Origin of the sequence: Neobacillus sp., assembly GCF_031988165.1 — a bacterium.
GTDB classification, from domain to species: domain Bacteria; phylum Bacillota; class Bacilli; order Bacillales; family Cytobacillaceae; genus Neobacillus; species Neobacillus rhizosphaerae.
Genome location: NZ_DALZYO010000019.1, coordinates 1 through 57671, shown reverse-complemented (window position 1 = coordinate 57671; position 57671 = coordinate 1). Strand labels below are relative to the sequence as shown.

Genomic DNA, 57671 nt, shown 5'->3' with positions numbered 1-57671 from the left:
AATGGGTTTCCGCCAAACGTGCTGCCGTGGGTGCCTGGTTCAAACCCCTTTGCTGCTTCTTCTTTAGCAATCATCGCACCTATTGGAAAACCGGAGCCGAGACCTTTAGCAATACTGATTACATCCGGTTCGATTGCATATTGTTCATAGGCAAAGAGCGTGCCTGTTCTGCCAATACCTGTTTGGATTTCATCAACCATCAGCAGGATTTCATTGTCCTTGCAAATTTGGGCTAGCTTTTCCACCCATTTTGGGTTCGCTGGAATGACTCCGCCTTCGCCCTGAACAAGCTCTAGGAGGACCGCTGCAGGCTTGATTGTTTTAAGTTCATCGAGTCCATCGATGTCGTTAAATGGTAGGTATCTGAATCCAGGCATAAGTGGATAAAAGCCTTGCTGAATTTTTTCCTGCCCGGTTGCAGATAAGGTCGCTAATGTTCTTCCATGAAACGATTGTTGAAAGGTGACTACTTCGGATGAGCCGTTACCCTTTACATGATTTGCATATCTTCTCGCAAGCTTGATAGCTGCTTCGTTAGCTTCTGCCCCGCTGTTACAAAAAAACACTTGGTCGCCACAGCTATTTTCAACAAGTAAGGCAGCCAGCTCCTGTTGATTGGGAATGTCGTAAAGGTTTGAGCAGTGCCACAGGTTCTGAAGCTGCTCTTCTAGTTTTTCTTTTACAGCTTCCGGTACATGCCCTAAATTACAGGTGGCAATACCAGATGTAAAATCTAGAAATTGGTTCCCTTGATCATCCCAAATGTAACTTCCTTTTCCCTTCACCAGCGTGATCGGAAAGCGGCTATAAGTTGCCATAACAGGCGACATCTGAAAAACGGAAGTATTGTTCACCATCACGCTATCTCCTCTTCTAAGACAATTTTTGTACCGATTTTTTTGCCGTTTGTATAATCTATCAAGCTATTCTTCTCAAATCCGTTAATAATCGCAACTTCAGGAATATTGTGAACGAGGCCATCAATTGCTGCCTTAACTTTTGGTATCATTCCACCAAAGATTGTTTGATTATGAATCATCTCTTCAATAATGGCCTTAGATACTTGATCGATTTTCGTTTTCGTACCGTCTTTTTCTACTAAGATTCCGGGAATATCACTAACAAAACATAAATTTGCTTCCAACGCCTTAGCAATAGCAGAGGCAGCAATATCACCGTTTATATTGTACCGTTGCCCACTTGCATCAACCCCAATTGGGGATATGACAGGAATATAACCTTGATTGATGATTCCCACAATAACACTTTGATTCACATCAACAACTTCTCCGACAAAACCTAATATTTTTGAGTCACTGCTCGGTTTTGCTTTTAGTAAAGTACCATCAACACCGCTAACCCCAATGGCTTTACCTTCTACTTCAACAATGTTTCTGACAACCTGTTTATTAACCATTCCGCTTAAGACCATTTCGACTATATCTAAAACTTCATGATTTGTTACTCTAAGACCATTCACAAATGTGGTTTCAACATTTAAGCTATTTAATAATTGATTAATTAATGGTCCGCCTCCATGTACGATTACCGGCATCCATTCACCAGCCTTATACATTTTCACGATATCTTCATAAAAGGATTTTGGCAGATTTTCTAACACACTTCCGCCGCACTTAATGACAAGAAATTTCATCCTTTTGCCCCCCTTAAGTGCGGTAAGATGCATTGATTTTGACATAATCATAGGTTAAATCGCAGCCCCAGGCGGTTGCATGGTAATCCCCTTGGTTTAATTCAACTAGTATTTTGATATTTTCTTGTTGTAGGTACTCTTTGACTTGTCCCTCGACAATCGGACAAGGCAATCCTTTTTCGAATACCTTATATTGGCCTAATGAAACGTCGAGCAAGCTAGGCTCAATTGGAACTCCACTGTACCCTGCCGCTGTAACGATTCTGCCCCAGTTTGGATCTGTTCCGTAAATGGCTGTTTTTACAAGATTAGAAGAAATGATTGATTTCCCCACTGCTCTAGCTTCATTCTGACTATATGCTCCGTTAACCTGAACTTCGATTAGCTTTGTAGCCCCTTCACCGTCTCTTGCAATTTTTTTGGCAAGCGACTCACAAACTATTTTTAAACCGTCTACAAACAACCCCCAGTCCGGATGTTCTTTTGTCAGTTGATTATTCGCCACTAAGCCATTAGCCATAACTAAAACCATATCGTTAGTACTTGTGTCCCCATCGACGGTAATCATATTAAATGTTTGGTTGGTAACGTCTTTGAGTGCATAAAGCAGGTCATCGTGAGCAACATTGGCATCTGTTGTAACAAAGCCAAGCATGGTAGCCATGTTGGGATGAATCATTCCGGATCCCTTTGCTGTTCCACCGATACTTACTGTTTTTCCGTCTATTTTTACTTGCACGGCAATTTGCTTCATGCAAGTATCTGTTGTTAAGATCGAATTTTTGAAGTTTTCCTCATTTTCATATTCATTCATGAGGATTTGTTTAATCCCTGTTTTGATTTTTCCCATGGGAAGCAACTCTCCAATAACTCCTGTTGAGGTAACTCCGACCAAATGACTTTGGATTCCAAGTTCACTGGCAAATTCCTTTTGCATTTCAAATGCATCGTTTAATCCTTGCTCCCCTGTGCAAGCATTAGCGTTTCCAGAATTCACGAGGATTGCCTGAATCTTATTTTCTTTGGCGATGCTTTCTTGGGTAACTAAAAGTGGGGCAGCTTGAAAGATATTTGTTGTATACACTCCAGCAGCTATGGCTGGAACATCAGATACAATATACCCCAGGTCTAATTTTTTTCTTTTAATTCCGCAATGCATACCACCTGCTTTAAACCCTAGTGGTAAGGTGACACTTCCTTCTTCAAGAATAACGACTTCTTTACTTGATATTGCTTGCGTCAATTTTGTTTTCCCCCTTTAAAATCCTTTTGTCCGTATTCATCCCATTCGTAACCTATCAATTTAGCCATCTTTTTAAGGATATAATGGAATGTCGATAAGCCCTGTCCGTTCATCCCAGCCATTTTGAAGATTTACGTTTTGAATGGCCTGCCCTGCAGCACCTTTAACCAAATTGTCGATGACGGAAATGATTGTCAAGCGGTTTGTTCTTTGGTCTACATGCAAGCCGATATCACAGTAGTTGCTTCCGAGTACCTCTTTTGTAGATGGAACATTTCCTTCAGGTCTGATTCGTATAAATGGGTTAATTTTATAAAATTCACTGTATATTTGATGAACTTCATTTGTCGTAACAGTTTCTTTTAGCTTCACATATATCGAACACATAATTCCTCTATTCATCGGTACCAAGTGTGTAGTGAAAGAAATCTTGATTGGTGCGCCGCTTTCATCAGATAAAATCTGCTCAATTTCTGGAATATGCTGATGTGCACCGAGTTTATAGGCTTTTAGATTTTCATTGATTTCAGCAAAATGATTCGTTAATGAAAGTCCTCTCCCTGAGCCAGACACCCCCGATTTTGCATCAATAACAATTGACTCATATTCTGCTAAATTTGTTTTTAAGATTGGTAAAAGTCCAAGAATAGATGCCGTTGAATAGCATCCTGGATTGGCAATTAAGCTAGATGTTTTTATTTTTTCAGGATAAATTTCACTCAATCCATAGGTTGCTTGTTTTAAATATTTCTCATCTGCAGGTGAATGTTTATACCATGATTCATATTCATCTGCTGACCTTAATCGAAAATCCCCGGATAAATCAATACACTTAATACCCCTATCCAATAGTGGAGGAACAAGACGGCTGCTTACTCCTGAGGGTGTGGCCAAGAATACAATTTCATTTTCCTCAGCTAGTCGATCGGCATTGAATGTTTCAAGCGGTTGATCAACAATGTTTGATAGATGCGGATAAATCTCACTAAAACCAGCTCCAGCTTGGGAGTTAGAGACAACAGCGCCCACTTCTAAATTGGGGTGCTTATTGATAAACCTTATTAACTCAATTGAACCATATCCTGTTCCACCAATAATCGCAGCTTTCATTTTTTCAACTCCCATGTTGCTTTCATAATGAATTATTATACATTCATATATATAATTATTCAATTGAAAAATAACCTAATTTTCCGATTTTATATAAAATAATCACTAAAATGATTGAAAACGCTTACAAAACACATTGCGATATTATGCAATATTTATGTATAAAAAAGATGCAGAAAACCCCTCTATGGTTTTCTGCATCGTTACTCCTAACCTATCAAAAATTCTTCAAATAATAAATCGCTAACTGCGTTCGATCGCGCAGCCTTTAATTTTTCAAGCAGTCCTGTTGTATAGTTCCTAATTGTTCCTTCACTTAAATATATCCGTACTGCGATTGGGAGGCTCCCGGACCTCCCCACGGAAAGCGAGTGCCCGGAGCGGAAATCAACAGGCCAGTTAGCAGGGCCAATCCATTATTAAAAAATTGCCGAGAAATATACCCTTTCTCGACAATCTGAAGCACTCAGACGAGTGCTTTTTTGTTTATAAATTTGATTGTAAAAGGTTTAAAACCCTTCGTAATTCCGTTACATCTATTTGACCAGGTGCTGATGATTTCTTTGCCGAGCCAAAAGTCAGTGCTGAACCAAAGATTTCACCTGCTATCCGGCTGACTACCCCTTTACCACTCATGGACATGGTAATAATCGGCCGATCGGCATACTGTTCAGACATCGTATTTGTTGCCTCCAGTAATGTCAATACATCTGCAGAACAATTTGGCATTACCGCTATTTTTGGTATGTCTCCGCCCATTTTCTGCGCTTTGCGCAGCCGAGAAACAATTTCTTCTTTTGCTGGTGTTTTGTCAAAGTCATGATTGGAGATGATGACAAACACGTTGTTTACATGAGCTGTTTCAATTAATGTTTTGATATGATTTTCATCATTAAATAATTCAACATCAATGATATCTACCAAACCAGTTTCCACAATAGCTTTGTTTAATTCGACATAGAAAACTGGGCTGATTTCCTTTTCGCCACCTTCTTTGGCACTGCGGAAGGTAAAGATAAGGGGTGTTTCAGATAAGATCGCCCGGATTCTGATAAGAGCGTCTTTAACTTTGGAAATATCAATCACATGTTCGAAAAAGTCAACACGCCACTCAACAATATCTACGTCTAGTGTTTTTAAATATGCAGCTTCTTCCTTTAATTGCTCAAGCGTTTCCCCCACCATCGGCACACAGATTTTCGGAGAACCTTCACCGATCGTAATTCCTCTAACGGATACTGTTTTTTTCATAACTGCACCTTCTCTATTACATTAAAGTAGCTAATTCGTTTACAATTTGATTCGCAATCTCTTCTGCATTTTTGTTATCAGTAACAATCTTCAAATGATGATTAGAATAAAACTCCTGCCTTTTATCAAAAAGCTCTTTCATTTCTTCGATTGACTTTCCTTGCAGGACAGGGCGGCTATCTATAATTCGACTAACCCGCTTCTGCCAATTTTCAAAGGATAAATCTAACAAAATAACCATACTGCTAGATAAACATACCTTTCTGATTTCTTCTTGTAAAAAGGCTCCTCCGCCCAAAGATAAAACTCTACGATGTTGTTCACATAAACTGGTGATAACAGTCTTTTCCTTTTCCCTAAAAGAAACTTCACCTATCTTATTAAAAATTTCTGAAACCTTCATTTCATATTCCTTTTCAATTTCTTCATCAATATCAACAAAATCCCATTGCAGTTTTTGAGCAACAAGCTTTCCAATCGTACTTTTACCCACACCCATAAAACCTATAAAAATAATATTCTTTTCTTTTAAAGTGCCTTCTAAGCTATTCACAATGATTAAATCCCCCTAAAGGATAAAAAATTCCAGAAAACCGGAGCATTTTAAGTTGAAATAATTATAATCCACATAATCTATTAATCCAACCCAAGCAACATAACTTCCCTATTTTTTTTCGAAAGCAATTAATAGGGCAGTAAAGAAGAGACTCAAGTTGAGTCTCTTCTTTATTGTTTCATCTTCGGATCTAGCACATCCCTTAGGCCATCTCCCATTAAGTTAAATCCCAGCACTGTCAGCATAATCGCCATCCCTGGAAAAAACAGTGTCCACGGGGCCTGTGTGATGTAATTTCTTGAATCAGCAAGCATTTTCCCCCACTCTGGCATTGGAGGCTGGGCACCTAATCCCAGGAAACCTAAGGCAGCTGCCTCGATGATGGCTGTTGCAATCGCCAACGTTGCCTGAACAATTACCGGCGACACGCTGTTAGGTAAAATATGCCTAAGGAGGATTCGGGCATCCTTCATTCCAACAGCACGGGCTGCCATGATATATTCCTCTTGTTTAACACTTAAAACTTTCGATCTTATCAGCCGGCCGAAATTAGGTATATTAATAACAGCAATCGCAATTAATGCATTTTGCAATGATGGACCTAAAACGGAAACAACGGCAATCGCCAACAGGATACTTGGAAACGCAAGCATGATATCAAAGAAACGTGAAATGATTGTATCTACCCAACGGCCATAGTATCCAGCCACAATTCCAAGGAAGGTTCCAATGACAACTGACCCTAGTACTGAGAAAAATCCAACCCATAAAGAAATTCTTGCTCCATATAAAACGCGCGAAAAAATATCTCTGCCAAAATCATCTGTACCGAACCAATGCTTACTAGATGGTGCCTGCATCCGATCGACCAATACCACGTCTTTATAGCTATATGGGGCTACCCAGGGGGCGATGATGGCGATAATGATAAAAAAGATAACGATTCCTAAGCCAATGACGGCTAATTTATTTGTATAAAATGATTGCCAGTTCTCCTTCCACGGAGATATCAGCTTTTCTTCGGCAGGTATCATCGAGATGTCTGCCGTATTTTGTGCAAGTTCAGCCACTCCTGATTCCTCCTTTATTTTGTATATTTAATTCTCGGATCAACAAAGACATATAATAAATCAACAACTAAATTAATGAATACAAAGATGGCTGCAATGATCAAGATACCTGACTGAATAACTGGGTAATCGCGATAACCGATAGCGTCATATAAATATCTGCCAATTCCCGGCCAGCCAAAGATAGTTTCTGTTAAGATAGCTCCTCCCAATAGCAGTCCTGTCTGTAATCCGATAACGGTAAGAACTGGGATAATCGCATTTTTTAGGGAGTGCTTGTACACCACCCAAAACATTCTAAGTCCCTTTGCTCTAGCTGTACGAATGTAATCTGACTTCATAACTTCTAGCATTGTCGCACGGGTCATTCTTGCGATAATCGCCATCGGAATGGTGGCAAGCGCAAAGCTTGGAAGGATTAAATGCTTTAAAACGGTACCAAATTGATCAAATCTTCCTTGAATCAGTGTATCAAGTAAATAAATATTCGTAATCGCTGAAATCGGATCTCTGACATTCTCTCTTCCAGTAGTTGGCAGCCAGCCTAATTCTATTGAAAACCCCCATTGCTCCATCAGACCAAGCCAAAAGATGGGCATCGAGACCCCAATAAGCGCAAGTACCATTGCCACATAATCAAACCATGATTTAGAAAACCAGGCACTAATAATGCCTGCATTGACTCCAACAGTAATCGCAATGACCATAGCCACTATTGTCAATTCTGCGGTTGCTGCCAAATAGGGCCAAATTTCCTCGTTAATGGGACCTCTAGTTTGTAGAGAAATCCCTAAATCCCCTTGAAGTAATGATTTAATATAATCAAAATATTGTATGTACCACGGCCTGTCCAAACCCAATTCCTTTGTTAAATTCGCAATCGATTCGGCAGTGGCTCTTTGTCCAAGGATTACTTGTGCAGGATTTCCTGGGATTGCATGGATAATAGCAAAAACAACGAGCGTCATTCCTATTAATACTGGAATTAAAGAAAACACACGGCGGACCGTATAAGTTAACAAGTTATTCACCTCACCGAATAGCCGAAGCGCCTGGTTCAGCCCCAACAATCATAAGACGAGCACTTACAGACGGCGTTCTTTGCCTTCCAAAGTGATTAGCTTAGATCAAAGAGAAGCTTGGCGCTATAGCTAGACAATTTTATTCAGGAGTATTCTTTGATTAATCAAAAGGGGAGGCAATGCTCCCTCCCCTTTTTCAAGTTATTATTTAAATTCGACATTGCTTAAACACTCGGAACCGGTAGGATGCGGCAAGTAGTTTTGAAGATCCTTCGCTGCCGCTAACAACGGTGTAGAGTGAACAAGTGGTACCCATGGAGCATCTTCATGAATAATTTCCTGGGCTTTCTTGTAAAGTTCATTACGCTTTGATTGCTCCGTTTCTGTCTGTGCCTCAATCAAGATCTTATGGAGCTCATCATTGCTGTAATAAGCATAGTTATTACTTCCAATACTGTCCTTGTCTAATAGTGTATAAAGGAAGTTATCAGGGTCTCCATTGTCTCCTGTCCAGCCAAGCATGAAGGCGTCAAACTCACCTTTTCTTGCTTTTTCTAAATAAGTGGCCCAGTCAACAGATTGGATTTTTGCTTTAATCCCAATTTTACCCAAGCTATCCTGAATAACCTCTGCCACTTTTTGCGCTTCCGGCATGTATGGACGTGCTACTGGCATTGCCCATAGGTCCATTTCAAAGCCCTTCTCAAGTCCTGCTTCTTTTAATAATGCTTTCGCTTTTTCTAAATCAAACGGATACTCTTGAATGGCATCATTATAGCCTTCAATCGAAGGAGGCATAGGGTTCTTGGCTGCTAGTGCCTTACCGCCATAAAACGCGTTAATAATCGCTTTCTTATCGATTGCGTAGTTAATCGCTTGACGAACAAGCTTATTATCTAATGGCTTATGAGTGTTTGTTAAACCAATATAACCAACGTTCATAGATGGACGTTCAATGATTTGCAATTTGTCGTTAGCTAAAACGGTTGCTTCATCCGAGTTATTAAGTCCATCCATTACATCAATCTCTCCATTTGCAAGGGCATTAAGACGGGCTGTATTTTCAGGAATAACACGGAAAATAATTTTGTTTAACTTTGGTAAGCCTTTTTGCCAGTAGTCTGGATTTTTTTCGATAGCAATTCGATCTTTTTGTTTCCATTCAACGAATTTGAATGGCCCTGTTCCAACTGGGTGGCTTCTAAAATCATCACCCCATTTTTTAACTGCCGTCGGACTGGCCATTCCAAATGGAGACATCGCTATGTTTTTAAGGAATGGTGCTTGAGGTCTTTTTAATATAAACTGCACTGTATTTGGATCCACAGCCTTAACCTCTTTAATGACGTGGCCTTCATCTTTCTTATAACCGCCAAACATCGTATAATAAGGGAATTTTTCTTCATTCCCGTTCATCCAGCGGTCGAAGTTGAAGACAACGGCATCTGCGTTGAAATCAGTTCCGTCATGGAATTTTACACCTTTACGAAGATGAAATGTGTACGTCAAACCATCATCTGAGGTTTCCCACTTTTCAGCAAGTCCTGGCTTTATTGATGTATCCTTATCTCCATAAACTAACAAGTTTTCAAAAATGTTTATTGTTACTTTGAAAGCTTCTCCTTCAGTTGTTGTGATCGGATCGAGGGATGTGGAATCCCCGCCGCGGCCATAGACAAGTGTATCCTTTTTAGAACCATTGCTAGTGCCAGGATCTTTTTTGCCATCAGTTTCATTATTCGTCTTACTGTTACAGCCAGCTAAAAACATGCTGATGGCTAGTATAGAAATCAACAGCACTAGTATAGACCTTTTTTTCATTGGCTTTTCTTACCCCCTGTTTTTATTTTTTTTATCATCAATGCCGCTACCTCACTCGTTATATAAGTGACATGCAGCAAAATGACCGTTAAGATTGTGTTCCTTTGGTCTAGTTGTTTGGCATATTTCCATAACATGTGAGCATCTCGTATGAAATGCACAACCTGTTGGTGGATTGGCTGGGCTTGGCAGCTCACCTTTAATTAATATCGTTTCTCTCTTAACATCCGGATCTGGTACCGGTACAGCAGAAAGGAGTGCTTGGGTGTACGGATGCTTGGGATTTTCATAAAGCTCTTCGCTTTCTGCTAATTCTATTAATCTGCCTAAATACATCACACCCACACGATCGCTGATATGGCGGACGACACCTAAATCATGAGCGATAAATATGTACGTAAGCTGGAATTCCCTTTGAATATCCTTCATTAAGTTGAGAACCTGTGCTTGAATCGAAACATCGAGTGCCGATACCGGTTCATCCGCAATAATCAGTTTTGGTTTCGTCATTAATGCTTTGGCAATCCCAATCCGCTGGCGCTGCCCGCCACTGAATTGGTGCGGATACCGCTTCGCATGGTAGCTGCACAGGCCCACCACCTCAAGCATTTCTTTTACCTGCTTCCGGCGTTCTTCCGGAGTTCCGATTCCATGAACAATCAGTGGCTCCTCTAATATTTGTTCAACGGAATGCCTTGGGTTTAATGATGCATATGGGTCCTGGAACACCATTTGAATGTCGCGGCGTGTTTTTCTTAATTCTGACTTTGACAAACTGGTAATCTCTTTATCTTCAAAAATAATGGTTCCATCACTTGCTTCAATTAACCTTATTAGCAGTCTTCCCGTCGTTGATTTACCACAACCGCTTTCACCGACGATTCCTAAGGTTTCCCCTTTTTTGACGTAAAAAGAAACATCATCAACCGCTTTTACTTCACCTTGTTTCCTACCAAAAATGCCACCAGTGATTGGAAAGTATTTTTTCAATCCGTTTACCTCAAGAAGGAATTCCGACATGATGATTACTCCCCTCCTTCAATGTATGTAGGAAACAGCGTACTTCATGTCCGTCTTTTTCCGATTTATATAATTCAGGAGATTCTTCTCTACATTTCCCGAAAACCTCGGAGCACCTTTCAGCGAACCGACAGCCGTTTCGAATGGTTCCCGGTGCCGGGACAGTTCCGGGAATACTATAAAGACGGTCCTTTTTTCCTCTTAAATCAGGAACCGACTTCAACAGGCCCTTGGTATAAGGATGCTGTGGATCCTTTAAGATTTTCCTAACCTCGCCATGCTCAACGATTTGACCAGAATACATAACAATCACTCGTTCACAGATTTCCGCTACAACCCCTAAATCATGGGTAATCAGGATAATCGACGTGTTTGTTTTCTGGTTCAAATTTTTCATTAGAGCGAGGATTTGTGCCTGAATCGTGACATCGAGAGCCGTTGTGGGCTCGTCTGCAATTAGAACTCGAGGATTGCATGCCATTGCCATCGCAATCATAACCCGCTGCCGCATTCCGCCTGATAACTGGTGGGGGAGCTCTTTAAGTATTCCTTCGGATCTTGGAATCCCAACCAACTTTAATAATTCGAGGCTCCGCACTTTTGCTTGTGCCTTAGAAAGATCAGTATGTAATCGAATCGCTTCCATCAACTGATTGCCAATCGTAAATAACGGGTTCAGTGAAGTCATTGGCTCCTGAAAAATCATTGATATTTGATTCCCACGGATTTTTCGCCACTCTTTTTCGGAGATGTTTTTTAAGTCTTTTCCTTCAAAAATAATTTCACCGTTCTCAATTTTGCCTGGCGGTGAAGGAATTAATCCCATGGTCGCTAAGGAAGTAACACTCTTACCACTGCCGGACTCCCCAACAATTCCAAGGATCTCCCCTTCGTTTAGTTCAAAGCTAATTCCATCAACTGCTGGTAAAAACTTCTTACCCGATTGAAACGAAACCTTTAATTCACTTATTCGCAGAATAGGTTCATTGCTCATACATACACCTACTTTTACTATTCTAGTAAAAAACTAATATTATATTATTATGAAGATTACGACTATTATGACATACAACACTTGTAAGAATTTGTCGCAATTTAGCATAATAGTAAAAAAATTTAAAAAATACATGACACCCTTAACATGAACGCGAAGGGTGTCAGGCACCAACACAAGTTTTTTCTATTTATTGGTTTATTTCTGCTACTGCGATTTGCTGATATGTTTTAAAGAAGGAATCACAAAAAGCGTCCCATTCGGCAGCTGCATCGATCGATACGTCATTTACATCGCCGAGAACCGGTCTCTGCAGTAAATCTTCTAGTTGCTCAGAAAATTGCTTTATTTGTTCCTGAGGTGAGCCCTCCAAGACGCTACTGACAAATTCTACTGGAGAATACCAATCAGACACTCTTTGAAGATCACGATAAATTTGGGTTAACAGCAGGTTCCGTGGGCCTTCCCATTGTTCGTTAACAACAACATCACGGAAGATTCGCGGCAAAGAAGAAAACTCCTCCATCACCCCGTGTCCTGCAAACATCGAAATCGCCTCACGTAATATTTCAGCTCCCTCATTGGTGGCGCAAATTTTTTGTAATAACACAAGCTCCCTTAAATTAAACAACTGTTTCCGAACTTCTAAAGGCTGCTCTGATTTAATTCCCGGATTGAGCGGTTTCTCCAATCGTAAAAATAAATCGTAAATTTTAAAGGCACCTGCGGTTGTCCGCTCTGCTGCATTTTGGATGCGTTTCAGCTTACTAGCGGCCAGAGGATAATCGCTCACTTTTTTTCCAAATACAGTCCGAAAATCGCTGTAAAGCTTCGCTTCTCGTGCTGCTCGCAGCATAAAGCCAGAGCAGGCAATTCCGATTTCCAGGCGTGATAAGGTAAGGACAATACCAACAGCGACGGCTATCCCTTTTTCCTTTGGACCAATTGGGTAGGCAAGTGCTCCGTTATATTGAATTTCAGCTGTTGGCAGTTCGGCAGTACCAAGCTTCCATTTAATCCGGTTCATTTGGTAACCATTTCGTTTTTCCTTCTCTTTATCACCCGGCAGCCAGGCAGGAACAATAAATGTGGACACTTTGTCTGTTCCAGAAATTTTCGCCGTTACCACAGAATAATCCGCATGTGCCGCAGAACAGAAAAACTTATTCCCATAAAGGCGATAGGCTTTCCCGTACGGAACCGCTTCCAATAGATTCGCCGGCAAATCAGAGCCACCTTGAATTTCAGACATAAACTGAGCGCCAATGGCAAATTCTCCGTCTATTCCTTCTTTTGTATGTTGCAAGATGTCATAAAGTTCAGGGATTTCATCATTTGGAAATTGATCGAGGAGAGCAATTAATCCATGGGTACATGTTAAAGGGCATGTTACTCCGCCCTCACCAATTTGATGGGTTAACATTCGTTTGACAAAGCTTTCCCAAGGGGCCATTTTGCTAGAAAAAAGTCCCTCGCCGAATACTTCTCCTTCTAACTGATGTACCTCCATTGGCCGGACAATTCGATCTATCCGGTGATTGAAAGCATCAAAGTGGAGCATATAGGGCCGGACTTCAGGCCTGGCAATCCGTTCAGCCAACTGGTTCCATTTTGCCGATACTATTGGTGAAAAGGATAGAATTTTTTCATGTATTTGTTCATACTGAGAGCTGGTAAATTTCTTCACTGCTTTTTGCAAAAACGGTTCATTCTTGTACCAATCTAGGCTGTCCCGTTTTGCCAGGAATTCATCAAAGGAATAGGTATTTTCCCCCTTAGTTTCTGTTACCTGAGAAGCTATGTTCATTGAAATAATCACTCCTTTTTTTAATTTAATAATTCTTAATTTTCAGTATAATTATAAATGGAATATTACGGAATAACAATCAATTAACATAATTGTCACAAGGAGTAAATTCACATAAAAAAACCCCTGTTAGACTGACTGCAGCCTAATTACAGGGGTTGGATGAAAAAGGGTGGAGCACCGCAAAATTGGTTTAGAATTTCCAATCTGATTGAACTTTTCTTCTGTTTTCGATCGTCATATCAAATGATTTTACCTCAATAAAAGCAACAATTTCTTAGAAAAGAGCCTATTTTTTTAAACCAGTATATATTTCAATCGCATCTCTTAAGAATTCTGCCGTACCTGGCTGCTCTTTATCGTAGTAAGCTGTGAATCTTTCATCATCGACATACATTTGCGCAAGACCAGCATGAGCTTCCTTACTGTATTCGTTCCAATAGTAGGTTAACCATTGCTTATGAAGGTCAGCGACTTTTTGGGCTAATTCTCCTGCAGGATCACCCGTTTTAAAGGCTTCTGCTAAGGTTAGTTTTAATTGTACCTCCAAAGCCGTCACTTCATTATATTGCTCTTGAGTCATATTTTTGAGTTTGGCATTTGATTTATTAACCGTATCATTGCCATACTTTTCACGGATCTCTTTTCCATACTTTTTCTCATTATCATCAATCATTTTTTTCTTAAAGCCATCAAACTTTTCTTTATTTGACATGTTCATTCTCCCTTCTGTTAACGCAATTGTTTTATCCACATTGGCAATTAATAATTCTAGTTGCTCTTTTTTTTCAAGGAGTTTTTCGCGATGTCCTCTAAGTGCGGCAGCACCGTCGAAGGAAGGGGCAGTGACAATATCCTTTATGCTTTCTAAACTTACACCTAATTCACGATAAAAAAGGATTTGCTGTAGCCTGTCAACCTCCTTCTGCCCGTAGATGCGGTATCCTGACGAATTGGTTCTTGCCGGCTTAAGAATACCAATTTCATCATAATACCGAAGTGTTCTGGTGCTCACCCCTGCTAAACTACCTAGCTTTTGCACTGTATATTCCATCCATTCACCTCCTCAAAACTTACGATACACCTTTACGCAACGTCAATGTCAATCACTATTATGCCTATTTTTTCAAAAGACAAGCATAAAAGTGCCTGACACCACAAATATCCATTTGCATTGTCAGGCACCATTTCTGATTTTGAATTTTATCGTTTTTGAACAGAGAATCTTAAAACTGTCTTTAGCTTTGCTGCCTCTGTCTTTCGGGGATCGGATAGGTAGATTTCACGATGAGTTTCGCTAGTCCGATTATATCCGTTTATTTCACAAAAGGACTTCATCTTCGCAAAACTTTCTGGTTCTCCATCAAAACTCCCTATGTGCAGCATTTGGCAACATAACCCATCTGTTAATTCATTGAAGCTAACCTTTTCGAGTAAGGGGTTTGGCTTTTTCTTTTTCGTCAGCTCTAAAAATTTCGCAAATAATTCATCTGTTAGAAAGTTGGGCTGTCGAATCATAATGGTGTATTGGTAATTCTCCTTATCACTGGTAGGTTTTGACTTATCAATTAAGTCCCAAACTCCCTCGAGCGGAAACACTGTATATTCATAGTATCCATCAGGGACAAACTTACTTTTATAGGACATTTTCACCGCATAACTCAAACTGTATAAAGCTCCAGTAGCCTCAGCAAACGCTTCCCCATTTGGATCTCCTTTACCACTAATCATTAAATATGGCATCTTAGGCACATCAATAATAGTAGGTGTCGTTTTTGGAAGATAAATGTGTTTATAAGTTTTCTTATAATCTACTTTTTCGCCCATAGTAAATTCTCCTTTTTCTGGATATACAATTATCATATCACACATGACTTGATGCCAATACGACTATTATTTTGTCTATCTCCATAACCTGCTCATATAATGAATACCAGATTATACCTCTTTTTATCTAATTTGAAATAAAAACATTGTTTAGCAGATTCCATACTTGTGGTAAAATGATAGCGATTTAAAGTATGGGAAGGGAAGAATTCCTATGAATTTAAAAGACAAGGTAAAAAATCTCCCCTCATCCGCAGGAGTTTATCTAATGAAAGATTCTTCAGCAAGAATCATTTATGTGGGGAAAGCCAAAAATCTAAAAAACAGAGTTCGTTCCTACTTTCAAAACTCAAACGCACATTCAGAGAAGATTAAAAAGCTTAAAGCCAACATAAAGGATTTTGAATTAATTCTCACTGATACTGAATTTGAAGCCTTTTTACTGGAATGTAAATTAATACAGGAAATAAAACCATTATTTAATAAAAAAATGAAAAATCCACAATCGTACACTTATATCCTAATTCATAAGGATGATAACAATCGCAGATTAGAAATGACCAATAGTCCTGAAAAGGACGGCTATCTTTCTTTCGGTCCGTTTACCAGTAAACATACAGTGGAAAAAGCCATTCAAGGCATCAAAGAATTCTATAAAATAAACTGCAGCAGCCCTTGTAATAAGAACACACCATGTTTGAACTATTCTTTAGGATTGTGTATCGGTAGGTGCACCGGCTCTCCCAACGCTGTGACAGAGTACAATACTATAATGAACAAAATCATCGCTTTATTAACAGGCACTAACACGAACATACTTGTAGAAATGAAGCAAACCATGGCACTTGCTGCTGAGAATTTTGATTTTGAAACTGCAGCAAAGCATAGAGATTTTCTCGATGCGATAAACTTCCTTATCAAAAAAGAGCAAATTATTGGATTCACTGAAGCCAATAAAAATATTGCCGTCCTTGAACCGTTAACTGGCCACTCAATTAAACTATTTCTGATTAAAGGGAACCAAGTTCTATTTAGCAAAAAATATGAATTAGCGGGCTCAAATTTAAAACAACTGGTTGAGATGATAAAATTGAATACGGTCACCTATTTTACGAACGAGGCACATCCCACATCCTTTGAAATTAGCAAAGATGATATAGATGAAGCACAGATTATCTACAGTTATTTAAAAAGCAGCAATTGCTGTTATAAGATTATTCCTGAAAAATGGATTAAGACGGTCAACAATCCTAAACTAGCTGAAGCCTTGTCAGATATTTTAGTTAAGATGATAGCCAAATCGAAAGTAACGGCAGCAAATAAAACCACTCCGATAGTTTAATAGTGACTTATTAAATAGTTTCCTCTACAAAGCCCTTAATTGTTTATTGACAATGAGGGCTTTTATGCCTTAATTAACGGTGGAGGGTGAAGCTTTTTTCTGCTCATCACTAATACTACTTTTTTAATGAGTTTATCTATTAAGAACGGAAAATTCAATTTACTTAGAATTCATTTACTATTTCAAAAAAACTTTTTTCTATATTCGAAATTTTTCATAATCCAGTTATATCAACTATTCCAATACTTTATTGTCTATTTTCCTAAAAATTGTTTTTGACAACCTAAAACTTCTTTTATTATTATAGTATAATAAAAGGAGGTTGTAACATGTCAAATGTGAATAGACAGAAAATTGTGGATAGTGTGCCTCAGAGAGGGTTCTTCGGACACCCTAAGGGATTATTTACACTTTTCTTTACGGAGTTTTGGGAACGCTTCTCCTATTATGGAATGAGAGCCATCCTCGTATTCTATATGTACTACGAAGTCTCCAAAGGCGGATTGGGTCTTGATAAAACTCTTGCACTGTCCATCATGTCCATTTACGGATCACTTGTTTATATGTCCGGTATTATTGGCGGTTGGTTAGCTGACCGAATTTTCGGTACTTCCAAGTCAGTGTTTTACGGTGGAGTATTGATTATGTTTGGACACATTGTTCTAGCTATTCCTGGAAGTGTAAGCATGTTCTTCATATCCATGGTATTGATTGTCCTTGGTACAGGATTGCTTAAGCCAAACGTTTCATCTATTGTCGGTGATATGTACAGTGAAGAAGATAATCGCCGTGATGCTGGTTTTACCATTTTCGTTATGGGGATTAACTTGGGGTCATTTCTCTCGCCACTAATTATTGGTTCACTAATGGATTATAGCTTCCATTTAGGGTTTGGTATTGCGGCTGTCGGTATGTTTTTTGGACTATTAGTTTTTAAATTTACAAAAAAGAAAAATCTTGGCCTTGCTGGTACAACCGTAGCAAATCCAATGTCACCATCTGAAAAGAAAAAAATCTTTACTATTTTTGGCATAATCGCAATAATTCTTGCTGCTATATGTGCTGTATTAATCCCAATGGGATTTTTAACCTTTAAAGGATTCATCAATCTTGTAACTATTCTTGGTGTATTGATTCCTACTATTTATTTCGTTGTCATGTACCGCAGCCCTAAAACAACAGCTGTAGAACGTTCACGGATCATTGCTTATATTCCGCTATTTATTGCATCGGTTATGTTTTGGTCTATTCAAGAGCAAGGCTCAAGCATACTTGCCAATTATGCAGATGAACGTACGCAATTAAATTTTGCAGGAATTCATATTTCGCCTGCTTGGTTTCAATCATTAAACCCATTATTTATTGTTATATTTGCCCCGATTTTTGCCTGGATGTGGGTAAAGTTAGGAAAACGTCAACCAACGATCCCGCAAAAATTTTCGTTCGCCCTGCTTTTCTCAGGGGTATCATTCCTAGTAATTCTACTGCCAGCTTACCTTGGCGGTTCAGATGCTTTGGTAAATCCTTTATGGCTTGTCCTAAGTTATTTAATTTGTGTATTTGGTGAATTATGCTTATCGCCTGTAGGATTATCAGCTACTACTAAGTTAGCACCTGCAGCCTTCTCAGCACAAACGATGAGCTTATGGTTCTTATCCAATGCTGCGGCACAAGCACTCAATGCCCAAATCGTTAGATTTTATTCACCTGATACCGAAATGATCTACTTTGGTGTCATCGGTGGAGTTTCAATCTTACTCGGTATTATTCTTTTCATGTTTGCACCGAAAATTCAGGGCTTCATGAAAGGTGTTCGTTAAGAAAATTATTCAGGGTGTCTGCCTCCATTCAGGAGGCACGGCACCTTTTTTCATATCAACAAATTAACTGACCTCTATAAGTTTTTAGGACCTCTTTTGATCGTTTTTTTCTCAGCCGGAGCAAATCTCCTCCTTGCCTTCACCTATTTAACAGATGTTTAACAGAGTAAACCGGATGATACAATAGCATCCATGGTCCAGTATGGCGCATAACAGTCTTCATCTTTTGACGATAAATTGGTTTATAGCAATGAACTTTGCAGTTGGAGCAGGCACTTTTTTCATCACCAAACCGACAAAGAGAAAGGCGCAAAAAAGCATAATCCTTTAAATCCTGGCATTCCTTGCAAAGCTCATCATGATGATGCTTCTTTCGACAATATAACCGAATCATTTCGTTGACAATTTCTCTTTCCTTTTGAATATTCGGACCATTGTTCGGTTCTTTAGGTAGTTTTTTCATGGTAATAACTCCCCTTAAACTGGATTGAAACAACTAATTACCTAATTTGACCATAGCATAAGATTCTACCTTGTTACGGAGGAATCTTAACAAATTCCCGACAAATAACTAATAATCCCATCCTATATTCAAAGGTATGTTTCCTTGAATGCCTAAAGACATGGTTAGTGCTTTTCAGCTAATTTCATGATGATCTTTTCACATATTTCATGTGTCTCCAGCGCGTCCCTAGCTGAAATCATTGGCAAGGAATTAGTGTGAACAGCTTGAATGAAATCCCCGACCATTTGCTCAAAGCCACGTTTCAATAAGGTTGGTTCCCAGTCACCACTCCTGACCTCGATATTTTCCATATCTTTTGATATCAACAGCTGCGAGACATTAGAAACGGTTCTTTTCTCCAAAGGGCCCATGACTTGGACAACTTCTTCGTTCGTCCCATTATCTCGATTCATGATCCCGATGGCTGTCGCATCTTGAGCGATAAACTGAATGACAACGTGATAAAGTGTATCTCCTTCCATCCGCCCGTTCACGAGGAGTTTCTCAATCGGGTGCGGAAATAAATATCTCATCGTATCGACTACATGAATGAAATCATCAAAAATAAAGGTTCTTGGATCGCCCGGAAGACCTTTGCGGTTTTTCTGGACGATAACCATATTTGGCTTGGCGACTTCCTTCAGTTTTCGGTAGGAAGGTGCGTATCTGCGATTAAAACCGGTCATGAGAATTAGACCTTTCTCATCCGCAAGCTCTACAAGCCTTTTCGCTCCCTTATAATGGTCTGTGATGGGCTTATCGACAAACACATGAATACCGCGGATAAGCAGCCACTGAACAATTTCCTCATGGGAAGATGTCGAAGAATGGACGAAAGCACCAACAATGCCGCTGCTGACCAATGACTCAAGATCAGCATGAAGAAGGTCAAAACGATATTTCGCGCCAATAGATCTTAGCTTTTCTTGATTTCTTGTATAAAAATGAAATTCAACATCCTTCATAGTACTATAGACCGGCAGATAGGCCTTTTGCGCAATATCGCCAAGCCCGATGACTCCAATTTTTATCATTAAATAACCCCCAGTTTCTGTCCCAAATACTATCCTCTCTTACCTTATACCCTTGTACCATGTTGAAACAATAATTAAATCACTATTTTATAAATAAAGAAAACTCGCCGATTGGCGAGTCCTATTAAGCGAAGACAGAGGCGTAGTCGTAGGATCCTTCACTTCGGCTTTTGCTCTCTTTTTTCGGGCGAATACCTACGTAGAACCCTTCTACTTCGGCTTTTGCTCTCTTTTTCGAATTTTTAAAAGTAGGGTATATTTCAGTGTTTCCACTGTTTCCTGACTAATGGAATTCCGCCTAACATGAAATAATAGCGCATCTCAATTACCCATTTCATAAAGGCGGCGAACCGGCCGTTGATGTGATGGTCATACACGATCCCCGATGCTTTCCCTTTTCCTAATGACATGACGGTGCCTCTATAAATATAGTGAAATGGCTTTACAGGTTGTGCATATATTTTCATCGCAATATTATAGGCACAATACTGTCCTTGTTGAATGGCGATCTGCGCTGTTGGCGGGTAGGGCTCTCCCTTATCATTGAAACTTACCGAGGCGTCCCCTAATACATAGACATCTTGGACGCCTGGTACTTCACAATATTCGTTAAGCTTCACTCGTCCATCCATCAATTCAAAGCCGAATCCCTCAAATAACGGATTCCCCTTGATTCCACCTGCCCAGATTATAGTCGTTGTTGGAATTTCCCTGCCGTCCTGTAAAATAACCTTATCCTTCTCAACTTTTGTTACCGGAACGCCAATGATAAATTCGCAGGACATTTTATTCAATGAATTTACCGCGTCTGCCACTATTAGATCAGGATAACCATGTAAAATTTCTTGGTTAGGCTCAACGACAATCATGTGTACGTTATCCGGGTTCACTGTATACTGCTCGCAAAGCGCAGGGATGCTGTTCTTAAGTTCATGGATAAATTCCATTCCAGTAAACCCTGTTCCACCAATAACCAAATTCAACTCGCCAATAGGATTTTGACTATATTGCTGGAATTGTTCTTCAATATGCTTTCGTAATCGGTAAGTCCCTTCCCAATCGAACAAAAAGAAGCCATGTTCCTTTAATCCAGAAATATTAAAGGTTTTGGGAGTACCACCAATGGCCGCAACAACATAATCAAATTTTAATGACTGATTTTTACACTCGACCCTTTTCCGTTCTAAATCCAGCTTTTTTACTTCATCCTGTATGAATGTTACTCTCTCGGCATCGATTAATTCAGTGATAGGTAATAAAATCGATTCATGGCTAATCGTTCCCGCTCCTGCCTCATGAACCTTGGTAGTAATGTAGTGATAATCATGGTTGTTGACCAAAAAGATTTCGACTCGGGAAGGATGAACCTTCTTCTGTAAGGTCACGGCTGTCATTAATCCCGCATATCCACCGCCTAAGATAACTACTTTCTTTTTATCAAGCTCCATAGTTTGCTCACTCCTTCACAATCATTGTTATCTTTATTATAGGCAAGAAGAATCCATTAAACAATAGATAAAGGGCAGATATTAAGAAGATTTACAAAAGTGTCAAATTTCACTCACCACCTATCCTTACATAGTAATGCCGATATGCTCAAATAGGTTTAAAACCTTCAGTTCCTAAACATAAAAAGCTGCGGGATCACCTGAATCCACACAGCTTCCATCTACTTCTCTTTATTTTCATTCATCTCATCTATCAATTGTTTCGTTCGTTTAGCATTTCCTTCGGCAAAGTTTTCGAGACGTTTCTTCAGTTCATCATCATCGTGAATCCGTTCTGCGGTTATCAGATATGTACGCATTAAGTCTTCTTCAATTTCAATCGAACTTTCAAGAATTTCTTCAAGGTTTTCCTTTTCTTCTTTCTGCTTTCCGTTAAACACATCAAAATCCATCGGTAAGACCACCTTTTTTCCCTTATGGTTCTCCAGTCCAGTCAAGGATATCCCCAGGACTTGAATTAATTAGCGAAAAAAAAACTTCTAATTAAGAGTTTCAGTACAGCAGCCTCCCTGTTAACCATGGAGGCTGCTGAAGATACCATTTAATTTTATGGTCTTTTGGCAATCATTTCGATTTCTACCTCTGCGCCAAGTGGAAGTGCCAAAACTGCCACTGTCGTCCTGGCAGGAAATTGTTTAGAAAATTGGGTTTCATATACTTCATTCATCGTAGAAAAATTATTCATATCTGTTAGATATACATTTACCTTAACAACATCATCAGGGTTAAGGTTTGCTGACTCCAATACTTCAAATAAATTAGCAAAACATTGCTGCGTTTGCGCTTTAATATCACCTTTCATTATTTCCCCTGAAGCACCGTTAATCGGTGTTTGACCAGATAAATAAACTAATTTTCCAGCATCTACTGCATGTGAATATGGCCCAGCAGCTTTAATTCCCTTTGCATCATAAGCGTTTCTTGCCATTATAAATCCCCCTTTTAATTTCTACACTATCTATTTTATATCTAAGGGCAGTGTTCCTGACACACCTCTTAATTCAGAGTCAATTTATTTAACGTGCGTTTTTTCTATAAAGGTAATAATGGAAGAAATGATATGCAAGGAGTCCCATTCCCCTCCGGAAAAAGCAATAATTGGGTACTTTTTCGGAAAAAGCTTTTGATTGATTTCGGCAATTGTGAGTCCTTCTTTGTGCAGATTTTTCACTTCCCCGTAAAGATTGTCAAGGTAATCCAACTTTTGCTTCATCATCCCTTTTCCATTCTGTATGTACCCAGCATGACAGCAAAACATCGACTCAAAATCGTAAGAGAGCAGGGTTCGAATAGACTCCATAATAACTGGAATCGATTCACTTTCCATGATTAACTTTGTCTTCGTAGAAACAAACAAATCACCGGAAAATAGCCTACCTGTGTCTTCATGAAGTAAAGAGACATGGTCATCGGCATGGCCGGGCGTATAAATCACAGTCCAATCTTGTCTTCGAGATTGAATCATATCTCCAAGCGGCATGGCTTGGAATTCTTTGCGCACTCCCCAGGTAATCTGCCGATACTTAGGATACGGACTAGACTTTGTACAAATATCTATTCCCTCTGGATGAACATAAATGGGAACATTTCTGTTTGCTTGTATCCATGGAGCATTTCCGCTATGGTCCTCATGACTATGTGTTAATGTAACCAAGTCAAACGAATTATTCTTATAAAAAGAAATAAAATCATCTTCAAGAGCTTGTGGTCCTGTATCGATTAACATCCCATCTACCAAAAAAGAATAAACCGTACCTACTTTCAGGCCAGACCTTACAACATTCCCCTCAACACAAATAACATCTTCAGTCATATGCAAATGAATCATGGATTTCGATTACACCCCTTTCACCGTTTTACAAATGCAATTACTTCAATCCTTTATTTTTTTGAATTTTCGCAACTCTTCAAATAAATGTATAGTAAAATGAATGAATAATCAATCATTTCTAATGGTTCCTAGTCAATCCTAAGATTAATAGAATCTGCCTAAGCCCTTTTCAGGAAATAGAAAATGGCAACGCCAGTTAGTTACCTTCTATTAAAATAAGTTTGCTGCTTCAATTCAGCCATGGAAGCAGCTGGCAGTTTCCTAACTTCATATTCATTGGATCAGTAGCCACCTATCACAAAACCACATCCTATACCATCAGTTCAAATATTTATTTTAAAAAATATCTATGAAAATACTGGATTTGTAATATTCACGAAAATAGGCTACTATACCCTTATACAGGTAGTATAATTTAAAAATAAGGTGATTATATGATTGACCGGAAGCAAAATGTCATTAAGATGGCACACCAATTATTTATGGATAAGGGGTTTCAAGCCACATCAATTCAGGAAATTTTAGATTATAGCGGGATTTCGAAAGGAACATTTTATAATTATTTTTCATCTAAAACCGAGTTATTACTAGCTATTTTCAAATCAATTTATCAGAAGCTTGAAAAGGATCGGAATGACCTGCTGATAGGTCAAGATCCCTCAGATATTGACATTTTTATTGCGCAAATTGAATTGCAAATGAAGATGAATAAAAGAAACAAGTTAATTGCCCTTTTCGATGAAGTGATGGTATCGAATGATGTAGATCTTCTAGATTACATAAAACAAGGTCACCTGAACTGGATTCGCTGGCTTTACGAACGTTTCATCGACATTTTCGGCAATAGTAAGAAAGCCTTTTTGTTAGATTGTGCGATTATGTTTATGGGGATTCTGCAAAATAACCTTAAATATAATTATATGGCCAATGAATCAGGTTCCAGTGTCAACCGAGTGATTCGCTACAGCGTTGAGCGTTTGGTCAAAATCGTTGACGAAGTGACTGAAACAGGGGACCGCTTAATTGATCCTGAACAATTAGACAGTTGGTTACCTAATTGCAAGAAAAAAGACCAAGCTTTTCAACAGAATCTTTACCAAACTATATTAGCAGTAAAAAAGATCCTGAATCATGATCATTTAAAATACGCCAATTTGCTAGATTTTATACAGGAAGAATTATTGGACTCTAAAAATCCACGCAAATATCTAGTTGAAAGTGCTCTTTTATCATTGAAATCAGATCAGGTATTTTCTGAAAAAGAAGATATCCAAAAGTTGGAACAACTGATTGAAGCTTATTTTACTCAAATGGAAATAACTGATTAATCAAGAACTTAACTAACTCCGAAGTGCCTCCACCAGTTAGGCAATAACGACACCTTTAGGCTGTATAACATAATTCATATAAATATGCTTCGAATATTCAATTCATGAATCATAATAAGGCAACGTCCTAAAAATAATGGGTTAGTTGCCTTTTTTTAATATGAGTTGTGTCACACATCCTACGTCAAAACGCTCTTCTTTGGTAACACTAACAGTTTCATAAACTGTACGCTTCTACAACGGAATCCACAAAAACTGCGGTAAATTTAATTTCCTTTGCACAATGATCAATTTGCATTTTTGAAACTACAGAGGTTGGATTGATGACCACAATCTTTTTAAACTTTGCAGATGAATATAACCTTAACACAAATCTTATATCATCAAATACATGTGTATCCACCGCCTCTTGTTCACTTACATCAAGAATTAATTTATAGATTGAAGGATTAATAGTATTTACAGTTGTTTGAAACTCGCTTATGTATACTTTTGCATCTTCCTCTTTAAAGATGCCACTCGCTTTTACAAACAAAATGCCATTCTCTGCATCTAAATTAATCTTATACAATTTCCCCATGACTTTTATCCTCCAGTAGCGAGTTCATTTAATGCGACAATGTTACTATAATACAAAAAACTACTAATTTCGACAAATTCTGCGTTTTTTTAAGGACTGTAAATAGACCACTTTTTTCGATGTAAAACACCTATGTTAAATCTATGTACTAAACTCTAACTACGAATATAAAAAAAAGAACCTTCAATCCAAAGATAGATTAAAGGTTCTATGTTTTATATCCAATGAAATTCTATTATTTACTCAATTCCTTATTTTATCTCTGTTTTTTTTAATCATTGCCTTTTTCAATCTCTTCATCATAGAAACGATTGTCCATTGACGAAAAAAGTTACATTAACTTTTAATTCAATACCTTTGTTTCAACATCCAAATAATTAACTATAGACCTGTTCTTTTTCTTTTTGACTAAGCGTCTGCGCTGTTGAATAGACCCGTTCTTTTTCACTAAGACCAAGCATCTCTGCTGTTGAAGTATGAATTTCTTGGAAAAGCTCTGGGTTATCCACTAGTGACATACCATAAGAAGGAATAATTTCTATTATTTTCGATTCCCACTCTTCAAAATGTTGTGGGAAGCATTTTTCTAATACTTCCAACATAACGTGAACGGCAGTAGAAGCACCAGGTGAAGCGCCGAGCAATGCAGCAATCGATCCATCAGCAGCACTAATAACTTCCGTACCAAATTGAAGTGTTCCTTTACCGCCGGCCTCCGTATCTTTGATCACTTGCACACGTTGACCCGCTGTCACGATATCCCAATCTTCGAGTTTCGCGTCCGGAATAAACTCTTTTAACTCTTCTAGGCGTTGTTCATTTGATAACAACACTTGCTGGATTAGGTATTTTGTTAATGCCATTTCTTTTACCCCTGCTGCCAACATAGTGATGACATTATTTGGTTTTACGGAACCTATCAAATCCAAATTCGAACCAGTTTTTAAGAACTTTGGTGAGAAGCCGGCAAACGGGCCAAACAGCAATGTCTTTTTGTTGTCGATATATCTTGTATCAAGATGCGGAACAGACATTGGCGGAGCACCAACCTTGGCTTTACCGTATACTTTTGCATGATGCTGCGCTACAACTTCCTGATTATTACATACCATAAATAGTCCGCTTACCGGAAATCCTCCAATATGTTTTGACTCAGGAATACCGGTTTTTTGTAGTAAAGGCAAACTTCCTCCCCCACCGCCAATAAAGACAAATTTTGCAGTATGGTATTCGATGTTACCGCTATCAATTTTCTGCACTTTCACTTCCCACAAGCCGCCCTCAGTACGTTTAATATCCTTCACACTATGCTTGTAGTTGATCTCGACGTTTTGACTCTTTAGGTGGTCAAACAACATGCGTGTTAAAGCACCAAAGTTGACATCCGTTCCAGAGTCGATTTTTGTTGCCGCTATCGGTTCATTCGATGTACGGCCTTCTATGATAAGCGGAATCCATTCCTTCAGTTTTTCAGGGTCATCGGAAAATTCCATCCCTTGAAACAGGGGATTGTTTGACAGCGCTTCAAAACGTTTTTTCAAAAACGTTACATCTTTATCCCCTTGTACTAAACTCATATGAGGTATTGACATGATAAAATCTTGCGGATTACCAATCAGATTGCTGTTTACAAGATAAGACCAAAACTGTCTTGAAAGCTGAAACTGTTCATTAATTTTTATAGCTTTGCTAATATCTATAGATCCGTCAGATTTTTCGGATGTATAGTTAAGCTCGCACAGTGCAGAATGGCCCGTACCCGCATTATTCCATTCGTTAGAGCTTTCTTCTCCTGCGTTTGCGAGTTTCTCAAACACTTTGATTTCCCATTTCGGTGCTAACTCTTTCAGTAATGATCCCAAAGTCGCGCTCATGACTCCAGCACCAATTAAGATAACGTCTGTTTTATTCTGTAAGTTGCTCATAATAACCTTCCTTATCTCCTATATTGGCAAAAAAGAGTAGGCGCTCCTGCTTAGGTGTTACAAAAAAAGTAAGGCGGCACCTAGGAACACACCTTTTCTGTCTCAATAATTACTATATATACTATTATAATGATTAATAGATTAAAATATCTACTATTATAATAATGATAAACTATTTATTGCTGGTAAAAAAGTGAGAAGTCCTACCTATGAATACCAAAAAACCCAGGCCTTAACATAGTTTCTTGCAAGGGTAAAGGCTTTGGTTTACCGTTACCTGTGAACCGACACCCTCTAATGTTCGCCGTTACCTGTGGTGAGGTTCCTTATATTTAAACCCAAACACTAAAAAAGCAGAAACCTCAATTGGCTTCTGCTTTCTGTTATTATTTTTATCGATTTTCTACGTCTTATGCTTACTCTGCAAATATAACACCAGCTCAGTGCGGTTGTTGAGCTCAAGCTTGTCAAGAATTCGAGAAATATAGTTTTTAACCGTACCCTCCGTTAAAAACAAGCTACTAGCTATTTGTTTATTGCTTTTCCCTTCCATAAGCAGCTCCACCACTTCGATTTCCCTCGGTGTCAAATGATCACCCAACTTTACTTTGATGCTGTTTTCATTAAATGATGTCTGTTCCATGGATTGAAGAACTCTGGAGATTTTTGAGCTCACTTGTGAGTGAAGGAGCATATTACCTTCACACGCCGCATTGATTGCTTTGATGATCTCCTTGGAATTGGAGTCTTTGAGAATATAGCCATCCGCTCCATGCTTTAGCCCGTTGAATATATACTCATCTTCATTAAAGGTCGTCAAAATGATGACTTTTACCGTCGGATAGGTTTCCTTCACGACTTTTAACGCATCTATGCCATTCATAACCGGCATCCGAATATCCATAAGAATAACTTCAGGGAGCATCTTCTGCAATAACACGAGCAATTCTTCCCCGTTTGCCGCTTCCCCGACAATATCAATTTCTTCATACATGCTCAAAATCATTCTCAGACCTTCTCTTACCATCGCTTGGTCGTCGACAATTATAATCTCTGTCATGTATATCCTCTCCATCTTTATGGAATTTGTTATCTATAAAACAGGTATTTCGGCCAACAGTTTAAATCCGCGTCCTTTTTCTGACGAGAAACTCACTTTACCATTTAATAAACTCATCCGTTCTTCGATCCCCTCTAGACCATGAGATTTCTTGATTTGACCGCAACCTTGGCCGTTGTCTTCCACTATGACTCGTATGCTTTCGCTGCTTTTGGCGATGTCTATCCGGAACTGTTGGGCTTTACCGTGTTTTAATCCATTGGTTACCGCTTCACGCACTGAATTATATATACTATTTCTTATATTCTGTTCACAAGACTCTACCTCTTTATCAAAATTCAGAGTGAACTTTAAGTTTCCTGATTTTTGCAAGCTCTCTATCATATCTTGTAGTAATTCCTCAAGTTCAATTTGACTGCTTATCGATTTATCTTTTAAAACGGCAACAGCCTTCCGAAGCTCCTTAATTGATTTTTGCGAGAAGTTGTGGGCTTTTGCGAGTGCTTCTCCTGCTCTTTGTGGATCGGCTTCCATCATGTTTTCAGCAAATTCCAGGTGCATACGTAGAGCAATAAGTGAGTGCCCAATGGAATCGTGCATTTCCTGTGCGATTCTCGTTCTCTCCTTCACGATCGTGACTTTTTTCAGTTCGGCATGCGCCTCTGCCAATTCGGCATTTAACAGTTGGCCTTTTTCTCTCTCCAAACTGATTCCCCGAAACAAATAGACCAATAACAATGTTGCCAAATAGGAAATTACCGCATTTTGAACATTCGTTTTTGAAACATACACCGCAGCCAAATAGACAAAGAAATGAAAGACCACAATTCCGGTTTGGATTTTCCGACCTATCAGAAAAATCTCTACGAGAGGAAAAGTAAAATAAATGCTGGTCGCCACACTGTTAAATAGCTCCATATAAATGCCGATTGCTGCAATATTGATAACCATCGAGACAATAAACAGGAGCCGGTGACATTCCGATAATCGATAGCGAGATCTAATCACATCATTCACTTGCATCAGCACAATGCCAACTATACAAACAGCTTTCATTCCTGCAGAAAGCCTATGGTCCGTTACAATTTCATACATAATAATAGAAACAAGCACTGCTTTTAAGGCCAAAGCCATTTTCATAGACTTGCTGTTGAGCATATGTATCACCTCCAAATCCATATAATTAAAGACAGTATACTATGTCCTTTAGGTAAAGACTAGGAACCAAAGTCAACTCTGTCATAGTGACTAAAGTAACATAGCAATTGTTGACGAAGGTGACTATTTATCGCCTGATAAAGGCGGTTACAATCAAGGTGCAATCGAAAAACGAGACATGAACGACTTTATAATAAACTAACAGAAAAAGGAGAATGAAAAATGAGCGGATTAGCCATGTATGGAATAATGGTTATGATTGTAGGATTGGTATTTTGGAGACGTACTAGGGCGATGGTTCGTCCGATTCGAGGATCGGGGATCAAAATATTGCTCCCTATACTCTATTTACTTCCAGCGATTTCTGTATTTTCAAAAATTCAATTGCCATTAAAATTTTGGGAAATTGGCTTTGCATCTTTGATTGGGGTATTGCTGTCAGTTCCTCTTGTGTTGACTACTAACTATGAAATTCGTCAGGACGGACAGATTTATTCAAAAAAAAATAAAACCTTTTTTATCGCATTGATGGCAGTTTTGGTGATTCGAATCGCAGCAAGACAGTATTTTTCAGGCATGGATCCAGCAAGTTTAATGATGCTTTTCTTTACAGTTGCTTTTAGCTATGTGGTACCTTGGAGAATTGTTTCCTTTGTTAAATTTAGAAAGGTAAAACAGTCACAGTCTCTTTGTAAAGACCTATTACCAATTAAAGCGTAAATTCTTATTTTTTAAAATCCTAACATTAACAGGATTTTCACCATGTTTATCTTGTAATAAAATATATTTTGGTTTTCCTGATCTCATTAATTGAAGGGTCTGTTAGGATGAATTCTTTCATTGTAACCCTCCATACTAAACAGTTTGAAGGGTTACATATTTTTTATTATTTAATTTTCTCCAATTCGTCTGCAATTCCAGGTCTTTTTCTATATAAGACACTTAGTTTATTAATTATTCAGCTTTTACTAAGATTTTTATATGATTTCTTTCTTTTAGTAGACCTTCGAAACCTTCGTCGATTACTTCATCAAGAGTGATGCGTTTCGTTACTAGTTTATCTGCAGGGAAGTATCCTTGTGCCATTAAACTAATGACAGCTGGGAATACATCTCGGTATCCGATAATACCTGTTAATGTACGCTCTTTCAACACTAAATTTTGTGGGTGTATTGGAGCTTCTTTTTCGAAAATACTAACAATCATTGTTTCACCGTTAAACTTTGTTGAGTTAATAGCCTGTTTTAATACTGGTGGTACTCCTGTAACTTCAAAAGCAACATCTACTCCCCCATTTGTTAGCTTTTGAATTTGTTCAACAACATCACCGTCATTCGGGTCAATTGCGATAGCTCCTAGTTCTTCTGCTTTTTGTCTTCGTTGTTCAGATAATTCAACTGCATAGATTTTCGCTGCACCCGCTGCTTTTAAAGCTTCAATAACTAATAAACCGATAGGTCCAGTTCCAAAAACAGCTACTTCATCGCCGACTTTTAGTTTACTTTGTTTAACGGCATGAAGAGCAACAGCGGAGGGCTCAACAAGTGCACCTTGTTCATAAGATACAGTTTCTGGAAGCTTGTGAATCATATGTTCTGGTACAGAAGTGAATTCAGAAAATCCCCCCCCACCTCCAGCAAGGCCATAAAATCCCATTTTTTCGCAAAGATTATATTTTCCTTGTTTACAAGCAGCACATTCACCACAAGAATAGATTGGTTCAACTGCAACTCGGTCACCAACTTGAACCTTTGTTACACCTTCGCCGACTTCAATAACTTGTCCAGAAAACTCATGTCCCATAACAATTGGAGCTTTCTTACCAGTTAATGGATGTGGTGTTTCAGCCGGTATAAAAATGGGGCCAGCAGTATATTCATGTAAATCACTTCCACAAATTCCACACCACTCCACTTTAATTTTTACTTCACCTTTTCTTGCTATAGGTTCATCAATATTGTCTAGTCTTAAATCTTTTTGGTTATACCATCTCAATGCTTTCATTTAATTCATCCCCAATTCTTTAGTTAAAACATAACTTTTTTACTACTCAATTATTAAATGCAAGTTTCGTGCCAATTTCATAAATACTATAATCACAGTGTTTATGATTCATTTCTTTTTAAACACACAAAAAAATGAAACAACTATTCTCAAATTGTTTCATTTTGTCTCATATTTACTCATTTTTGTCTCATCACTCGTCGTTAATCTAAAAAAATCGCCCGCAAAACAAATAAGATCAATTGCAATGATGGAATCAATCTGATTCTATATTTATTAATGCAAATCATATTTTTTCATTTTTCGATATAAAGTTGCTCTAGATATATTTAATTCCTTTGCTGCATTGGATACATGCCCATTATATTTGATGAGTGCTTCTTTAATCTGTTTGGTTTCTAATTCTGCTCTAAAATTATTCGCTTCTGTATAAGTATTATTTAATGATTTTGCTTCCAAGGTTAATGTCAACTCGAACAATTCATCATCTGTAGGGACTTTATATTCATACATTATTTTGCATCGTTCAAGTGAATTTTGTAATTCACGGACATTCCCATGCCATTGGCCCTTCGTAAAAATACCAATTAACCTTTTCCTCCAGCGTGGAAGCCAATGTTCTTTCTGAAAAAAAGCTTCTATTAAACTTTTTATATCTTCTTTTCTTTCTCGTAATGGAGGAATGGTAACAGGATACACATAAATTCGATAAAAAAAGTCTTCTCTCATTTTTCCTTGTTTCACTAAATCTCTTATATCGATATTCGCCGCAGTAATGAGACGGACATTTACCTTCCTGACATCTCTACCGCCTATATGCGTTAATTCTTTTTGCTGCAGAACTCTCAATAAGGCTTTTTGCATCGAAGGAGAAATATCGCCAATTTCATCAAGAAACAGAGTACCACCGTCTGCTTGTTCAAATTTACCTTTGTAGCCTTTTTTATTAGCTCCTGTAAAGGCACCTGGTTCATAGCCAAAAAGTTCACTTTCTAACAACTGTTCAGGAATAGCAGCACAATTCAACTTAATAAAAGGGCCTGCTGAACGATGACTATTATGATGTATGGCCTCTGCTAATAATTCTTTTCCCGTACCTGTTTCACCAAGGATATGAACAGGAGCTTCTGTAGGAGCCACCTTTTCCACTTCTCCTAACACATGGTGATATTTTTTACTTATTCCTTTGACTCCACTAAATATGAAAGTTGTGGTTTGTTCTTTTTCATTCATGATTGGAATACGGTATCCAATTATTCTATTATCATTTATGATTGGAATAAGTGTTTTTGATAGTTTTAGATCTTCTTTTTCCACTTCTGCAAGGGAAAGTCCGATCAACCTTTGATAATTAGGAATAAGTTGATGTGAAACAGAACAAATGGTTTTATCTCTTGTACATACAATAGAAGGAGATTCCGTGTTATCCTCATTTCTTAATAACCATTCAATATCTTCTTGTACTTTCTTTTTCCAAGCTAATGAAATGGATTCAGCAGCTAACTGCACAGACGATAATATATAATGAACATTACTAGGAGGATACATGCTAGAAATATTAAGCACACCTATCAGTTCTTGATTTTGATCGATAATAGGAGCGGCAAAGCAGTTCCAAGATTGAGACGCTCTTGCATAATGCCCATAGCCATTAATGTTAATCGGTTTTTTCAATCTTTTTACCAACCCAATCGCATTTGTACCTACTTCTTCCTCAATCCATGTTACTCCCTCTTTAAAGGAAATATGTTCTGCTGCTTTCACAATGGAATTTTCGCCTGTTCTATACAAAATACATCCATCAGAATCCGTTAGAATGGTTACATAACGCCAACCTTTTAAAAATTTTTGTAGTTGTGGAAGAGTCTGTTTCGTCAAATTTATCAATAGTTGATTCTCTCTAATTTTGTTTTCAAAGTCTTCTTTATCTAAGATTTTAGCGGCAACTCCATCAAAAGGATTTACTTTATGTTGTCTGCAAAATTGCCAAGACTGGATAATTTCATTGGACAATATACGTTCATCTATAGAACCTTCTTGTACAAAACTCTTCCAAGTTTGCTTTGACACCCCCGCACTTATCATTCAAAGAATACCTCCTAAAGGATCACGCTATTATCGTGTTTACTAATTTACTACTAGTTCTAGTATTTAAGATTAAATAAGTACCCGTCACTGAGAACGGGGAATTTCACAAAAAATTCAAGAAGCCTCTCCATCTAGAAAGGCTCTTTACTCACAGCTACATCCCTATTCAATCTTTCCTTATTAAAAGTGAACAGCACTCGACGTGCCTTGAGTAGACAAAAATGATGTCGTGAAGACCCACTGGTTCCTTGGCGGAGGGGTATTTTTCTCGAAAACGGATTACTGAGATCCGTTTTTTTTAAACCCGAACTCCACTCTTAGAAGATCAAAAAGGCACCATCTTTGTTCGGCATACCGTAGTGCTGCTACAACTTTACCAGTAAGTAAAAATTGTGCGCAATAAAACTTTCAAACTTGTTGTGGTTTGAGAGCTTTATTCTAAACAATTATTCCATTATGATAATTCCATTTTACTTTTACATTCGGATATCAATTATTAACTCAAACAAAGGAAACTGAGCGAAGTGAAAATCCCCACGAAAATCGTGAGGATTTAATTATAACAAAGGTTCAGCAAAGATTCATCTTAATCAAATACAGTATTTATATTTCCACATCAACTTCTGTAAATGAAATGGCCTTTCCACCTACTTTTACACCATTAATGCTTTTTTCTTTAGTCTCCAGCTCTACAATGATTTCCGAAGGTTTCTTCATTGAATAGCCTTGCTCGATAACCAAATGAGACGCTTCGTTTCTGTTTATTTCTCTGTACTCAAACAAATAGCTCGCCAAAGCACCATTAGAAGTGCCAGTCGCAGACTCTTCCGGAATACCATACAAAGGTGCAAGATTTCTAGTATGTGCATGTGCTTCACCCAAGGTCTCTAGGGCAAAGAGATGATAGCCTATGGTGTTATACTTGCGACTGACCTCTGCAACCTTATCAAAGTCAGGTTTGATGGCATTTAACGATTCAAGATTCTTAATTGGCACCATAATATCCCTTAACCCAGTAGACACTACTTGAGTTGGCAGTGCATCAACCATTTCGTTCAAACTAATGTTCAAAGAATCCGCTACTTCTTCTTTGCTTACTAAATCGAGGAACTGTGGTGTATTTTGGTTCATCATGATCAAATGGTCATCATGCACCTCCACTTGAAGCACACCAGCCTTTGTTTCTTGAGTATACATGCCTGGATGAATACGTCCCTGCTCTACCAGCGTATGGAAAGTGGCAATGGTCGCATGTCCACAAAGGTCCACCTCCTCTTCAGGAGTAAAGAACCGTACTTTGAAATCAGCCACTTCAGATTTACTTACAAAAGCGGTTTCGCTGTGTCCTAAGATTTTTGCAATTTTTTTCATGTCATCAGCTTGAAAACCATCTGCATCAATGACAACACCTGCTGCATTTCCACCTTCAGCAGTCTTCGCAAATGAATTCACCAGAAATACTTTTATATTCATGCTTTATATCCTCCTCAAACACAATAAAATTCTATATTTGAACTAACTCGCCTAAATTCAATTCTTCTGCTTTTAAAATCAATCCATTCGAAACAGCCAGATCTTGTAACGAAATGCCCGTACTATCGAAAATTGTGATATCCTGATCGGATCTACGGCCCTCAGATTCGCCAATAATCAAATGACCAATTTCAATTAAGTCACTAGATTCAATTATATTTGCTCTGAAAGCACACTGAGTTTCACCAACTGTTACTGCTTGTTGACGGTCATCTACACAGACAACTGCTTCCTTAAATATGTTTTCATCAATTTCCTGTTTCCCCGCTACATCAGCTCCTATACAGCTAAGGTGCGTTCCAGGCTTAATCCATGCTTTTTTCAATAGTGGCGTTCTAGATGGCGTGATGGTTATGACTGCATCGCTATCCATCAACATCTTCTGTGGATCATCTGTAGCAACAAATAGTACTTCGTCGATTCGCCTGAGCCATAGTTGATTATCTTGATCATTCAGATCATTGATGATCTTTCCTAATTCTTTTTTTATTCCGTCTTGAAACTTTTTAGCGTTCTCATAGTTCAAAGGATCATAAATATGAACTTTTTTGATGCCGGGCATCACTGACAAGGTTGCAGCAATTTGAAAGATAGCCATTCTACCTGTTCCAACCACACTCAACACACTGGAATTTGATCTAGCCAGATATTTGATGCCAAGCGCCCCAGCCGCTCCTGTACGCATTCCAGTCATGTAACTGGCATTTAGAACGCCTTTAGGAAATCCGTGAACCAGATCGAAAATCATGGTAAGTCCAGTAATTGCCGGCAAACCTTGCTTTGTGTTGTCACCAAACCATGAAACAAGCTTCAGTCCAAAGACGTTGTCCCCATCTAACATTCCAGACTTGATGTCCATTTCAGCTTTTCCCTCAATGATTTCCTCTGATATCATGCTAAAAAGCCTAGCTTGCTGTTTTGCTTTTAGAGAGTATGCCTTTTCAACGCATTCAACCGTACTTTTGATATCCAAAATACTTTTTACGACTTCGTCATTCAATATTCTCATAGACCTCATATCCATACCACCTTTCTACAATCTCATATGACAATTATAACTCAACCTCAATTTCCTTAATATCAATCGCCTTCCCACCTACTCGAACTCTAGTGATTTCTCCACCAACAAGTTTTAATGAAGCCAGTATCTCTGAAGGCATATTCATAGTATACCCCTGCTCCATCACTATGTTTTTTGCTTGATCCGTGCTGAGTTTGCCATGATGTGCTAGATATGAGCTTAAAGCACCGTTTGCGGTCCCGCAGGCAGACTCTTCTGGAATACCATAGAGTGGCGCCAAATTTCTGCAATGAGCCGTTCCTCCAAGCGTTTCAAGTGTGAAAAGATGATACCCTATTGTATTGTATTTTCTGCTCACCTCAGCCACTTTCATCATATCCGGCACCGTTCTATTTAGAATTTCCAAGCTTCGTATCGGCACCATAATATCACGCATACCCGTTGAAACAATTTGAGGATAAAGATCATCTGTAAGATCTTCAATCGTTAAGTTTAGTGAGTCTGCGATTTCTGCTTTATCAATGACTTCATAAAAGCAGGGAATAGCTTGATCCATCATAATCAGATGATCATCCATAACTTCCACGTTTAAGACTCCCGCCCGTGTTTCTTGACTATAAACGCCTGGAACAAGCATCCCACGTTCAGCCATCAGGTAAAATGCTCCAACAGTCGCATGTCCGCAAAGGTCCACCTCTTTAACCGGAGTAAAGAACCGAACTTTATAATCTGCACACTCCGATTTTGTAATGAAGGCTGTTTCTGAAAAACCTATTTTCTCAGCTAACTTCTGCATCTGATTATCTGAAAGATTATCTGCATCCAAGATAATTGCGGCTGGGTTTCCGCCACCTTGTGTCTTTGCAAATGAGTTCATTGTAAACACTTTTACACGCATACTATTCCTCCTAAAACACATTTGATTTTACCCTGAGTACTGTTATACTTAATAATATATCAAGAATCTGTGCTCATATAAAGTGCCAAATTTCAAAATAATAATGGTGCCAGAAGGAAGTATGTTATGTATGAATTTACGTTTCAATTTGACTTAGAAAATACTACAACAAAATATCAGCAACTCTACCAATATATCAAAACAGAGATTTCTAATGGGTATCTTGCTGCTGGAACTAAGCTCCCCTCCACTAGAAACCTATGTGCTCACCTTGGAATAAGCCGCAATACCGTTGATACAGCTTATGGACAATTACTCGCCGAAGGCTATCTAGTCAGCAAAGAAAAGAGCGGATATTATGTATCGGAGGATATGCGAACACATCTATTTACACCTCACGAAGTCAATAGTACCTTATTAACATCTGCTGAATCGAACAAAAACGATGATCATTCTGCCCTTCTATATGACTTCAGATACGGGCAAATTGATCAAACTAACTTTCCATATTCTGTCTGGAAAAAAGCTGTTACTCAGTGGCTCGCCAGTTCAAAATCTACCGGACTGAGCTATGGTCATCGGCAAGGAGAATCATCACTTCGACAGGAAATCGCATCCTATATTAGAAATGCAAGAGGCGTTAAATGTACTCCTGAACAAATCATCCTAACCTCTGGAACGCAAATGTCTCTCGACTTGATCTGCAAATTATTGAAATGTGTGCATCATTCTGTTGCTATAGAGGATCCAGGGTACATTGGAGCTAGAACTATTTTCCGTACAAATGGCTATGAGATGGTGCCCATAGCCTTAGACTCAGCCGGAATCAATCTTCATCAATTAAGAGACAGCTCCGTTCGTTTGACTTTGGTAACGCCTTCTCATCAATTTCCTTCCGGAATGATCATGCCCATTTCAAGAAGGTTAGAACTCTTAAAATGGGCTGATGAAAATGACGGCATCATTATTGAAAATGATTATGAGGGTGAATTCAGTTATATTGGGAATCCGATCCCCAGTCTTCAAAGCCATGATGAGAATGGACGGGTGATCTACTTATATAATTTTTCAAGTTCTTTGCTTCCTTCTGTAAGAACAAGCTTTTTAGTGTTACCACCAGCTTTATTCGTAAAATATCAAGAATTATTCGCTTCTCTTGAACAAACTGTTCCGATTATTGAGCAGAAAGCCATAGAGTATTTTATAGCAGAAGGTGCCTGGGAAAAACACATTCGTAAAATGAAAAATATCTATTCAAAAAAATTCGTCATCCTAACTGAAGCAATTCGAAAGCATATGAATGATCGTGTAGAGATTATTGGAAATAAAGCCGGCCTCCACATTCTCTTACGAGTCAAAACTCACAATACCGAGGAAAACCTTATTGAAAATGCAAAACGAGCCGGAATTCGAGTATACCCTACAACTCAATATTGGTTAGGAAATCCTTCTGGAGAGTATCCATTGATTTTACTTGGTTTTGGTGGTATGGATGTTAGCGAGTTTGATGAGGCCATTCATTTACTCAGTAATGTATGGTTTAAGTAGTATGACCAAGAGTGATTAGAAAAATGACAAAACCCAGTAGATTTGTTCTCTATAAGAAAGCCACTGCATGTAATCACAACATACAGTGGCTAAAATCATTCCACTTACTTATTATTAAGGCCGGAAGATTCACTGCGCTTAGCAGCAAGTCAACCGGCCTTAAACGGATTCAAGACATAAAAAATGTACGGATTGAATTCCGCACACCGATGTCTTCTATTATTCAATTCATTCACTCCCATTTGTTCTACCTTCTCCTACATTCCCATTCCTCCCATAGTTTGTTTTTGATCATTATCCACGACCTCTTCTTGGGATTCGGGAATCACTTTGAACTGATCTTCACCAAGAACTATGCCGAGCGTCCTACCATTGTCCCAACGCATATGCAAGGTACCAGCGTCATCCACACTTTCAACGGTTCCCTGCATCCCCGGTTCAATCGGTCCATAGGGATCCTCCATATGGATTAGCTCGATTCTTGTTCCAACTGGATACTGCTCTTTGATTTTTTCAACTTGCTTCTGTGAAAGAAAACTTTTCATTTCAATACCTCCATTTCTTTTTCATGGCATAAAAAAAGAGCTACCCAATCTAATTTTATAGAAAGGTAACTCTTATCAGCAGTTTGCTTGAAGCATTGCCGCTCCGTATTTTGCAATCAATATGGAATTGATAATCCCTTTGAAGGCTTGCTCCCCGATCAAATGCTTATCCGAAATCTCATTCAGCTTGATGTACTCCTTGGCAAGTTGAATCGTTTTCGACATTTGATAAATAGCATAGCCATCGGTGTTGATGCCGTTTAGATGCATCTTCTTGAAATCAACGCTGTCCAAGTAGATGTGATCCTTTGCAGCACACCACAAGTTATCATCTGCAGTCAGTAAAAATAATGTAGCCAGATAGGCTGGGTTTCGATTTTCAATTCCTTCATTTTGAATCCGGCAGACCGTTTGGAATCTGGAACGATGTTTGGGACTTAAGAAGAGTTCTCCATCGTGGTTCCTGATTAAATCCCCAAGCCGTACATTCAAATGATGAGATTCACATTTCTCGAAGCTGCTGGTGACAATCTCTTCATAAGTAATGTCGCCACCAACAATTTGATTTGTGACTCCACTGGATGCAATTGATTTACAATACTCTGTGATGCGTTCATAGTCTCTTTCAAATCCTTTAGATCCTTCAGCATTTCTAATTCTCTGCACAACAATCACCCCACTTCTTCTTGGTAAAAAATTCGGCACAAGCATCATTAACTGTTCAAGTTCTTGAAGTTCTGAGCCATACATAAAAAATTTCGACATCCTCGTCTTCCTCTCTTTCTGATTTTGGGCATAAAAAAAGACAAGTCCGTAGGTCATTACTGTTGACCTAAAAACTTGCCGTTTAATTCTAAAATTATTTAATTCAGTGGTTGGACAAACAATAGTCCAAATTGATCAGATCTCACATCTCTAATAAATGCATGCTAGCTTACGAAATATATTTAATAATCTTCCGATACAACTCGTTTAATCTCGGCTGGCACATGCTACCCAATGAATCTAATCCATTATTTTCATGAATATCCCTATCTTCCACTTCAAATAATCTATGAAAGTCATCTTCTATTCCGACATAGACAGGTTTATCATAATTCAGAAAAACTGGATTATCTCTAAACTGATTGCCAGTGATATCTATAATAATTTGGTTACCAGTCAATAACCATGCATGAGACTGAGAATTTTCAGATGAATCATCATAATACGAACCACAGACATAATATGTTCTGATACCATGTTCCAACAAAAACTGCGCTAACAAATCACTCGCATCACCACAACATCCGCGAGGGAAATTGTAAAATGAAATGTCCTTATCAAATTCACCTGAGTCCCTTGCTAAATCCAAAGCATCTCGAAATTCATTAACCAATCTAGTAATATCCTTCATCAACATCCTCCGACAAAGTCACTAAAGCACTCTTTTTTATGGCAAATCAAAGATGTCATCTATATTTTTGCCCTTTTTTCGGGGTCAAAAAACGTCATTTTTAGCCCCGTTTTTTGACCCAAATCGGTCTCAAACTACAACATCTTGTGGTCAAACCCTACTTTTTAGTGTCAGAACCACATTTCGTCATCAGAATTATCGCTTCTACGTGCGCCGTCTGCGGGAACATGTCAACCGGCTGAATGTATTTAACATCATATTTTGAACTCAAAGTATGAATATCTTTAGCCAAGGTCGAAGGGTTGCAAGAGACGTAAATCAGTTTCTCTGGTTGGACTTGTAAAATAGTTTGAATCAACTGGCCATCAAGGCCCGTTCTTGGTGGATCCACTACGACGACATCTGGCTTCCAGCCTTTTTTGAACCATTTTGGCAGTACTTCCTCTGCTTTTCCCGGTACGTATTTGGTATTGGTGAATCCGTGACGCTTAGCGTTTTTCTTCGCATCATCAATCGATTCCGGGAGGATGTCCATACCACGAATTTCAGCTGCCTGGTCGGCAAGCCATAATCCGATTGTACCCACGCCACAATAAGCATCGACCACTTTTTCTTTCCCCGTAAGACCCGCTGCTTTTTTCACTTCATTATAGAGCTTTATCGTTTGACTAGGATTTAATTGGAAGAAAGTTCTAGCTGACAGCTCGAATTGTAGATCCCCTAAAGTTTCTTGGATAAATTCTTCTCCGGCGAGCGGCACCGTTTCTTCTCCAAAAATAAGCGATGTTTTTTGCCCATTTATATTTTGGACGACTGATTTCACATTCTGCAGGCTTTTTTGGATTTCCTGTAAAATAACATCTTTTTTTGGCAACTCTTTTTGTGCTGTAATTAATACAATCTGTAGTTCCCCAGTTTGAACTCCTACACGTGTGACGATGGTTCGGACAATTCCCTTTCTTGATTTCTCATTATAAATAGGAATTTTCAAATCCTCTAAAATCTGTTTCACTGTTGCGGTCGCTTCATTTGTCTGTGCATGCTGGACAGCACATTGGTCGATATCAATCAATTGATGCGAATTAAGTCCATATAGACCAGCCAAGACCTTATTATCTTTTTGACGAACTTGAAAACTGCTTTTATTACGGTAGCCCCATGGATCCTCCATACCTATCGTTTCACGGATATCCAATTTGTCGATTGCAAGCTTCGTATGACGTTCAAGGGACTGGATGACAATATCCCTTTTCTCTTTAAGCTGCTGGTCGTATTGCATATGCTGAAGCTGACATCCACCGCATTGATCATAAACCGGGCAGAGCGGCTGGACACGATGTGGAGATTTAATACGAATTTTTTTAATTTTTGCTTCTGCAAATTTAGGATTGATTTTTGTCGCCTCAACGACAACCTCTTCACCTGGCAGGGCTCCTGGCACAAAGACCACCTGCTTTTTAAAATAGCCGACACCTTCCCCATTTATGCCAAGTCTTTTTATCGTTAGTGGAAATGTCTGATTTAGCTGAATTTTGATCCCTTGTTCCATTTTCATCTTTGTTCACTCCAAATTTTTCATAAAGCTCTTGAGTTCCGTTTTTATTATCCCCGTATTATAGCATGATTCACAATGAAAAGCCGAATTCCGGTCGAATTCGGCTAGTCTGAAATTACTTTTTCTTGGATGTGTCTAGTTTTTTTGAAAAAAACGATTAAACAATAGCCAACCATACTGAACTACAATAACGATAATCATACCGATTACAAAAAAGTGATAGGCCTGTAGTTCCATTTGGAATTGAATAAATATTATTCCAATTATATTAGCCGCCACAGCAACTAATAGGGAAAGGATCATGCCCCAGTTTTTCCCCTTTGTAATCAGAAGGAGTAGACAAATAATGGCCCCGATAACAAAAAGGATGGTATAGATTTGAATCAAAAAGGGCGTAAAAAACGAAGAGGTAAACTCCTGCTTTTTAAATACTAAATATCTGGCAACTCCCATTTTTTTAGATGATAAATCCTCTAAGACCATCGCTAAAATAATTCCCGAAAATTGAAGGATTGAAATCAGCAAATAAGGTAAGATCATTTTTCTGTTTTTAATCATTATTCATCCTCCTATTTCAGACCAAAGAGACAATACCAATGGACGTATTGTCTCTTCCCTAAAAATATCATTATTACTTATTTGGTGCGCCTTTCTCAACAGGATTGGAAGGATCCATGCTCCATTCATTCCAACCACCATCGTACAGGGTAATATTCTTCAAGCCTAAAACATCAGCATAAAATAATACTTCAGCTGCTCTCCAACCAGTTCCGCAGTAAAAAGCAAGTTTTTTATCAGCATTTATCCCGTCTTTTTCCCACATGCTCAAAATTTCCGATCCGTTGCGCATGGTATCATCTATGCTTCGAAAATCTTCAAGATGACTGGAATCCGATCCTGCATGTCCCCAAACAGAGCCTGCAGGACGTCCTTTTGCCTCAATATAATCATAACCCGATATTTTCCCTATAAATTCATCCCAACTTCTAATATCAACAAGTGTACCAGTATTTTTATCAGCCAAAATTGTTTTGGCTTCCGGCAAATCAATGATATAGTTCGGATTAGCTGGAACTACAGCTCCAAATGAGGCAACTGATTTCTTAGAATTCACCTTTTTTTCGACTTGAAAACCGGCATTTTTCCAAGAAGCAAACCCTCCATTTAGCACTCTTACATCAGAAACACCCATATATTTCAAGATTACCGCTACGCGAAATGCCGGCATGGAATCACTGCCATATAAAACAACAGTTGTGTCAGTTGTGATCCCATTTTTCAAGGCAAACTTTTCAAGCTTTTTGTCCTTCAGACGATTCCATACAGGACCTTCCTCTACTTCATCGGTATTAATATGGACTGCCCCAGGAATATGGCCCTTTTTATAATCCTTTGCTTCATCGCCCCAGCTGACTTCAAAAATTTTATATGGATTTCCATTATTTTTATTGTTAATTAAGTCATTGACCCATGTAGAAGAGGCAAGCATTTCGTAATTCGGATAGGATTCCAATGCTAAATCTTGATTTGCTGCCCATTCTTTCACATCAAATTTATAAATATTTTTGAAACCATTATTTTTTAGATATTCAGCAACTGTTTGTGCATCTTTCCCATTTGCATCATAAAGGACAACTTTTTTATCGGTTGAAATTCCTTTACTTTTCAATGCTTCTTTTAGTTTTTTATCTTTTTTATCAACCTTTACCTTTAGCCAGTTAGCGGAAAAATCAACGGCACCTTTAATATGACCGCCTCTTTTAACACCATCTAATGCCCAGCCGTTAAAGGCGTCATTTGATCTTGTATCAACAATGACCCAGTCTTCTTTTCCGAGATTTGCCTTCAGGTCGTCTGTCTTAATAGTTTGGAATACATCTGTTGTTTCTTTTTTATCTGTCTCTTTACTCTTACCTGCTGCATTACTATTGGAACAGGCAGCCAGTAATAAAAAACTACCTAACAAAAGAAATAATAATGCTTTTCTTTGTAATACCATTTCGTCTTCCCCCTAAAAATTTTCGCTAGCCAATATGAGATGTATGTTTTAGTGGCTTTTTGTTTCTGCATTTCGTTAAAGCATCATTGCTCATGATTTGCACCATTAACTACAATACAAATATTGATTCCTTATTCATTATAAGTAAATGGTATTCTTAAATAAATTCAATCTATCTATCAAATGAATGGAAATGAATCGATTTTTTGATTAATACTATACCTTTGCTGTTTTTCGCAAGAAAAAAGCCGAATTCTATTCGAAATTCGGCTTTGGGTTTGTATTATCCTTTCTTAGGAAAATCATCAAGGCTTTTGAATTTATAGCCTTTCTTTTTCAACTCTTGAATGACTTTTTCAAGGGCATCGGCGTTGTCTTTCGATACGGTGTGTAACAGGAGTACACAGCCCGGGTGAATCTGCCTCATAATGTTGTCGTAGGAATATTGCCAGCCTTTTTGTTGATTTACATTCCAATCGACAAAGGCGAGTGACCAGAATACATGGGTATAGCCTGCATCCTTTGCAATCTGCATCGTTCTTTCACTAAAAATACCTCGTGGTGGGCGTAAATACTTCATTTCTTTTTGACCCGTTAATTCTTTCGTCCTGACGCGAACACTTTCAAGTTCCTTACGAATTTTCTCCTCACTAATGGTGGTCATATCGGGGTGGTGCCAGGAATGGTTTCCAACGATATGTCCCTCGACGACCATCCGCTTGACTAGATCAGGCTTGGAATCCAAATAATGCCCCGTCACAAAAAACGCCGCAGGTACCTTTTCCTTTTTTAACACATCAAGAACTTTTGGAGTATATCCCTGTTCATAGCCATTATCAAATGTAAGATATAATGTTTTTGAATTAGGGTCACCTTTATAAAAAGCACCGTATTTTTCGAGAAGTTGATCGTACTGCGTCCCAGCTTCTGGCGGAATCTCGTTCACCGCCTTTTTAAATCCCCAGTGAATTGGTTGATTGGATACAGATGCGTATGTAATATTTGGTACTAGTAAGAGCAGCATGCTAAGGCTGCCTAATAACTTTCTCATCCATGTTCCCCCTATTTTTGTTTTTTATAGTGTTTGTTTTAAAAAGGGAAAACATAATTGGTGGATAAAGGAAATGTTTGTGGGTGGTGGTAGACTCAACTTTTTTTGGTAAAAAGAATAATTAGGTATTAAGTATCGACAAATTTTTTCTATAATGATAAATAAATCCTCCATTTCAGCCCATTGAATAGAAAAAAGATAGACGCCTAGCTACAGCGCCTACCCTACCTTAACTTATTTAAATACCGCTTCCTTAAATTGTGCTAATTTTTCCAAAGAAGATTTGTCCACATCCGCATGCAGGCTGTTTCCGTGCGAGTCCATCGTGACAACAGCTGTAAAGCCCTCGACGCGAAGATGCCACATTGCTTCTGGAATACCAAATTGCATCAGATCAACGCCTTCCACTGATTTAATGCAATCAGCGTAATATTGTGCCGCACCGCCAATCGCATTCAGGTACACGCCGCCATGCTCCTTGAGGGCATCTAATGTCTTCGGCCCCATACCGCCTTTACCGATAACAGCGCGGATACCGAACTTCTTCATGATATCGCCTTGGTATGGTTCCTCACGAATACTTGTCGTTGGACCAGCCGCCTTTACGTGCCACTCACCTGCTTCGTCCTTTAACATAACTGGACCACAGTGATAGATTACCTGACCATTTAAATCCACAGGCGCATCATGATCGCTCAAATATTTATGAATCGCGTCACGGCCAGTGTACATCATGCCATTTATTTGCACCACGTCTCCGACTTTCAACGCACGAATCTTTTCTTCTGTAATGGGTGCTTCTAAAGAAATAACGCCTTCCGACATTGAAGCGGCTGTTTCTTTTTCAGCCTCCGTTTGCGCAAAATCAATGAATTCACCATCTTGATAAGCCCACTCATTAATCTCGCCTGTTACAGCGTCCACACTTACGCCTAAGCGGCGGAATGCCCAACAATTGTAGGCAACAGAAACATAGAAGCTCGCTGGGATTCGGTTCATGACACCGACTTTGCATCCTAGCAATGTTGCTTCCCCGCCGAAGCCCATTGTTCCAATTCCTAATTTATTTGCATTTTCCATCACGTATTCTTCTAGCTTGCGAAGATCTGCGTTTGGATTCACATCTTCAACTGAACGGAATAATTGTTCTTTTGCTAAATCATAACCGGATGAACGGTCGCCCCCGATACCGACACCAATAAATCCAGCACTGCAACCTTGACCTTGGGCTTGGTAAACAGAGTGCATGACGCATTTGCGGATACCATCAAGGTCACGGCCAGCACGTCCTAGTCCATCTAACTCACATGGCAGGCTATATTGAATGTTTTTATTTTCGCAGCCGCCGCCTTTTAAAATCAAGCGCACATCAATGTAATCTTTTTCCCACTGATCAAATTTAATAACTGGTAAACCTACCCCAAGGTTATCACCGCTATTTTCACCTGTTAACGAGTCGACAGAGTTTGGCCGCAATTTTCCCTCTTTCGTGGCAAGAACAATTGCATTTCGAATCGCCTCTTTTAATTCTAATTGGTTGACACCAACTGGCGTTTTAATTTTAAAGGTTGGCAGGCCTGTGTCCTGACAAATCGGTGACACTTGATCATCCGCCATTTTAATATTATTTGTGATGGTAGCAAGACTCATTGCTGCACTAGTGCCGGCATTTTCTTTTTCCTTAGCCGCCAGAACCGCCCGGCGGACGTCCTTTGGAAGTTTGGTAGAAGTTTCAACTACAAGCTTGTACATGCTTTCTTGAAATTTCGCGATATTCAATTCGAGTACCCCTTTCCCTTTGTTCCCCTAAGTAATCTATTTCAATTTTACAACTTTTTGCACGGTTACATTATACTCCTATAACCACTAGATTTAAAGGATAAGCTTGAAACCGAATACATGTCAGAATGAGGGAATTCCTCCACAAGCGCAGCTAGATTTCCTGAAAATAAAAAAAGAGCCTGTAAATTAAACAGACTCACTGACTTCACGATTATTAAATTCTCTACATTTGGATTCCATATCATCCAGCATGGAAATTAAGCGGTCAATATCTTCAAGATCCGTTTCCTCAGGATCAATAGCATCGAGTACGTCGATGAATATGTTTAAGCGCTGTTTTAAAAAATTCACCTGCGAATTTTTATCTTGAATTGGGCTGCCCAATAGCATTCTCTCCTTTCACTATCGTTTTCATCGTACCGAAATAATTAGACTTTGACAAATATTATTTTCCCCAATTAAAAAAATAACAAGACTCCTGCCATGAGGAGTCTCAATGTTATAAGAAAAGCTCAGGGTACTAACCCTAGTTCCGCATTTTCATTCAAAAAATCATCGCGGCCGCTCAGAAGCTAAAAAGCCAAAAGAAACAAAATCCTGAACAGGAATCCAAGCTCCGATTCCTTGTGAAGTAACATTCTTGATTACGATTAACTTTTTATTTCCTTTTAGCATTAAATAAACTTCACCGTAGTACACTTTCCCCTTTTCATTCACACCAGGTGCATAAGCATATAAGTAGCCGAGCCGGTTCGCTGGGATATTATAAATATGATCATTTTTCGTCCCTGCCCCGATAATCGTTTCAAACGCGAGCGGAAGCTTGGTTTTTTCCATCGATTTTTGCAGCATCATCTTTTTGACATCTTCCAAATTAGGGATCTTGGCAGTCAGACCGCCTCTGATAATTTTTTGCGACTCCTGAACATACTTAATCTGATATGGTACCTTTCCGCCCCGATTATCAAAGTAATTCGTATTAATTTTTTGAAACTCCCAATTTAGAGAAGTCTCAGCAGATTCGTAATTCAACGGCCATTGTCCTAAATAAACAATTGCTCGGTAGCCAAGAGCAAACGGAGAGCTGTTAATGCTTGTCTCATTCAACATGCGAATTAAATCCGGGTTTTCAATTTTAACCTTCGAAGAATTGATTAACTTTTTCGTTAAGTCGCTTGGCTGCAATAATGGCTGGTCCTGTGTCGAATTCGGATAGGTATTCTCTTTCGAAATGTTCCGAACAGAGGCTGGAACCTGATATTTTACTGGGCTTTTTTTCACCGACGCTTTTTCAGCAAAAGCAGACGGAATAAAAGTGAGCATTAATAGCATTGTCATAAGGACTGGAACAATTTTTTTCACTGAGTTGAACTCCTTTCACTAATAGCATTAATAAGTCTGCTAGTAGTTTTTTCGGAGTTGATAAATATTATCCATTAACCCTTAATATTTCGCCTGCAACCGCTTCATTAATTTTTCAAAAAAAGGAAAAAACAGTTGAATAGCTGGGCCAACTGTAAAAGTGATAATGATAGTTCCAAGCCATATAGGACCTTTTAAAAAGAAGGCCGGGATTAAGGCAGTAATTTCCCCAATCGTCTTTGCCATCATGAGGTTGACGCCAAAACGCTCTTTTATCGCTAACATAAAATTATCGAATGGACTTTGAGGGAATTTGGCCTGTAAATAGGCCCCTGCTCCGAATCCGACAATCAAGATACCAAGCAACAGAGTGACTAGTTTTACAATAAACTGTTCTGCTTGCCATGTTTCAAAAACGGAATTCATCCAAAAATCAATCATTGACCCAATAACAATAATCGTTAAGAGTGTAAGGAAGTCAGGTCTTCTTTTTATTAAAAGGGAATTAACAAGGACAAGGACTGCCCCATCAATCATCACCCATTTTCCAATGGACAACCCAACCTTTTCAGTAAGGGCAACATTTAAAGCATCCCACGCCCCCGCCCCGAGGTTAGCTTTAATGGTTAGACATACTCCAAAAGTCAAAACGAATAAACCGATAGTAAAAAATAATAACCGAATAAAAAATTTCATATTTCGCTCCTCAAAAAGTGGCAAAAAGTAATGGAAATGTAATAATCTGAACATTTACAAAATTCTAATTACCGTTTATAATATTATTAACCTTTCAAAAAGGAGGGCTGTAATCAATCGGCTAACCATTTATTGAAATTCATTAAGGAGGTTGGAATTCTCGTATAATATGACATTCAACACTCGTGTTTCCGTTGTTTCTTACTAATCATAAAGGTTGGTGATGGATGGTCCTATAGAGAAGCGATTGATTTTTTCCCCTATTAAAATGTGTTGTTTCATTATAGCACAGGATTGGCGATTTAACCGTACATTGTAAAAATTGAAAAAGGATAAGAAGAGACTCTAAGCCGTCTGGCTCAGAGTCTTTATTTTTGCATAGATTGGTGCCTGACACCGAAAAGGATATGGCCACGTTTCTTACAGTAGGAAGAAGCCAATTCCCATGATTAGATATGCCGCAAGCAGGGTTAGGCCTTCAAACCAATTGGTTTCACCGTCGTTGGAGATGATCACCATGAGCAGTACCGATGATATCATGGCGATTAATTCCTGCCAGCTAAATAGAAGCGGCATTGTTTGATCAAAGAAAAGGGAAATGAGTACAAGTACCGGTAACACAAACATCGCTACTTGTAGGGTGGAGCCAATAGCAATCTCCACAGCTACATCCATTTTATTTTTATAGGCCATTAAAACGGCGGAAGCGTGTTCTGCAGCATTACCAACGATAGCCACAATAATGACGCCGATAAATAACTCCGTCCAACCGAAGGATTCTGCCACATACTCAAATGTATGTACCAGATGCTCTGATATGTAGGCAACAGCAATCGTTGCGATGAAAAGCACGGCGATGGCCTTCCTTTTCCCCCATTCCGGTTCTTCCTCCTCATGTGCTTCTGTCTCTCCGCTAGGCTGATAAACCCCGCGATGGGTAACAAGTTTAAAAAATAAGGCAGCAAGATAAAGAAATATGAGAATAACCGATATCCCGATACTTAATGTAATGGTTTTCGTTTCATTCATATTCATCGAAAATACTTCTGGAATGACAAAGGCAATCATCACCGCAAAAATGAGCAAACCAGAATTATGCCGGGCATCAAACACATTAAATTCTTGCCGTTTGAATTTTAGTCCGCCAATAAAGAAAGAAAGCCCAGCAACCAGCAGCAGGTTGCCCAGGACGGAACCTGTTAATGAAGCTAGGACAACCCCTACAAGTCCTGCTTTTAGAGCAAAAACCGAAATAATCAGCTCTACCGCATTTCCAAAGGTTGCATTTAGTAATCCTCCAATTCGCGGCCCCGCCACAATCGCAAGACTTTCGGTTGCTCTGCCCATGAAGCTAGATAAAGCAATAATCGTTAAGCAGTAAAGAATAAATAAAATAATACTTGGCCAATGCATTAGTGTCCCAATGACTGAAAGCGGAACCCCAATGAAAGTCAGCGCCATAAAAATTTTGTTTGTCACCACGTTCCCTCCAAAAGTTATTTTTTAACCCCATATTTTTTCTCCTATCTATGTTGTTTCCATTTGCCCCTATATTTACCTAAAAAACTTATGATCATCGAGGCAACTTTTTTTCTTGCAAAAACAGAATATTCTCGTTACCATCATTTAGGAACTATTTAATAGATAGAAAGTAGAATTGAGGAAATTTTTATGAATAAAAATTATTTTCGTTTCTGGATACTGGTAAGTATTGTCGCCATTTCTGGCTTTTCCCAAGGGATGCTCTTACCGCTCATCGCTGTTATTTTTGAAAAAGGCGGTGTTTCTCCTTCATTAAATGGCCTAAATGCCATCGCCCTCTATATTGGCATTCTACTTGTTTCCCCATTTATGGAAAGGCCGCTAAGAAAATATGGTTATAAACCTGTTATCATTTTCGGTGGTGCACTTGTATTCGTATCACTAGCCTTATTTCCATTATGGAAAACATTTTGGTTTTGGTTTGCTCTAAGACTGCTGATTGGCATCGGTGACCATTCCTTACATTTCGCGACACAGACTTGGATAACTTCCTTTTCACCTGCTGAAAAAAGAGGACGGAATATCTCCATATATGGTTTGTTTTTTGGGATTGGTTTTGCCACAGGGCCATTAATGACGCCCTTAGTAAATGTGAATGAATCCCTGCCCTTCATCGTCTCTTCCATCCTATGTTTGGTCGGCTGGGTCTTTGTCTTTTCTTTAAAAAATGAACTTCCAGAACAAGAAGTAACCATTAATTCTTTTCTGGCGACAATTATGCAGTTCAAAAGAGCTTTGAAATTTGGATGGGTCGCCTTCTTGCCCCCATTCTCGTATGGCTTTTTAGAATCATCCTTAAACGGTAGTTTTCCCATTTATGCCTTAAGAATGAATATGGATGTTTCAAGTGTTTCGCTCGTATTATCTGCTTTTGCGATTGGCAGTATTATTACTCAACTCCCTCTTGGGATGTTAAGTGATCAGTACGGGCGGAGGAATATTTTAATGACTGTACTGTTCTTGGGCTTTTTTAGTTTTACAGCAGCTAGTTTTCTTGAACACTCCTTTATCGGTCTTTTTATCGCTTTCTTAATCTCCGGAATGGTTGTTGGTTCCACCTTTTCGCTTGGCATCAGCTATATGACCGATTTAGTTCCGAAGGACTTATTGCCGACAGGAAATTTGTTATGCGGCATCTTTTTTAGCCTCGGCAGCTTAAGCGGACCGATTATCGGCGGCTTATTTATTAAATTTTTGCAAAGCGTTAGCTTCTTCTACATTATTAGTACGATGCTCCTAGCGTTATCATTCATCATCTTTGCATTTGGAAAAAAGACGTATCTAATTCTTGAGCAGCAAAATTCTTAACGACATTTATCTGGAGCAAATTCATATTTTACACATAAAATACATGGTAAGATAAAGAAAATTGAAAATTTTTTCCGAAGAAAGTCTGCTGTCATCATTAGGGTGGCAGCTTTCGTGTTTTTTTAGGGGCAGTGAGGTTGATTATTTTTATCAATTTCACGTTCATTTATTTCCCTTACCAAAATTACACATTTAAGAAGTGCATCAGCTCTATTAACATAAACAATAATTATTATCATTTAAAATCAACCAAAATAGTTAAAAATCCGTATAATTTCAAAAATGGATCTGAATATCATTCTCAATTAGAATTATATTTTATCAATTAGAATTGACCATTCTTTTTTCTTGCTGTATAATCAAATTATTGGGGGGAGATACAAGATGAGCTCAAACGCAAAATTACTTACAAAAGGGGTACAAAATATTGGCCTTATTGAAAAGATCAAACCACATTTAGAACTAATTGCTGCATCGTTAAGCGGTGTATTGATTGCTCTCGGCTGGATTTTCGATAAATATGGATTTGGAACTGATTCCATCATTGCTTACCTGTTAGCATTTGTAATCGGTGGGTTTGCGAAAGCAAAACAAGGCATTGAAGCCACCTATGAAAATAAAGAACTAAATGTAGAAATGCTGATGATTTTTGCCGCAGTGGGGTCGGCAATTATTGGTTACTGGACAGAAGGAGCCATCTTAATCTTCATTTTTGCCGTCAGTGGAGCCTTAGAAACCTATACCATGAATAAAAGTCATAAGGAGATTTCTTCTTTAATGGAGCTCCAACCAGAGGAAGCACTGCTTATCAGCAATGGGAATGAGAAACGAGTTTCAGTCTCAGAGCTTTGCGTTGGTGACCCTATTCTGATTAAACCTGGTGAACGGGTTCCAGCTGATGGGATCATTATCAAAGGACAAACCAATATTGATGAAGCAGCGATTACAGGCGAGTCCATGCCTGTCTCCAAAGGGGAACAGGCTGAAGTTTTTGCTGGTACCGTTAATATGACTGGCTCGATTACCGTTCAAGTAACAAAGGAGAGCAGTGACACCCTTTTTCGAAAAATTATTCAACTTGTTCAATCCGCACAAAGTGAAAAGTCACCGTCGCAACTTTTTATCGAACGCTTTGAAGGAACCTATGTCAAGGTCGTTCTGCTTGTCGTTATTGCGATGTTCTTCCTTCCTTACTTTCTACTGGGCTGGAGCTGGCATGAATCCTTTTACCGTGCAATGATTTTATTAGTGGTCGCTTCCCCTTGTGCTTTGGTCGCTTCGATTATGCCGGCATCCTTATCCGCGATTTCCAATGGAGCTAGGCATGGGATATTAGTAAAAGGCGGTGTCCATCTTGAAAATTTAGGTCATCTTGAAGCCATCGCTTTAGATAAGACAGGTACGCTTACGAAGGGTAAGCCGGAAGTAACCGAAGTAATAGTGAAGGAAGGGCTTGAAAGGGAAAAGCTCATTTGGCAAGTTGCATCAATAGAAAGCCATTCGAACCACCCGCTGGCGATTTCGATTGTTAAGTACGCAAAGATGAACCTAAACAAAGAACTATTCCATCCTGACAGTCTGGAAGATATACCTGGCTGGGGAGTAAAAGCAGAAATTAACGGAGAACAATGGAAAATTGGCAAGGCGGCTTTCGTCGGAAAGGAACATGTCGACACGTTTGCTGATGGAAAAGCTAAAGAACTCGCAAGTCTTGGTAACACTCTTGTCTTCATTGAAATCAATGGAGAGCTAAGTGCCATGATTGCCTTAAAGGATGTCGTTCGCGAGGAAACGAAGCTGGCGATTGATCATTTAAAGAAACAAGGCATCCATACCGTTATGTTAACGGGAGATAGTGAGAAAACTGCCCGGGCGATAGCGGCTGAAAGCCATGTGGATGAATTTTTCGCTGAATGCCTTCCGGAATCTAAGGTAGAGCATCTTAAACAACTAAAATCAAAATTTAAAACCGTTGCCATGGTAGGCGATGGGATTAACGATGCTCCAGCGCTAGCGATTGCCAATGTCGGAATTGCGATGGGAGAAGGAACGGATGTAGCTCTTGAAACGGCGGATATCGTGCTAATGAAGAATGACTTGCCACGAATCGCCGACGCCATTCAACTTTCAAAACGAATGAATAAAATTATCAAACAGAATGTCATTTTCTCGATATCGATCATCATGCTCTTGATTGCATCAAATTTCTTTCAGATGCTTGATTTACCATATGGAGTCATTGGCCATGAAGGCAGCACTATCCTCGTGATTCTGAATAGTCTCCGGCTGTTAAAATCATAAGAAAAGCGCAAGGCGCCCGCCTATCGGCGTATGGACTCCTCGGAAAAGCTAACGCTTTTCCTTCGTGCGATGCCAATGCTGCCGAAGCATTCCTTATGGAGCGCTCCGACTGTATAAATTCTTATATCATAAGAAAAGGACCGGGTGAGTAATCACCCGGTCCTTTTCTCATGATTAGTTCTTAGTGGTATCCGTTTGAGCCATTTGCTGACCCTGAAGTTTTTTGTTTCGGATTACTTTTATTTCCTTTTTGCTTTGTACCGCCATCTTTTTTGGTTTGTTTTGTCATCATTAAAACCTCCCTTATGTTAAGTTATCCCCCAGTTATAGTTTGGACAGATAGTCTTTTTTCATAAAGGAAAGTATTAGCAGTTCGAGCGATTCCGTTCACTATAAAAAGCATTGATTTCTCCACCAATAATAATAATAAAAGCTGTTATGTATAACCAAATCATTAACACAATGATGGTCCCAATACTTCCGTAAGTGAGCGAATAGTTACTGAAATTCCCGACATAGAAGGATAATCCAATGGAAGAGATAATCCAGCCCACTGTTGCAAAGATTGCTCCGGGTAAGGCACTTCGGCAGCGCAATCTTACATTCGGTGCAATCCAATACAAGCCTGTAAATATAAGGAACAATATTATCGCACTTACCAGCCAGCTTAACGTATTCCATAGCTTAATAAATTCAGTGGTATAGCCTAATTTAGAAAACAAAAATAGGCCAATTTCCTTCCCGAATACGGGTAAAATAATTGCGAGGATAAAGACAAAAATCAGCCCAAAGGTTAGTAATATCGCTACTCCTCTTGAAACAATAAATGAACGGCTTTCCTTCACATTGTATGCTTTATTAAAAGCCCTTACGATTGCGTTTATTCCGTTTGAGGCTGACCAAATTGTGCCAATAATCCCAAATGACAGCAAGCCGCCATTCCGATGATTCATGATCTCATCTACATTTTTCTCAATCAGGTCCATTGCTTCCACTGGGGCAAAATCCCTGATCATTCCAAGCATGTCCTGATGTGGAATCGGGAAATACGGTAAAAGCGTAAATAATACAATCAGAAGTGGAAACAAGGAAAGTAGTAAAAAGTAGGCCAGCTGTGCACTTAACCCAGGAAGATCATCTTCCTCGATCCGGTGCCAAAGCAATCTGAGCAATGAGGAGCGTACATTCCCTTTCTTTTCCATGTCCAGCTCTCCTTCTAATTATTATTTTCCTCTTCTCCCGATACTTCTTGTAAAAGTTGTTTTTCCTCACTTATTGAGAAACCAGCTTTTGTTTCTTTTAGGATTTCTGTCACCTGGGGTGTCAGCTCCCGTAACTCATCAACTTTATTGGTAATATAGGAAATATCTTCAGTCACCTGCTGAGCGGCTGTTTTTATTTTAGACGCCGTTTCTTTCACCTTATCGGTTATTGTGCCAGGATTACACAGAACATAGGCAACCTTGCTTGAAGTCTTTTGAACGCTTTCCTTCATTACCTGGCGGGTTTGTTTATCTAAGAGGCTAAGGGCGCCACCTGCAATGGCTCCGATTAACATTCCCCTCCAAAATTGATTTTTCTTCGTCATTTTAAATTCTCCTTCCACTATGATAATTATCATTAATCTCTCTTCAATGAAATTAATACCAAAATCATCTCACCCTTTATTTTGCTTTAAATCAATTCCACTTTGCAAGCTTGTCCGAAACTTTTATTTCCTTCCTTTAGGCCAAGATAATGACTAATATTCAAACGATGTTTATATTGACATCTACTTTTTAACATGAAAAGATGAGATTATTAATTCGAAAAGGGTGACCGAAATGAATTTATCTGAGAAATCGATTGAAAACGTCGAATATATGATTGAACAAATAAAGGAAAAATTAAAGGTTCTTAACCTTGGAGCCATCAAGCCATCACACTTTGATGAAGACATGTATGAGGAATTAAAAGAAATTTATGATATGGTTCTAAGGAAAAACTCTTTTAGTCCAAATGAAATGCAGGCATTAGTAGAAGAGCTTGGAAGCCTGCGAAAAAAATAATAAGAAAAGCCCAATGAAAATAATTCCAGTACTACTAGAAAACCCGTTATTTCCTATGAATAACGGGTTTGTTTTTATTTCTGTTCAGTTAAGATAATAGGACCATCTTTGGTGATGGCAAGTGTATGCTCATATTGCGCCGAATATTTACCGTCTATCGTCCGGGCTGTCCAGCCGTTATCATCCATTTTTGTTTGGTATAGGCCGATATTCACCATTGGTTCAATCGTAAAAACCATCCCCTCTTTAATTCGCGCACCTTTTCCTGGCAGCCCATAATGCGGAACATCCGGTTTCTCGTGAATTACCGCACCAATTCCATGGCCTATAAAGTCCCGTACCACTGATAATCCTTCGCTCTCGACATAGGTCTGAATTGCGTGGCCAATATCTCCAATTCGATTGCCCACAACTGCTTGTTCAATGCCCTTATAAAGTGCTTCCTTTGTTACCTTTAATAAATGATCGGTTTCCACTGCAACCTTGCCTACTGCATAAGACCAAGCGGAATCAGCCAAGGCTCCATTGTATTTGACTACCATATCCACCGTTACAATGTCGCCTTCCTTTAATGGCTCCTCCCTTGGAAATCCATGGCACACTTCGTCATTAATACTTGCACATGTTGCATATTTATAACCTTTATAGCCCTTTTGCTCTGGAGTTGCCTTATTTTCACTTAAAAACCTTTCAACAAATTGGTCAATTTCCCAAGTGGTAATGCCCGGCTTAATTAATTTTGCAATTTCTTTATGACAGGCTGCCAGTATTTCTCCTGCCTTTTTCATGGCTTCAATTTCTCGTTGTGATTTAAGGACAATCATGTTATTCCCTGCCTTTTTGTATTATTTTTATGTAATATAAGCAATATTGGTTATCTTGGAACATAGTACACATAAAATTGATAATTTGGGTCACCCTTTGCAACACTTTTTATATTAACTCTATCGCATCATTTTTTCAAAATTACTATCCTATTTAGAGAATCCAAAAAACATTATTTTTCAACGTTCAATATTTTGTAATATTCTTTCGTTCTTAATATGGTACTTTTTCATTCTTTTTGGTAGAATTAACGTATAAATACTATTAATAGGTGTGTGAGAGTTAATGATAGGTGACCGCGTAAAAAAATTTCGCTTAGAAAAGAAAATGTCACTATCCGTCCTTGCTGAACAAGCAGGTGTTGCAAAATCTTATTTAAGTTCACTTGAAAGAAACTTGCAAAAGAATCCTTCGATTCAGTTTCTTGAAAAAATAGCTGCCGTATTAAATCTTCCAGTTGAACATTTGATACATGAACAAATCGATATAGATCGGTTAGATAACGATTGGATGAATCTGGTCAAAGAGGCAATGGCTTCAGGTGTTTCAAAAGAACAATTTCGCGATTTCCTTGAATTTAATAAGTGGCGGATAAATCAAAATAATGACCAATAAGTAGTCCTATGTGTTTTAAAGAACAAAAGGCGCAAGCGCCCGTTTAGCGGCGTATGGACTCCTCGAAAAAGCTAACGCTTTTTCTTCG

Annotated in this window: 53 protein-coding genes (1 of these 53 running past the window's edge); 9 read left to right on the top strand and 44 right to left on the bottom strand. The window is 38.7% G+C overall.

Annotation, left to right across the window (positions count from 1 at the left end; translation table 11 throughout):
- The 14 genes from RTR43_RS13155 to RTR43_RS13090 all read right to left on the bottom strand — a co-directional run.
- Positions 1 to 857 carry the 5' portion of an acetylornithine transaminase gene (locus RTR43_RS13155; protein ID WP_312472510.1) on the bottom strand. 343 nt of this gene lie to the left of the window's left edge, so the window shows 857 of its 1200 coding nt (coding positions 1-857); it begins with the start codon at positions 855 to 857; the stop codon falls past the left edge of the window.
- Positions 857 to 1654 (bottom strand): acetylglutamate kinase, encoded by a 798-nt coding sequence (gene argB, locus RTR43_RS13150; protein WP_312472509.1) that lies wholly within the window; start codon positions 1652 to 1654, stop codon positions 857 to 859. Before argB ends, RTR43_RS13155 begins: the two co-directional genes overlap by 1 nt.
- A gap of 13 nt (positions 1655 to 1667) precedes the next feature.
- Entirely contained in the window at positions 1668 to 2897 is a 1230-nt protein-coding gene (argJ, locus tag RTR43_RS13145; RefSeq protein WP_312472508.1) for a bifunctional glutamate N-acetyltransferase/amino-acid acetyltransferase ArgJ, read from the bottom strand.
- Positions 2898 to 2969: 72 nt separating this feature from the next.
- The gene (argC, locus tag RTR43_RS13140) at positions 2970 to 4007 is read right to left on the bottom strand and encodes an N-acetyl-gamma-glutamyl-phosphate reductase (protein ID WP_312472507.1); all 1038 of its coding nucleotides are present in this window, start codon (positions 4005 to 4007) and stop codon (positions 2970 to 2972) included.
- Between the two features lie 486 nt (positions 4008 to 4493).
- A complete protein-coding gene (gene aroD / locus RTR43_RS13135; RefSeq protein ID WP_312472506.1) occupies positions 4494 to 5258 on the bottom strand; it encodes a type I 3-dehydroquinate dehydratase in 765 nt (254 codons plus the stop codon).
- Between the two features lie 16 nt (positions 5259 to 5274).
- The gene (locus tag RTR43_RS13130; RefSeq protein ID WP_396954574.1) at positions 5275 to 5811 is read right to left on the bottom strand and encodes a shikimate kinase; all 537 of its coding nucleotides are present in this window, start codon (positions 5809 to 5811) and stop codon (positions 5275 to 5277) included.
- A 173-nt stretch (positions 5812 to 5984) separates the two neighbouring features.
- A complete protein-coding gene (nikC, locus tag RTR43_RS13125) occupies positions 5985 to 6884 on the bottom strand; it encodes a nickel transporter permease (protein WP_396954573.1) in 900 nt (299 codons plus the stop codon).
- Between the two features lie 14 nt (positions 6885 to 6898).
- A complete protein-coding gene (locus RTR43_RS13120; protein WP_248735917.1) occupies positions 6899 to 7906 on the bottom strand; it encodes an ABC transporter permease in 1008 nt (335 codons plus the stop codon).
- A 204-nt stretch (positions 7907 to 8110) separates the two neighbouring features.
- Positions 8111 to 9727, bottom strand: coding sequence for an ABC transporter substrate-binding protein (locus RTR43_RS13115; RefSeq protein WP_312472505.1), 1617 nt, complete (start codon positions 9725 to 9727; stop codon positions 8111 to 8113).
- A 51-nt stretch (positions 9728 to 9778) separates the two neighbouring features.
- Positions 9779 to 10747: an ABC transporter ATP-binding protein gene (locus tag RTR43_RS13110; RefSeq protein WP_312472504.1), complete on the bottom strand. Its 969-nt coding sequence runs from the start codon at positions 10745 to 10747 to the stop codon at positions 9779 to 9781.
- The gene (locus RTR43_RS13105) at positions 10728 to 11741 is read right to left on the bottom strand and encodes an ABC transporter ATP-binding protein (protein WP_312472503.1); all 1014 of its coding nucleotides are present in this window, start codon (positions 11739 to 11741) and stop codon (positions 10728 to 10730) included. The genes RTR43_RS13110 and RTR43_RS13105 overlap by 20 nt, the downstream gene beginning before the upstream one ends.
- Before the next feature lie 190 nt (positions 11742 to 11931).
- Positions 11932 to 13548, bottom strand: coding sequence for an acyl-CoA dehydrogenase family protein (locus RTR43_RS13100; RefSeq protein WP_312472502.1), 1617 nt, complete (start codon positions 13546 to 13548; stop codon positions 11932 to 11934).
- Positions 13549 to 13837: 289 nt separating this feature from the next.
- The gene (locus RTR43_RS13095; RefSeq protein WP_312472501.1) at positions 13838 to 14602 is read right to left on the bottom strand and encodes a MerR family transcriptional regulator; all 765 of its coding nucleotides are present in this window, start codon (positions 14600 to 14602) and stop codon (positions 13838 to 13840) included.
- A gap of 149 nt (positions 14603 to 14751) precedes the next feature.
- Positions 14752 to 15375 carry a GyrI-like domain-containing protein gene (locus tag RTR43_RS13090; protein WP_312472500.1) on the bottom strand — a complete coding sequence of 208 codons (624 nt, stop codon included), beginning with the start codon at positions 15373 to 15375 and terminating at the stop codon, positions 14752 to 14754.
- Between the two features lie 214 nt (positions 15376 to 15589).
- Between RTR43_RS13090 and RTR43_RS13085 the strand changes: the two genes are divergently transcribed.
- A complete protein-coding gene (locus RTR43_RS13085; RefSeq protein ID WP_396954572.1) occupies positions 15590 to 16717 on the top strand; it encodes a GIY-YIG nuclease family protein in 1128 nt (375 codons plus the stop codon).
- A gap of 329 nt (positions 16718 to 17046) precedes the next feature.
- Positions 17047 to 18537 (top strand): peptide MFS transporter, encoded by a 1491-nt coding sequence (locus RTR43_RS13080; RefSeq protein WP_312472498.1) that lies wholly within the window; start codon positions 17047 to 17049, stop codon positions 18535 to 18537.
- Positions 18538 to 18676: 139 nt separating this feature from the next.
- Here the strand turns inward: RTR43_RS13080 and RTR43_RS13075 are convergent, their stop codons facing one another.
- The 6 genes from RTR43_RS13075 to RTR43_RS13050 all read right to left on the bottom strand — a co-directional run bounded on the left by RTR43_RS13075 (position 18677) and on the right by RTR43_RS13050 (position 23412).
- Positions 18677 to 19000 (bottom strand): nitrous oxide-stimulated promoter family protein, encoded by a 324-nt coding sequence (locus RTR43_RS13075; protein ID WP_312472497.1) that lies wholly within the window; start codon positions 18998 to 19000, stop codon positions 18677 to 18679.
- Positions 19001 to 19164: 164 nt separating this feature from the next.
- Positions 19165 to 20076, bottom strand: coding sequence for a Gfo/Idh/MocA family protein (locus RTR43_RS13070; RefSeq protein ID WP_312472496.1), 912 nt, complete (start codon positions 20074 to 20076; stop codon positions 19165 to 19167).
- A gap of 260 nt (positions 20077 to 20336) precedes the next feature.
- On the bottom strand, positions 20337 to 21524 hold the full coding sequence (locus RTR43_RS13065; RefSeq protein WP_312472495.1) for an NAD(P)/FAD-dependent oxidoreductase: 1188 nt from the start codon (positions 21522 to 21524) through the stop codon (positions 20337 to 20339).
- A 221-nt stretch (positions 21525 to 21745) separates the two neighbouring features.
- The gene (locus RTR43_RS13060; protein ID WP_312472494.1) at positions 21746 to 21976 is read right to left on the bottom strand and encodes a hypothetical protein; all 231 of its coding nucleotides are present in this window, start codon (positions 21974 to 21976) and stop codon (positions 21746 to 21748) included.
- Between the two features lie 155 nt (positions 21977 to 22131).
- Positions 22132 to 22512 carry a RidA family protein gene (locus tag RTR43_RS13055; protein WP_312472493.1) on the bottom strand — a complete coding sequence of 127 codons (381 nt, stop codon included), beginning with the start codon at positions 22510 to 22512 and terminating at the stop codon, positions 22132 to 22134.
- An 84-nt stretch (positions 22513 to 22596) separates the two neighbouring features.
- Positions 22597 to 23412 carry an MBL fold metallo-hydrolase gene (locus tag RTR43_RS13050; RefSeq protein WP_312472492.1) on the bottom strand — a complete coding sequence of 272 codons (816 nt, stop codon included), beginning with the start codon at positions 23410 to 23412 and terminating at the stop codon, positions 22597 to 22599.
- 467 nt (positions 23413 to 23879) lie between these two features.
- Here RTR43_RS13050 and RTR43_RS13045 point away from each other — a divergent pair, with 467 nt between their 5' ends.
- Complete coding sequence (locus RTR43_RS13045) at positions 23880 to 24743, top strand: TetR/AcrR family transcriptional regulator (protein WP_312472491.1); 864 nt, start codon at positions 23880 to 23882, stop codon at positions 24741 to 24743.
- A 217-nt stretch (positions 24744 to 24960) separates the two neighbouring features.
- Here RTR43_RS13045 and RTR43_RS13040 read toward each other — a convergent pair whose 3' ends face one another.
- The 4 genes from RTR43_RS13040 to RTR43_RS13025 form a co-directional block, all read right to left on the bottom strand.
- Positions 24961 to 25323, bottom strand: coding sequence for a hypothetical protein (locus RTR43_RS13040; protein ID WP_312472490.1), 363 nt, complete (start codon positions 25321 to 25323; stop codon positions 24961 to 24963).
- Positions 25324 to 25700: 377 nt separating this feature from the next.
- Positions 25701 to 27248, bottom strand: coding sequence for a malate:quinone oxidoreductase (locus tag RTR43_RS13035; protein WP_312472489.1), 1548 nt, complete (start codon positions 27246 to 27248; stop codon positions 25701 to 25703).
- Between the two features lie 403 nt (positions 27249 to 27651).
- Positions 27652 to 28308 carry a response regulator transcription factor gene (locus tag RTR43_RS13030; RefSeq protein ID WP_312472488.1) on the bottom strand — a complete coding sequence of 219 codons (657 nt, stop codon included), beginning with the start codon at positions 28306 to 28308 and terminating at the stop codon, positions 27652 to 27654.
- A 33-nt stretch (positions 28309 to 28341) separates the two neighbouring features.
- A complete protein-coding gene (locus RTR43_RS13025) occupies positions 28342 to 29466 on the bottom strand; it encodes a sensor histidine kinase (RefSeq protein ID WP_312472487.1) in 1125 nt (374 codons plus the stop codon).
- A gap of 222 nt (positions 29467 to 29688) precedes the next feature.
- Between RTR43_RS13025 and RTR43_RS13020 the strand changes: the two genes are divergently transcribed.
- Positions 29689 to 30186, top strand: a complete 498-nt coding sequence (locus RTR43_RS13020) for a cytochrome c biogenesis protein CcdC (protein WP_312472485.1) — start codon at positions 29689 to 29691, stop codon at positions 30184 to 30186.
- Positions 30187 to 30420: 234 nt separating this feature from the next.
- On the opposite strand, the gene RTR43_RS13015 is transcribed toward RTR43_RS13020, so the two are convergent.
- From RTR43_RS13015 to RTR43_RS12995, 5 genes are all read right to left on the bottom strand, one after another.
- Positions 30421 to 31470, bottom strand: a complete 1050-nt coding sequence (locus RTR43_RS13015) for a 2,3-butanediol dehydrogenase (protein WP_312472484.1) — start codon at positions 31468 to 31470, stop codon at positions 30421 to 30423.
- A gap of 276 nt (positions 31471 to 31746) precedes the next feature.
- Positions 31747 to 33555 carry a sigma-54-dependent Fis family transcriptional regulator gene (locus RTR43_RS13010; protein ID WP_312472482.1) on the bottom strand — a complete coding sequence of 603 codons (1809 nt, stop codon included), beginning with the start codon at positions 33553 to 33555 and terminating at the stop codon, positions 31747 to 31749.
- 606 nt (positions 33556 to 34161) lie between these two features.
- Positions 34162 to 35031 (bottom strand): PhzF family phenazine biosynthesis protein, encoded by an 870-nt coding sequence (locus tag RTR43_RS13005; protein WP_312472481.1) that lies wholly within the window; start codon positions 35029 to 35031, stop codon positions 34162 to 34164.
- A 31-nt stretch (positions 35032 to 35062) separates the two neighbouring features.
- The gene (locus RTR43_RS13000; protein ID WP_312472480.1) at positions 35063 to 36109 is read right to left on the bottom strand and encodes an ornithine cyclodeaminase family protein; all 1047 of its coding nucleotides are present in this window, start codon (positions 36107 to 36109) and stop codon (positions 35063 to 35065) included.
- A 34-nt stretch (positions 36110 to 36143) separates the two neighbouring features.
- Positions 36144 to 37010, bottom strand: coding sequence for a PhzF family phenazine biosynthesis protein (locus tag RTR43_RS12995; protein ID WP_312472478.1), 867 nt, complete (start codon positions 37008 to 37010; stop codon positions 36144 to 36146).
- A 126-nt stretch (positions 37011 to 37136) separates the two neighbouring features.
- On the opposite strand from RTR43_RS12995, the gene pdxR reads away from it, so the two are divergent.
- Positions 37137 to 38558: a MocR-like pyridoxine biosynthesis transcription factor PdxR gene (pdxR, locus tag RTR43_RS12990; RefSeq protein ID WP_312472477.1), complete on the top strand. Its 1422-nt coding sequence runs from the start codon at positions 37137 to 37139 to the stop codon at positions 38556 to 38558.
- A 257-nt stretch (positions 38559 to 38815) separates the two neighbouring features.
- Here the strand turns inward: pdxR and RTR43_RS12985 are convergent, their stop codons facing one another.
- From RTR43_RS12985 to cax, 12 genes are all read right to left on the bottom strand, one after another.
- The gene (locus tag RTR43_RS12985) at positions 38816 to 39103 is read right to left on the bottom strand and encodes a DUF4314 domain-containing protein (protein ID WP_312472476.1); all 288 of its coding nucleotides are present in this window, start codon (positions 39101 to 39103) and stop codon (positions 38816 to 38818) included.
- Positions 39104 to 39178: 75 nt separating this feature from the next.
- A complete protein-coding gene (locus RTR43_RS12980) occupies positions 39179 to 39868 on the bottom strand; it encodes a hypothetical protein (RefSeq protein WP_312472474.1) in 690 nt (229 codons plus the stop codon).
- A gap of 169 nt (positions 39869 to 40037) precedes the next feature.
- Positions 40038 to 40499, bottom strand: a complete 462-nt coding sequence (locus RTR43_RS12975) for a hypothetical protein (RefSeq protein ID WP_312472472.1) — start codon at positions 40497 to 40499, stop codon at positions 40038 to 40040.
- Positions 40500 to 40656: 157 nt separating this feature from the next.
- Positions 40657 to 42054 (bottom strand): 23S rRNA (uracil(1939)-C(5))-methyltransferase RlmD, encoded by a 1398-nt coding sequence (gene rlmD, locus RTR43_RS12970; protein ID WP_312472471.1) that lies wholly within the window; start codon positions 42052 to 42054, stop codon positions 40657 to 40659.
- Between the two features lie 135 nt (positions 42055 to 42189).
- The gene (locus RTR43_RS12965) at positions 42190 to 42612 is read right to left on the bottom strand and encodes a hypothetical protein (RefSeq protein WP_312472470.1); all 423 of its coding nucleotides are present in this window, start codon (positions 42610 to 42612) and stop codon (positions 42190 to 42192) included.
- A 73-nt stretch (positions 42613 to 42685) separates the two neighbouring features.
- Complete coding sequence (locus RTR43_RS12960; protein WP_312472469.1) at positions 42686 to 44053, bottom strand: sulfurtransferase; 1368 nt, start codon at positions 44051 to 44053, stop codon at positions 42686 to 42688.
- A 283-nt stretch (positions 44054 to 44336) separates the two neighbouring features.
- Positions 44337 to 45104: a delta-lactam-biosynthetic de-N-acetylase gene (pdaA, locus tag RTR43_RS12955; protein ID WP_312472468.1), complete on the bottom strand. Its 768-nt coding sequence runs from the start codon at positions 45102 to 45104 to the stop codon at positions 44337 to 44339.
- Between the two features lie 234 nt (positions 45105 to 45338).
- On the bottom strand, positions 45339 to 46883 hold the full coding sequence (locus RTR43_RS12950; protein ID WP_312472467.1) for a fumarate hydratase: 1545 nt from the start codon (positions 46881 to 46883) through the stop codon (positions 45339 to 45341).
- Between the two features lie 189 nt (positions 46884 to 47072).
- Complete coding sequence (locus tag RTR43_RS12945; protein WP_312472465.1) at positions 47073 to 47270, bottom strand: SE1561 family protein; 198 nt, start codon at positions 47268 to 47270, stop codon at positions 47073 to 47075.
- A gap of 168 nt (positions 47271 to 47438) precedes the next feature.
- A complete protein-coding gene (locus RTR43_RS12940; RefSeq protein WP_396954575.1) occupies positions 47439 to 48209 on the bottom strand; it encodes a YfkD famly protein in 771 nt (256 codons plus the stop codon).
- A 120-nt stretch (positions 48210 to 48329) separates the two neighbouring features.
- Positions 48330 to 48944 (bottom strand): YczE/YyaS/YitT family protein, encoded by a 615-nt coding sequence (locus tag RTR43_RS12935; protein ID WP_312472461.1) that lies wholly within the window; start codon positions 48942 to 48944, stop codon positions 48330 to 48332.
- A gap of 420 nt (positions 48945 to 49364) precedes the next feature.
- Positions 49365 to 50423, bottom strand: coding sequence for a calcium/proton exchanger (cax, locus tag RTR43_RS12930; RefSeq protein ID WP_312472459.1), 1059 nt, complete (start codon positions 50421 to 50423; stop codon positions 49365 to 49367).
- Positions 50424 to 50615: 192 nt separating this feature from the next.
- Between cax and RTR43_RS12925 the strand changes: the two genes are divergently transcribed.
- Entirely contained in the window at positions 50616 to 51794 is a 1179-nt protein-coding gene (locus RTR43_RS12925; protein ID WP_312472458.1) for an MFS transporter, read from the top strand.
- Positions 51795 to 52178: 384 nt separating this feature from the next.
- Positions 52179 to 54095, top strand: a complete 1917-nt coding sequence (locus RTR43_RS12920; protein WP_312472457.1) for a heavy metal translocating P-type ATPase — start codon at positions 52179 to 52181, stop codon at positions 54093 to 54095.
- Between the two features lie 365 nt (positions 54096 to 54460).
- Here the strand turns inward: RTR43_RS12920 and RTR43_RS12915 are convergent, their stop codons facing one another.
- Together RTR43_RS12915 and RTR43_RS12910 are read right to left on the bottom strand one after the other, a co-directional pair.
- Positions 54461 to 55297: a YihY/virulence factor BrkB family protein gene (locus RTR43_RS12915; protein ID WP_312472456.1), complete on the bottom strand. Its 837-nt coding sequence runs from the start codon at positions 55295 to 55297 to the stop codon at positions 54461 to 54463.
- Positions 55298 to 55311: 14 nt separating this feature from the next.
- Positions 55312 to 55683 carry a YtxH domain-containing protein gene (locus tag RTR43_RS12910; protein ID WP_312472454.1) on the bottom strand — a complete coding sequence of 124 codons (372 nt, stop codon included), beginning with the start codon at positions 55681 to 55683 and terminating at the stop codon, positions 55312 to 55314.
- A gap of 235 nt (positions 55684 to 55918) precedes the next feature.
- On the opposite strand from RTR43_RS12910, the gene RTR43_RS12905 reads away from it, so the two are divergent.
- Positions 55919 to 56143 carry a DUF1128 domain-containing protein gene (locus RTR43_RS12905; RefSeq protein WP_248735877.1) on the top strand — a complete coding sequence of 75 codons (225 nt, stop codon included), beginning with the start codon at positions 55919 to 55921 and terminating at the stop codon, positions 56141 to 56143.
- Between the two features lie 74 nt (positions 56144 to 56217).
- Here RTR43_RS12905 and map read toward each other — a convergent pair whose 3' ends face one another.
- Positions 56218 to 56967, bottom strand: coding sequence for a type I methionyl aminopeptidase (map, locus tag RTR43_RS12900; protein WP_312472450.1), 750 nt, complete (start codon positions 56965 to 56967; stop codon positions 56218 to 56220).
- A gap of 286 nt (positions 56968 to 57253) precedes the next feature.
- Here map and RTR43_RS12895 point away from each other — a divergent pair, with 286 nt between their 5' ends.
- Positions 57254 to 57583: a helix-turn-helix domain-containing protein gene (locus RTR43_RS12895; RefSeq protein ID WP_312472449.1), complete on the top strand. Its 330-nt coding sequence runs from the start codon at positions 57254 to 57256 to the stop codon at positions 57581 to 57583.
- Positions 57584 to 57671 lie beyond the last annotated feature (88 nt).

Coding starts and splice junctions, on each gene's coding strand:
- RTR43_RS13060 (WP_312472494.1), bottom strand. CDS start 21,976: ATGGATTTTGATGTGTTTAACGGAAAGCAGAAAGAAGAAAAGGAAAAC.
- RTR43_RS13085 (WP_396954572.1), top strand. CDS start 15,590: ATGAATTTAAAAGACAAGGTAAAAAATCTCCCCTCATCCGCAGGAGTT.
- RTR43_RS13065 (WP_312472495.1), bottom strand. CDS start 21,524: ATGGAGCTTGATAAAAAGAAAGTAGTTATCTTAGGCGGTGGATATGCG.
- RTR43_RS13115 (WP_312472505.1), bottom strand. CDS start 9,727: ATGAAAAAAAGGTCTATACTAGTGCTGTTGATTTCTATACTAGCCATC.
- RTR43_RS13090 (WP_312472500.1), bottom strand. CDS start 15,375: ATGGGCGAAAAAGTAGATTATAAGAAAACTTATAAACACATTTATCTT.
- RTR43_RS13080 (WP_312472498.1), top strand. CDS start 17,047: ATGTCAAATGTGAATAGACAGAAAATTGTGGATAGTGTGCCTCAGAGA.
- argB (WP_312472509.1), bottom strand. CDS start 1,654: ATGAAATTTCTTGTCATTAAGTGCGGCGGAAGTGTGTTAGAAAATCTG.
- RTR43_RS13040 (WP_312472490.1), bottom strand. CDS start 25,323: ATGGGGAAATTGTATAAGATTAATTTAGATGCAGAGAATGGCATTTTG.
- RTR43_RS13070 (WP_312472496.1), bottom strand. CDS start 20,076: ATGATAAAAATTGGAGTCATCGGGCTTGGCGATATTGCGCAAAAGGCC.
- RTR43_RS12920 (WP_312472457.1), top strand. CDS start 52,179: ATGAGCTCAAACGCAAAATTACTTACAAAAGGGGTACAAAATATTGGC.
- RTR43_RS12995 (WP_312472478.1), bottom strand. CDS start 37,010: ATGCGTGTAAAAGTGTTTACAATGAACTCATTTGCAAAGACACAAGGT.
- pdxR (WP_312472477.1), top strand. CDS start 37,137: ATGTATGAATTTACGTTTCAATTTGACTTAGAAAATACTACAACAAAA.
- RTR43_RS13105 (WP_312472503.1), bottom strand. CDS start 11,741: ATGAGCAATGAACCTATTCTGCGAATAAGTGAATTAAAGGTTTCGTTT.
- map (WP_312472450.1), bottom strand. CDS start 56,967: ATGATTGTCCTTAAATCACAACGAGAAATTGAAGCCATGAAAAAGGCA.
- RTR43_RS13075 (WP_312472497.1), bottom strand. CDS start 19,000: ATGAAAAAACTACCTAAAGAACCGAACAATGGTCCGAATATTCAAAAG.
- RTR43_RS13010 (WP_312472482.1), bottom strand. CDS start 33,555: ATGATAAGTGCGGGGGTGTCAAAGCAAACTTGGAAGAGTTTTGTACAA.
- RTR43_RS12965 (WP_312472470.1), bottom strand. CDS start 42,612: ATGATTAAAAACAGAAAAATGATCTTACCTTATTTGCTGATTTCAATC.
- RTR43_RS13005 (WP_312472481.1), bottom strand. CDS start 35,031: ATGAATATAAAAGTATTTCTGGTGAATTCATTTGCGAAGACTGCTGAA.
- RTR43_RS13030 (WP_312472488.1), bottom strand. CDS start 28,308: ATGACAGAGATTATAATTGTCGACGACCAAGCGATGGTAAGAGAAGGT.
- RTR43_RS13100 (WP_312472502.1), bottom strand. CDS start 13,548: ATGAACATAGCTTCTCAGGTAACAGAAACTAAGGGGGAAAATACCTAT.
- RTR43_RS12980 (WP_312472474.1), bottom strand. CDS start 39,868: ATGTCGAAATTTTTTATGTATGGCTCAGAACTTCAAGAACTTGAACAG.
- RTR43_RS13000 (WP_312472480.1), bottom strand. CDS start 36,109: ATGAGGTCTATGAGAATATTGAATGACGAAGTCGTAAAAAGTATTTTG.
- RTR43_RS12940 (WP_396954575.1), bottom strand. CDS start 48,209: ATGCTCACTTTTATTCCGTCTGCTTTTGCTGAAAAAGCGTCGGTGAAA.
- RTR43_RS12935 (WP_312472461.1), bottom strand. CDS start 48,944: ATGAAATTTTTTATTCGGTTATTATTTTTTACTATCGGTTTATTCGTT.
- RTR43_RS12895 (WP_312472449.1), top strand. CDS start 57,254: ATGATAGGTGACCGCGTAAAAAAATTTCGCTTAGAAAAGAAAATGTCA.
- RTR43_RS12925 (WP_312472458.1), top strand. CDS start 50,616: ATGAATAAAAATTATTTTCGTTTCTGGATACTGGTAAGTATTGTCGCC.
- RTR43_RS12975 (WP_312472472.1), bottom strand. CDS start 40,499: ATGAAGGATATTACTAGATTGGTTAATGAATTTCGAGATGCTTTGGAT.
- argC (WP_312472507.1), bottom strand. CDS start 4,007: ATGAAAGCTGCGATTATTGGTGGAACAGGATATGGTTCAATTGAGTTA.
- RTR43_RS12985 (WP_312472476.1), bottom strand. CDS start 39,103: ATGAAAAGTTTTCTTTCACAGAAGCAAGTTGAAAAAATCAAAGAGCAG.
- RTR43_RS13015 (WP_312472484.1), bottom strand. CDS start 31,470: ATGAAAGCATTGAGATGGTATAACCAAAAAGATTTAAGACTAGACAAT.
- RTR43_RS12915 (WP_312472456.1), bottom strand. CDS start 55,297: ATGGAAAAGAAAGGGAATGTACGCTCCTCATTGCTCAGATTGCTTTGG.
- RTR43_RS13025 (WP_312472487.1), bottom strand. CDS start 29,466: ATGCTCAACAGCAAGTCTATGAAAATGGCTTTGGCCTTAAAAGCAGTG.
- RTR43_RS13110 (WP_312472504.1), bottom strand. CDS start 10,747: ATGTCGGAATTCCTTCTTGAGGTAAACGGATTGAAAAAATACTTTCCA.
- RTR43_RS13055 (WP_312472493.1), bottom strand. CDS start 22,512: ATGGCAAGAAACGCTTATGATGCAAAGGGAATTAAAGCTGCTGGGCCA.
- RTR43_RS13095 (WP_312472501.1), bottom strand. CDS start 14,602: ATGGAATATACAGTGCAAAAGCTAGGTAGTTTAGCAGGGGTGAGCACC.
- RTR43_RS13035 (WP_312472489.1), bottom strand. CDS start 27,248: ATGAGCAACTTACAGAATAAAACAGACGTTATCTTAATTGGTGCTGGA.
- RTR43_RS12960 (WP_312472469.1), bottom strand. CDS start 44,053: ATGGTATTACAAAGAAAAGCATTATTATTTCTTTTGTTAGGTAGTTTT.
- RTR43_RS13050 (WP_312472492.1), bottom strand. CDS start 23,412: ATGATTCATTTGCATATGACTGAAGATGTTATTTGTGTTGAGGGGAAT.
- rlmD (WP_312472471.1), bottom strand. CDS start 42,054: ATGAAAATGGAACAAGGGATCAAAATTCAGCTAAATCAGACATTTCCA.
- RTR43_RS13020 (WP_312472485.1), top strand. CDS start 29,689: ATGAGCGGATTAGCCATGTATGGAATAATGGTTATGATTGTAGGATTG.
- RTR43_RS13045 (WP_312472491.1), top strand. CDS start 23,880: ATGGCACACCAATTATTTATGGATAAGGGGTTTCAAGCCACATCAATT.
- aroD (WP_312472506.1), bottom strand. CDS start 5,258: ATGAAAAAAACAGTATCCGTTAGAGGAATTACGATCGGTGAAGGTTCT.
- RTR43_RS12910 (WP_312472454.1), bottom strand. CDS start 55,683: ATGACGAAGAAAAATCAATTTTGGAGGGGAATGTTAATCGGAGCCATT.
- RTR43_RS12905 (WP_248735877.1), top strand. CDS start 55,919: ATGAATTTATCTGAGAAATCGATTGAAAACGTCGAATATATGATTGAA.
- pdaA (WP_312472468.1), bottom strand. CDS start 45,104: ATGAGAAAGTTATTAGGCAGCCTTAGCATGCTGCTCTTACTAGTACCA.